Source organism: Shewanella saliphila (genome assembly GCF_014648295.1).
GTDB lineage: Bacteria > Pseudomonadota > Gammaproteobacteria > Enterobacterales > Shewanellaceae > Shewanella > Shewanella saliphila.
Genome location: NZ_BMQV01000005.1, coordinates 57,672 through 115,342, shown reverse-complemented (window position 1 = coordinate 115,342; position 57,671 = coordinate 57,672). Strand labels below are relative to the sequence as shown.

General features: G+C 44.8%; 57 protein-coding genes (2 of these 57 cut by a window edge). 25 read left to right on the top strand and 32 right to left on the bottom strand.

The window, feature by feature from the left end; all coding sequences use genetic code 11:
* The 4 genes in view from cyoE to IEY48_RS04440 are tightly spaced (at most 42 nt apart) and all read right to left on the bottom strand, a layout consistent with a single transcriptional unit that may run on beyond the window.
* Positions 1-324 carry the start of a heme o synthase gene (gene cyoE / locus IEY48_RS04455; protein WP_188917669.1) on the bottom strand. It extends 585 nt beyond the left edge of the window, so 324 of the gene's 909 nt are visible here — the first part of the coding sequence; the start codon lies at positions 322-324; its stop codon lies beyond the left edge, outside the window.
* A 13-nt stretch (positions 325-337) separates the two neighbouring features.
* On the bottom strand, positions 338-1,318 hold the full coding sequence (locus IEY48_RS04450; RefSeq protein ID WP_188917667.1) for a COX15/CtaA family protein: 981 nt from the start codon (positions 1,316-1,318) through the stop codon (positions 338-340).
* Positions 1,318-1,869: a redox-active disulfide-containing membrane protein gene (locus IEY48_RS04445; RefSeq protein ID WP_188917665.1), complete on the bottom strand. Its 552-nt coding sequence runs from the start codon at positions 1,867-1,869 to the stop codon at positions 1,318-1,320. Before IEY48_RS04445 ends, IEY48_RS04450 begins: the two co-directional genes overlap by 1 nt.
* Before the next feature lie 42 nt (positions 1,870-1,911).
* Positions 1,912-2,727 carry an SURF1 family protein gene (locus tag IEY48_RS04440; RefSeq protein WP_229786320.1) on the bottom strand — a complete coding sequence of 272 codons (816 nt, stop codon included), beginning with the start codon at positions 2,725-2,727 and terminating at the stop codon, positions 1,912-1,914.
* On the opposite strand from IEY48_RS04440, the gene IEY48_RS04435 reads away from it, so the two are divergent.
* Complete coding sequence (locus tag IEY48_RS04435) at positions 2,675-2,893, top strand: DUF2909 domain-containing protein (protein ID WP_223418933.1); 219 nt, start codon at positions 2,675-2,677, stop codon at positions 2,891-2,893. The two genes, IEY48_RS04440 and IEY48_RS04435, sit on opposite strands and share 53 nt — an antisense overlap.
* A 7-nt stretch (positions 2,894-2,900) precedes the next feature.
* Here IEY48_RS04435 and IEY48_RS04430 read toward each other — a convergent pair whose 3' ends face one another.
* From IEY48_RS04430 to lexA, 6 genes are all read right to left on the bottom strand, one after another.
* Entirely contained in the window at positions 2,901-3,776 is an 876-nt protein-coding gene (locus tag IEY48_RS04430; protein WP_188917659.1) for a cytochrome c oxidase subunit 3, read from the bottom strand.
* Positions 3,773-4,336 carry a cytochrome c oxidase assembly protein gene (locus tag IEY48_RS04425; protein WP_188917657.1) on the bottom strand — a complete coding sequence of 188 codons (564 nt, stop codon included), beginning with the start codon at positions 4,334-4,336 and terminating at the stop codon, positions 3,773-3,775. Before IEY48_RS04425 ends, IEY48_RS04430 begins: the two co-directional genes overlap by 4 nt.
* A gap of 1 nt (position 4,337) precedes the next feature.
* On the bottom strand, positions 4,338-5,933 hold the full coding sequence (gene ctaD, locus IEY48_RS04420; RefSeq protein ID WP_160052003.1) for a cytochrome c oxidase subunit I: 1,596 nt from the start codon (positions 5,931-5,933) through the stop codon (positions 4,338-4,340).
* A gap of 10 nt (positions 5,934-5,943) precedes the next feature.
* Positions 5,944-7,983, bottom strand: a complete 2,040-nt coding sequence (coxB, locus tag IEY48_RS04410) for a cytochrome c oxidase subunit II (RefSeq protein WP_229786319.1) — start codon at positions 7,981-7,983, stop codon at positions 5,944-5,946.
* 391 nt (positions 7,984-8,374) lie between these two features.
* On the bottom strand, positions 8,375-8,881 hold the full coding sequence (locus IEY48_RS04405; protein WP_188917655.1) for a cell division inhibitor SulA: 507 nt from the start codon (positions 8,879-8,881) through the stop codon (positions 8,375-8,377).
* Positions 8,878-9,492 carry a transcriptional repressor LexA gene (lexA, locus tag IEY48_RS04400; protein ID WP_188917653.1) on the bottom strand — a complete coding sequence of 205 codons (615 nt, stop codon included), beginning with the start codon at positions 9,490-9,492 and terminating at the stop codon, positions 8,878-8,880. The genes IEY48_RS04405 and lexA overlap by 4 nt, the downstream gene beginning before the upstream one ends.
* A gap of 264 nt (positions 9,493-9,756) precedes the next feature.
* Here lexA and plsB point away from each other — a divergent pair, with 264 nt between their 5' ends.
* The 5 genes from plsB to IEY48_RS04375 all read left to right on the top strand — a co-directional run bounded on the left by plsB (position 9,757) and on the right by IEY48_RS04375 (position 14,978).
* Positions 9,757-12,180, top strand: coding sequence for a glycerol-3-phosphate 1-O-acyltransferase PlsB (plsB, locus tag IEY48_RS04395; RefSeq protein WP_188917650.1), 2,424 nt, complete (start codon positions 9,757-9,759; stop codon positions 12,178-12,180).
* Positions 12,180-13,436, top strand: a complete 1,257-nt coding sequence (mtr, locus tag IEY48_RS04390; protein ID WP_188917648.1) for a tryptophan permease — start codon at positions 12,180-12,182, stop codon at positions 13,434-13,436. Before plsB ends, mtr begins: the two co-directional genes overlap by 1 nt.
* A 123-nt stretch (positions 13,437-13,559) precedes the next feature.
* Positions 13,560-14,339 (top strand): VOC family protein, encoded by a 780-nt coding sequence (locus IEY48_RS04385; protein WP_188917646.1) that lies wholly within the window; start codon positions 13,560-13,562, stop codon positions 14,337-14,339.
* 100 nt (positions 14,340-14,439) lie between these two features.
* Positions 14,440-14,700 (top strand): hypothetical protein, encoded by a 261-nt coding sequence (locus tag IEY48_RS04380; RefSeq protein WP_188917644.1) that lies wholly within the window; start codon positions 14,440-14,442, stop codon positions 14,698-14,700.
* Between the two features lie 44 nt (positions 14,701-14,744).
* Entirely contained in the window at positions 14,745-14,978 is a 234-nt protein-coding gene (locus IEY48_RS04375; protein ID WP_188917643.1) for a hypothetical protein, read from the top strand.
* 88 nt (positions 14,979-15,066) lie between these two features.
* Here IEY48_RS04375 and IEY48_RS04370 read toward each other — a convergent pair whose 3' ends face one another.
* From IEY48_RS04370 to IEY48_RS04360, 3 genes are all read right to left on the bottom strand, one after another.
* The gene (locus IEY48_RS04370; protein WP_188917640.1) at positions 15,067-18,198 is read right to left on the bottom strand and encodes an efflux RND transporter permease subunit; all 3,132 of its coding nucleotides are present in this window, start codon (positions 18,196-18,198) and stop codon (positions 15,067-15,069) included.
* Between the two features lie 12 nt (positions 18,199-18,210).
* A complete protein-coding gene (locus tag IEY48_RS04365; RefSeq protein ID WP_229786318.1) occupies positions 18,211-19,968 on the bottom strand; it encodes an efflux RND transporter periplasmic adaptor subunit in 1,758 nt (585 codons plus the stop codon).
* Between the two features lie 141 nt (positions 19,969-20,109).
* Complete coding sequence (locus IEY48_RS04360; RefSeq protein WP_188917639.1) at positions 20,110-20,508, bottom strand: hypothetical protein; 399 nt, start codon at positions 20,506-20,508, stop codon at positions 20,110-20,112.
* A 361-nt stretch (positions 20,509-20,869) separates the two neighbouring features.
* Between IEY48_RS04360 and IEY48_RS04355 the strand changes: the two genes are divergently transcribed.
* Positions 20,870-21,433, top strand: a complete 564-nt coding sequence (locus IEY48_RS04355) for a NapC/NirT family cytochrome c (RefSeq protein ID WP_188917637.1) — start codon at positions 20,870-20,872, stop codon at positions 21,431-21,433.
* Positions 21,434-21,501: 68 nt separating this feature from the next.
* On the opposite strand, the gene IEY48_RS04350 is transcribed toward IEY48_RS04355, so the two are convergent.
* Positions 21,502-21,798 (bottom strand): DUF1145 domain-containing protein, encoded by a 297-nt coding sequence (locus IEY48_RS04350; protein WP_188917635.1) that lies wholly within the window; start codon positions 21,796-21,798, stop codon positions 21,502-21,504.
* Positions 21,799-21,800: 2 nt separating this feature from the next.
* Positions 21,801-22,394 carry a 16S rRNA (guanine(966)-N(2))-methyltransferase RsmD gene (rsmD, locus tag IEY48_RS04345; RefSeq protein ID WP_188917633.1) on the bottom strand — a complete coding sequence of 198 codons (594 nt, stop codon included), beginning with the start codon at positions 22,392-22,394 and terminating at the stop codon, positions 21,801-21,803.
* Positions 22,395-22,575: 181 nt separating this feature from the next.
* Between rsmD and ftsY the strand changes: the two genes are divergently transcribed.
* From ftsY to rpoH, 4 genes are all read left to right on the top strand, one after another.
* A complete protein-coding gene (gene ftsY / locus IEY48_RS04340; protein ID WP_188917631.1) occupies positions 22,576-24,237 on the top strand; it encodes a signal recognition particle-docking protein FtsY in 1,662 nt (553 codons plus the stop codon).
* A gap of 3 nt (positions 24,238-24,240) precedes the next feature.
* Positions 24,241-24,924: a cell division ATP-binding protein FtsE gene (gene ftsE, locus IEY48_RS04335; RefSeq protein ID WP_188917629.1), complete on the top strand. Its 684-nt coding sequence runs from the start codon at positions 24,241-24,243 to the stop codon at positions 24,922-24,924.
* Positions 24,921-25,886 carry a permease-like cell division protein FtsX gene (gene ftsX / locus IEY48_RS04330; protein ID WP_188917627.1) on the top strand — a complete coding sequence of 322 codons (966 nt, stop codon included), beginning with the start codon at positions 24,921-24,923 and terminating at the stop codon, positions 25,884-25,886. Before ftsE ends, ftsX begins: the two co-directional genes overlap by 4 nt.
* Before the next feature lie 228 nt (positions 25,887-26,114).
* Positions 26,115-26,972 (top strand): RNA polymerase sigma factor RpoH, encoded by an 858-nt coding sequence (rpoH, locus tag IEY48_RS04325; protein ID WP_188917625.1) that lies wholly within the window; start codon positions 26,115-26,117, stop codon positions 26,970-26,972.
* An 81-nt stretch (positions 26,973-27,053) separates the two neighbouring features.
* Here the strand turns inward: rpoH and menE are convergent, their stop codons facing one another.
* The 5 genes from menE to IEY48_RS04300 form a co-directional block, all read right to left on the bottom strand.
* Positions 27,054-28,478 carry an o-succinylbenzoate--CoA ligase gene (gene menE, locus IEY48_RS04320; protein ID WP_229786317.1) on the bottom strand — a complete coding sequence of 475 codons (1,425 nt, stop codon included), beginning with the start codon at positions 28,476-28,478 and terminating at the stop codon, positions 27,054-27,056.
* Positions 28,475-29,581 carry an o-succinylbenzoate synthase gene (gene menC / locus IEY48_RS04315; protein WP_188917624.1) on the bottom strand — a complete coding sequence of 369 codons (1,107 nt, stop codon included), beginning with the start codon at positions 29,579-29,581 and terminating at the stop codon, positions 28,475-28,477. Before menC ends, menE begins: the two co-directional genes overlap by 4 nt.
* An 8-nt stretch (positions 29,582-29,589) precedes the next feature.
* Positions 29,590-30,381, bottom strand: a complete 792-nt coding sequence (menH, locus tag IEY48_RS04310; protein ID WP_188917622.1) for a 2-succinyl-6-hydroxy-2,4-cyclohexadiene-1-carboxylate synthase — start codon at positions 30,379-30,381, stop codon at positions 29,590-29,592.
* Positions 30,381-32,120 (bottom strand): 2-succinyl-5-enolpyruvyl-6-hydroxy-3-cyclohexene-1-carboxylic-acid synthase, encoded by a 1,740-nt coding sequence (menD, locus tag IEY48_RS04305; RefSeq protein ID WP_188917620.1) that lies wholly within the window; start codon positions 32,118-32,120, stop codon positions 30,381-30,383. Before menD ends, menH begins: the two co-directional genes overlap by 1 nt.
* A gap of 108 nt (positions 32,121-32,228) precedes the next feature.
* Positions 32,229-32,657: an Lrp/AsnC family transcriptional regulator gene (locus tag IEY48_RS04300; protein WP_188917618.1), complete on the bottom strand. Its 429-nt coding sequence runs from the start codon at positions 32,655-32,657 to the stop codon at positions 32,229-32,231.
* Between the two features lie 171 nt (positions 32,658-32,828).
* On the opposite strand from IEY48_RS04300, the gene yjeH reads away from it, so the two are divergent.
* Positions 32,829-34,103, top strand: a complete 1,275-nt coding sequence (gene yjeH, locus IEY48_RS04295) for an L-methionine/branched-chain amino acid transporter (protein ID WP_188917616.1) — start codon at positions 32,829-32,831, stop codon at positions 34,101-34,103.
* 6 nt (positions 34,104-34,109) lie between these two features.
* On the opposite strand, the gene IEY48_RS04290 is transcribed toward yjeH, so the two are convergent.
* Entirely contained in the window at positions 34,110-34,562 is a 453-nt protein-coding gene (locus tag IEY48_RS04290; protein ID WP_188917614.1) for a tellurite resistance TerB family protein, read from the bottom strand.
* Between the two features lie 104 nt (positions 34,563-34,666).
* A complete protein-coding gene (locus tag IEY48_RS04285) occupies positions 34,667-35,218 on the bottom strand; it encodes a DUF2780 domain-containing protein (RefSeq protein ID WP_188917612.1) in 552 nt (183 codons plus the stop codon).
* Positions 35,219-35,389: 171 nt separating this feature from the next.
* Here IEY48_RS04285 and IEY48_RS04280 point away from each other — a divergent pair, with 171 nt between their 5' ends.
* Genes IEY48_RS04280 through IEY48_RS04270 form a run of 3 tightly spaced genes read left to right on the top strand, consistent with a single transcriptional unit; the run spans position 35,390 to position 37,815 of the window.
* Positions 35,390-36,106: a hypothetical protein gene (locus IEY48_RS04280; protein ID WP_188917610.1), complete on the top strand. Its 717-nt coding sequence runs from the start codon at positions 35,390-35,392 to the stop codon at positions 36,104-36,106.
* A 23-nt stretch (positions 36,107-36,129) separates the two neighbouring features.
* The gene (locus IEY48_RS04275) at positions 36,130-37,584 is read left to right on the top strand and encodes a tetratricopeptide repeat protein (protein ID WP_188917608.1); all 1,455 of its coding nucleotides are present in this window, start codon (positions 36,130-36,132) and stop codon (positions 37,582-37,584) included.
* Between the two features lie 18 nt (positions 37,585-37,602).
* A complete protein-coding gene (locus IEY48_RS04270; protein WP_188917607.1) occupies positions 37,603-37,815 on the top strand; it encodes a hypothetical protein in 213 nt (70 codons plus the stop codon).
* A 115-nt stretch (positions 37,816-37,930) separates the two neighbouring features.
* On the opposite strand, the gene IEY48_RS04265 is transcribed toward IEY48_RS04270, so the two are convergent.
* Both IEY48_RS04265 and IEY48_RS04260 read right to left on the bottom strand, forming a co-directional pair.
* The gene (locus IEY48_RS04265) at positions 37,931-38,263 is read right to left on the bottom strand and encodes a hypothetical protein (protein WP_188917605.1); all 333 of its coding nucleotides are present in this window, start codon (positions 38,261-38,263) and stop codon (positions 37,931-37,933) included.
* 530 nt (positions 38,264-38,793) lie between these two features.
* Positions 38,794-39,783 carry a LysR family transcriptional regulator gene (locus IEY48_RS04260; protein WP_188917603.1) on the bottom strand — a complete coding sequence of 330 codons (990 nt, stop codon included), beginning with the start codon at positions 39,781-39,783 and terminating at the stop codon, positions 38,794-38,796.
* Between the two features lie 125 nt (positions 39,784-39,908).
* Here IEY48_RS04260 and IEY48_RS04255 point away from each other — a divergent pair, with 125 nt between their 5' ends.
* The 8 genes from IEY48_RS04255 (at position 39,909) to IEY48_RS04220 (ending at position 47,821) form a co-directional block, all read left to right on the top strand.
* Positions 39,909-41,114, top strand: a complete 1,206-nt coding sequence (locus IEY48_RS04255; protein ID WP_188917601.1) for a multidrug effflux MFS transporter — start codon at positions 39,909-39,911, stop codon at positions 41,112-41,114.
* A 135-nt stretch (positions 41,115-41,249) separates the two neighbouring features.
* Positions 41,250-41,861 carry a tRNA-uridine aminocarboxypropyltransferase gene (locus IEY48_RS04250; RefSeq protein WP_188917599.1) on the top strand — a complete coding sequence of 204 codons (612 nt, stop codon included), beginning with the start codon at positions 41,250-41,252 and terminating at the stop codon, positions 41,859-41,861.
* 19 nt (positions 41,862-41,880) lie between these two features.
* Positions 41,881-42,261 (top strand): hypothetical protein, encoded by a 381-nt coding sequence (locus tag IEY48_RS04245; protein ID WP_229786316.1) that lies wholly within the window; start codon positions 41,881-41,883, stop codon positions 42,259-42,261.
* A 33-nt stretch (positions 42,262-42,294) separates the two neighbouring features.
* Complete coding sequence (locus IEY48_RS04240; RefSeq protein ID WP_188917597.1) at positions 42,295-42,933, top strand: class I SAM-dependent methyltransferase; 639 nt, start codon at positions 42,295-42,297, stop codon at positions 42,931-42,933.
* Between the two features lie 142 nt (positions 42,934-43,075).
* The gene (locus IEY48_RS04235; RefSeq protein ID WP_373293693.1) at positions 43,076-44,359 is read left to right on the top strand and encodes an amidohydrolase; all 1,284 of its coding nucleotides are present in this window, start codon (positions 43,076-43,078) and stop codon (positions 44,357-44,359) included.
* A 43-nt stretch (positions 44,360-44,402) separates the two neighbouring features.
* Complete coding sequence (locus IEY48_RS04230; RefSeq protein WP_188917593.1) at positions 44,403-45,731, top strand: M16 family metallopeptidase; 1,329 nt, start codon at positions 44,403-44,405, stop codon at positions 45,729-45,731.
* Positions 45,728-47,176 (top strand): M16 family metallopeptidase, encoded by a 1,449-nt coding sequence (locus tag IEY48_RS04225; protein ID WP_188917591.1) that lies wholly within the window; start codon positions 45,728-45,730, stop codon positions 47,174-47,176. The genes IEY48_RS04230 and IEY48_RS04225 overlap by 4 nt, the downstream gene beginning before the upstream one ends.
* Positions 47,177-47,287: 111 nt before the next feature.
* On the top strand, positions 47,288-47,821 hold the full coding sequence (locus IEY48_RS04220) for a hypothetical protein (protein WP_229786315.1): 534 nt from the start codon (positions 47,288-47,290) through the stop codon (positions 47,819-47,821).
* Between the two features lie 4 nt (positions 47,822-47,825).
* Here the strand turns inward: IEY48_RS04220 and IEY48_RS04215 are convergent, their stop codons facing one another.
* From IEY48_RS04215 to IEY48_RS04190, 6 genes are all read right to left on the bottom strand, one after another.
* Entirely contained in the window at positions 47,826-48,161 is a 336-nt protein-coding gene (locus IEY48_RS04215) for a DUF2956 domain-containing protein (protein ID WP_188917589.1), read from the bottom strand.
* On the bottom strand, positions 48,161-48,625 hold the full coding sequence (gene trmL, locus IEY48_RS04210) for a tRNA (uridine(34)/cytosine(34)/5-carboxymethylaminomethyluridine(34)-2'-O)-methyltransferase TrmL (protein WP_188917587.1): 465 nt from the start codon (positions 48,623-48,625) through the stop codon (positions 48,161-48,163). The genes IEY48_RS04215 and trmL overlap by 1 nt, the downstream gene beginning before the upstream one ends.
* A gap of 98 nt (positions 48,626-48,723) precedes the next feature.
* Complete coding sequence (locus IEY48_RS04205; protein WP_188917585.1) at positions 48,724-49,407, bottom strand: hypothetical protein; 684 nt, start codon at positions 49,405-49,407, stop codon at positions 48,724-48,726.
* 71 nt (positions 49,408-49,478) lie between these two features.
* Positions 49,479-50,846, bottom strand: coding sequence for an ATP-binding protein (locus IEY48_RS04200; protein ID WP_188917583.1), 1,368 nt, complete (start codon positions 50,844-50,846; stop codon positions 49,479-49,481).
* Entirely contained in the window at positions 50,846-51,532 is a 687-nt protein-coding gene (locus IEY48_RS04195) for a response regulator (protein ID WP_188917580.1), read from the bottom strand. The genes IEY48_RS04200 and IEY48_RS04195 overlap by 1 nt, the downstream gene beginning before the upstream one ends.
* 110 nt (positions 51,533-51,642) lie before the next feature.
* Positions 51,643-53,079, bottom strand: coding sequence for a cytochrome C biosynthesis protein (locus IEY48_RS04190; protein ID WP_229786314.1), 1,437 nt, complete (start codon positions 53,077-53,079; stop codon positions 51,643-51,645).
* A 281-nt stretch (positions 53,080-53,360) separates the two neighbouring features.
* On the opposite strand from IEY48_RS04190, the gene IEY48_RS04185 reads away from it, so the two are divergent.
* Positions 53,361-53,858, top strand: a complete 498-nt coding sequence (locus IEY48_RS04185) for a Spy/CpxP family protein refolding chaperone (protein ID WP_188917576.1) — start codon at positions 53,361-53,363, stop codon at positions 53,856-53,858.
* Positions 53,859-54,051: 193 nt separating this feature from the next.
* Positions 54,052-54,921 (top strand): cation efflux pump FieF, encoded by an 870-nt coding sequence (fieF, locus tag IEY48_RS04180; RefSeq protein WP_188917574.1) that lies wholly within the window; start codon positions 54,052-54,054, stop codon positions 54,919-54,921.
* A 55-nt stretch (positions 54,922-54,976) separates the two neighbouring features.
* Here the strand turns inward: fieF and IEY48_RS04175 are convergent, their stop codons facing one another.
* Positions 54,977-56,206 carry a sensor domain-containing diguanylate cyclase gene (locus IEY48_RS04175; protein WP_188917572.1) on the bottom strand — a complete coding sequence of 410 codons (1,230 nt, stop codon included), beginning with the start codon at positions 56,204-56,206 and terminating at the stop codon, positions 54,977-54,979.
* Positions 56,207-56,394: 188 nt separating this feature from the next.
* Positions 56,395-57,671 carry the 3' portion of a nitrogen regulation protein NR(I) gene (gene glnG, locus IEY48_RS04170; protein WP_188917570.1) on the bottom strand. Its footprint extends 136 nt past the window's final position, so 1,277 of the gene's 1,413 nt are visible here — the last part of the coding sequence; the start codon falls outside the window, past its right edge; its stop codon occupies positions 56,395-56,397.

The following is a 57,671-nucleotide window of genomic DNA, read 5'->3' as shown; positions in this document are numbered from 1 at the left end:
TAACATAACGGCAAACACTGCGGCTTTGGTGGTGGAGACTTTCCCCTTGGGCAGTGGCCTGTTGTAAGTGCGCGCCATTAAGCCATCGATTTTACGGTCGATTAAGTGGTTAAAGGCTGCTGCCGCACCCGCCATCATGGCAATGCCTGCCATTCCTGCAACTAGGGGCTTTAGAGGGACAATACCTGGCACGGCTAGGCACATGCCAACCAAAACGGTCAGTAGCATTAGGGCAACCACTTTGGGCTTGGTCATTTCAAAATAGGCACGCCAAGACAGAGACAGTTTTTGTTGTGGCTGGCTTAGGGTAAGAGGTTTTGTCATGGTCAATCCTCGCTTATGCTTTACGCCACAGGGCGTAATTAATAAAAACTAAGTTGAGCAGCAAAAATGCAGCTCCTGCGTTGTGAGAGACCGCAATACCCAGAGGTAAATTCATTACCACATTACTGATCCCAAGGCCGACTTGCATTATGACTAACAGCAGTAATAAATAGCCGCTGTTACGCATGATATGCGAGTGTGAATAACGTAATTTCATCGCGAGCCAAATCAACATAATGGCGGTGACGACCGCCCAAATTCGGTGAGTTACATGAATTGTCATGCGTGTGGAGTAGTCTAAAACCCCAAATTCAAAACTGGGGTGTTCGCCTTGAAATGGCGAAAATGCATCGGCAAAGCGGAGGTTATCTACCCAGTTACCTTCGCAAATCGGTAACGTGGTGCAAGCGAGTGCTGCATAGTTTGATGATGTCCAACCGCCTAGCATAATCTGAATAATCAATACCCCTAAACACACTAAGGCCAAGGGCATTAATTTGCGTGCATGGCTATCACCGCCGGGGATCCGCAGCGGTTTAAGGCGTAAATACAGTAATAACAGTAAAGCAAATAAACTAAAGCCGCCGATAAGGTGCGCCATCACTACGATTGGCATGAGTTTCATGGTGACTGTCCACATGCCGAGTGCGGCTTGAAAGATAATCAGTGCGGCAATAAAGCTGGGTAGTTTTTTAGGCGCTTGCGGCTGCTTGAGACACAAAATAAGAATTGCCAACACCATTAAGCCTAATGTGCCAGCGATGTAGCGGTGGATCATTTCAAGCCAGGCTTTTTCTGGCTCAATAGTCATATCTGGGAAATGCTGCTCTACTTTTGCAAGCTCATGACTTGCGCTGGGTACAGCTAAATGACCATAACATCCTGGCCAATCAGGGCAACCTAACCCCGCATCTGATAGACGGGTATACGCACCCATTAAAATCACTGCGAGGGTGAATACTAAGGTGAACTTAATAAGCCTTTTTACTGCCATTAGCCAACCCTCGATAGCTTAAGCATTTTGCGTAAATCGGCAATCATGGCTTTACCCTGGGTGATGTTGGCATCACGACCCGCCACGTCGTCATATTGCATAATCAAGCTGCCTAAAGGGTCAACAATAATGACTTGTTGTTGAGTCATTAATGCCGCGATGGCTTTATTGGCAGTCACCTGCTCAAAAGGTATCTGTAATGTGGCGAGTATGCTGGTGTCGCTATGGCTATCAACCAAAATAATTGGGCTGACTCTGTCGCGGTTTTTTCCTAAGGCAATGTAGCTTTGATTCAGTAGGTATAACCTGTCCTGGCATGATTGCTCACAGGTTTGTGGCAATAGATACAAAATCTGCCATGAATGTGGTTTGGGGTTGGCCATGGCTAAACTTGAATAGTTAATGTCGGCCGCCAATAATGCCCCTTTATTGGTTGCACCGCCTTGATACAGCTCTAGGCTCAATACTAGTTTGGCCACCGCAATGGGTAACACAAACACCACTAGCAATAAGATTAATGCTTTATTATTTTTTTTAGGCTGGGAGTTCATTGTATCTCCTCGTATCATTTTAATTGTTGTGTGTTGCTGTGATTATTGACGTCTACATTGCCTTAAGGCTATCCAGAGCATCAGCCCTAAAAATACTGCCGCCATGGTGAACCACTGTAAGGCATATCCTTGATGTTTTTGCGCCGACAGTGGAATAGGTACCCAGGGTTGCGGTAGTGAGTATTGCGGCACGTTATCTGGCTGCAATACCACTGCGGCAATATCATGATGTAATAATTCAGCTAACGCAGGCATCGATAAATTTTGAAACCGTATCGGTTTGTCTGGGTGTATTTCTGGGTGAAGTTCATCACTTAATGGATTGGTCTGTTTTTGATAAACCCGGCCGGTTAACCCATATTGCCCAGCTTGAATGGGCGCTAAAGCGGGTAGTTCGCGGCGGTCGTTACCAGCGCCCACAAAGCCTAATTCGACCAATATCCATGGCTGCTGTGCTGTTACTTCAAAGACTTGGTAGGCAAGGTAACCCACCTGACCTTGATACACTTGATTATCGAGTAGTAATAATGGTTGCTTGACTGGGGTTGCCTGTATCGACAAACGATAGCCGGTCAGTAAGGCGGCTTCTTCAATGGCAGATGGCTCCGCTTTCAACAGTGAAAGCAGCTGCGGATAGTTGAGCGCGGCTTGTTGCTCACGTAATGCTAAGGTTTGTTGCCATTGTTGCTTAAACTCAGCTCGCGACAGTTGCCACAGTCCTAACTTGACCAAAATGGTAAACACGACCAAAGTAATCAATACCAATAACACCCGAGACACACTCACACCGCCAAAAGGATTGCCTGTGACAACACCATTGATTGTTAAGTTAGTTTTAGTCTCGTTGCTTGTATTCATAATATTTAACCTGGGTAGAGCTTTGTTTATTATGGTTAAAGGACAACATCAGCAATCAATGAGTCAGTATTTAGGGCGTCGTGTTTTATTTTCTGTGGTGGTGATTGTGGTGCTGCTGGTGGCCTTAGGGTTGGGCTATATTCAGCCCAACACACGGCCTTATTAATCAGCAATTACAGCACGTACACAAAGATGAATAAGCATAACCACACTACATCGACAAAGTGCCAGTACCAACTCCCGGCTTGAAAGGCGAAATGCTTATCTGGGGTAAAATGGCCTTTGATTATTCTGAGCAATAAAATGATCAAAAACAGCGTCCCTATGGTGACGTGCATGCCATGAAAACCCGTCAATAAAAAGAAGGTATTACCATAAACCCCTGAGGTTAGCGTGAGGCCCATTTCTTGGTAAGCATGGCTGTATTCTTCTACTTGTAATCCAAGGAACACCGCACCTAAAACCACCGTTAAACTTAACCAGATAATGAGTGGTTTACGCTTGGCTTTTTCTAAACTGACATGAGCAAAATGCAGCGTCAGAGATGATGTGATCAAGATAATGGTGTTAATTAGCGGTAAGCCAGTCCACGGCATGGCTTCGGTTGTGGTGCCATCAGGGGTTTTGATTAATGGCCATGCGGCCTCAAATGCAGGCCATAATACTTCTTGGGTCATGGCATTGTTTGACGCGCCGCCTAACCAGGGCACTGAGATCATTCGCGCATAAAACAAGGCTCCAAAAAAGGCGCCAAAGAACATAATTTCAGAAAAAATAAACCAGCTCATTCCCTGTCTAAACGACCGGTCCATTTGTGGCGAGTATAGGCCAGCCATTGATTCGTCAATGACGGTTTTAAACCAGCCAAATATCATAAAGATAATCACTGCGATACCGGCTAATAAAATGTAGCCGCCAGAGGTTTTTTCGGTGGCTAACTGTTGAATATAATTACCCGCACCAAAGGCAATTAAAAATAAGCCGATGGCGCCAATAATAGGCCAACCACTTTGGGCTGGTACGTAATAGGTTTGATGCTTTGTTGTCATCTTGCTGCTCCTTGCTTTGCCGATACCGCTTGCTTGTCAGTGATATCGTAAAGGGTATAAGAGAGAGTCAATGTATTAATGGACGCCGGTAAATCAGGGTCCACATAAAAAATCAGTGGTAGCTCAGCACTCGTGTCGGCTGCGAGAGGTTGTTGATTAAAGCAAAAGCATTCTGTTTTGTTAAAGTATGCCGCGCCTTGTCCAGGCGAAACCGATGGGATCGCTTGGCCAATAATGTTTTTTGCCGACAGATTTTTAACCAGGAATTTGGCGTGGGTAAGCTCTCCGGGGTGAACGGAAATTTGGTTCACTTTAGGAGAAAACTCCCATGGCATATCCGATTGCACCTGGGTGATAAATTCAATCGTCACAGTACGATTTTTATCAACAACGACCGCGTCATAACTGCTGGCAGTATTTTGGGTTTTGCCGTTAATCCCCAAGGTGTCGCACAGCACGTCATACAGCGGTACCAAGGCAAAACCAAACCCAAACATGCCTATAGATCCTAAAATAAGCATGGTGAGTAATTTACGGTTTGATTTTGGCATTGGGCTCATATCACTTAATCTCCGGTGGGGTCGTAAACGAGTGATAAGGCGCAGGGCTAGGGATTGACCACTCTAAGCCATCAGCGGCTTGCCATGGATTATCCCCAGCGGGTTTGCCGCCTTTAATACACTTGAGTACCACCGCCAGAAAAATCAATTGCGATAAACCAAAGGCAAAGCCGCCGATGGAGACAATTTGATTCACGTCAGCAAACTGAATCGCATAATCTGGAATACGCCGAGGCATACCGGCTAAACCCAAAAAGTGCATCGGGAAAAACAGCACGTTGACCGAAATCACCGAACACCAAAAATGCCACCTGCCTAGGGTTTCGCTATACATATTGCCGGTCCATTTAGGTAACCAGTAATACGCCGCAGCCATAATGGAGAAGATGGCACCCGTCACCAGGACATAATGGAAATGAGCCACCACAAAATAGGTGTCGTGGTATTGGAAATCCGCCGGGGTAATGGCGAGCATCAGCCCTGAAAATCCACCAATAGTGAACAAAATAATAAAGGCAACGGCAAATAACATTGGGGTTTCAAAGGTCATAGAGCCTCGCCACATAGTGGCAACCCAGTTAAACACTTTTACGCCGGTCGGCACGGCAATGAGCATGGTGCAGTACATGAAAAACAGTTCGGCAAACACCGGCATACCGGTAGTAAACATATGATGCGCCCAAACCAGAAATGACAAAATAGCAATACTGGCGGTTGCATAAACCATTGATGAGTAGCCAAACAATGGTTTTCGGCTAAAGGTCGGTACAATCGCCGAGATAATACCAAAGGACGGTAAAATCATGATGTACACTTCTGGGTGACCAAAGAACCAAAAAATATGTTGGAACATCACTGGGTCGCCGCCACCTGCGGCATCAAAAAAGCTGGTGCCAAAAAACTTATCGGTAAGCACCATAGTCACTGCACCTGCAAGTACGGGCATAACGGCAATCAATAAAAACGCAGTGATTAACCAGGTCCACACAAATAGCGGTAACTTCATCCAGGTCATTCCGGGTGCACGCATATTAACGATAGTCACCACCACGTTAATCGCACCCATAATTGAGCTTATCCCCATAATATGGATGGCAAATACAAACAGCGCCGTTGAGTCAGGGCTATAAGTCGTCGATAACGGGGCGTAGAATGTCCAACCAAAATTGGGGCCGCCGCCTTCCATGAATAACGAACCCAGCAGCATGGTGAACGCGAAAGGTAAAATCCAAAAACTCCAGTTATTCATGCGAGGTAAGGCCATATCTGGCGCGCCAATCATCATCGGAATTAGCCAGTTTGCCAGCCCGGTAAAGGCTGGCATGACTGCACCAAACACCATGACTAACCCATGCACTGTGGTCATTTGATTAAAAAAGTTTGGTTCAACTAACTGTAAACCAGGCTGAAACAGTTCTGCGCGTATGACCATGGCCATTGCGCCACCGGTTAAAAACATGATGAAACTAAACCATAAATACAAAGATCCAATGTCTTTGTGATTGGTGGTCAGTACCCAGCGCATTAGCCCTTTGGGAGCGCCGTGATGATGCTCATCATGGGCAGTGTCGATAGTATCGTGCGTTGTTGTGCTCATTGGTTTTCCCCTACTGTCCATGGCTAGCGACATCGGCCGCTTGTACTGCATCGCCAGAATTATTGCCCCATGCATTACGCTCATAAGTGATCACTGCAGCCATTTGTCTTGGGCTGAGCTGACTACTGAAAGCCTGCATTGCAGTGCCCGGCTTGCCATGCATAACCATCTCGATATGCCCGCTAACCGGCCCAGTTATTACTGGACTGCCAATGAGTGAGGGGAAAGCGCTGGGTATTCCTGCGCCAGTGGCTTGGTGGCAAGCTGCACATGTTGTGGCATAAACTTGCTCACCTTCTGCCATGAGCTGTTCCATGGTGAGTGTGGGTGATGCTTCTGGCGTGAATACTTTGTCAACGGCTTCGGCTGCTTGATTAGCTGCATCGGTTACTGCATCTGCAACAGTATCAGCGACAGCGGTTGCTGTATCTGTTACTTGCGCAGCAACCGTTGGTTGAGATGTTGCGGCGCCGTTATTTGCATAGTTGCTTATGTCTGCCGCCTGTACTGTATCACCAGTATTATTGCCCCACGCATTACGCTCATAAGTAATCACAGCGGCTATTTGCTGTAGGCTGAGTTGAGCACTGAAAGCCTGCATTGCAGTGCCCGGTTTGCCATGCATAACCATCTCGATATGCCCGCTAACAGGTCCTGTTATTACCGGACTGCCAATGAGTGACGGGAAAGCGCCGGATATTCCAGCTCCTGTGGCTTGGTGACAAGCGGCACATGTTGCGGCATAAACTTGTTCACCTTCTGCCATGAGCTGTTCCATGGTGAGTACGGGTAAATCTTCTGGCGCCACGGCTTTTGCAACGGCTTCAACTGCTTGGTTGGCTGTTTGGGCTAGCGTATCAGCAGTATTATCAACCATAGTGGTTGCAGCGTTGGCTTGTGCCACCGCTGCATTAGGCGTTAAGGCACCGTTACTTGAAAAGTTACCTACGTTTGCTGCTTGCACTGCATCGCCACTGTTATTACCCCATGCATTGCGCTCATAGGTTATGACTGCGGCAATTTCTTGTGCAGATAGCTGTTTGGCAAAGGCTTGCATCGCTGTACCGGGCTTACCGTTGATCACAATATCAAGGTGACCTTGTACAGGGCCTTTAATCATTGGGCTGCCAATAAGTGATGGAAATACCCCTGGAAGGCCTGCGCCATTGGGTTGATGACACGCTGCACAGCGGGCAAGGTAAACTTGCTCGCCTTGTTTGCTTAAGTCTTCAAGGGATAAGGTTTGTGACATGGATGCTGCCGCTGCAGCAGCTTCGGTTTCAGCCAGTTGTTTTTGCTCTACTAGCCAGTTATCAAAATCAGCTTCAGATAGCGCATTAACCACAATGGGCATAAATCCATGGTCTTTGCCGCATAACTCCGCGCATTGACCTCGATAAATGCCGGGTTTGTCTATGCGAGTCCAGGCTTCGTTAATAAAACCAGGATTGGCGTCTTTTTTAACGGCAAATGCGGGCACCCACCAGGAGTGGATAACATCGTCTGAGGTCATTAAAAAACGTACTTTTTGATTGATCGGCAATACCAGTGGCTTGTCTACTTCTAGGAGGTAATTCACACCTTTGGTTTGGTCGCCATCGATTTGTTCTCTTGGCGTTGAAAGCGTGCTGTAAAATTCGATGTCTTTATCGAAATAGCTGTAATGCCACTTCCATTGAGACCCAGTAACTTTAATGGTCAGATCCGCATTGCTGGGGTCTTCCATTGCGATTAGGGTTTTGGTGGCAGGGATTGCCATAGCAATTAAGATGATAAACGGAATGACGGTCCAGGCGATTTCCACTTTAGTACTTTCGTGAAAATTGGCTGCGACTGCGCCTTTTGATTTACGGTGATAGATCATCGAGTAAATCATGATCCCAAACACCACTAACCCAATGGCACAACAAATATATAAAATAGTCATGTGGAGGTCGTAAACCCTACCACTAATATCTGTTACACCTTGAGTCATGTTGAGGGGCATTTCTGCAGCCCCGAGTGGAAGTGCTAACAGCACAACCAACAAACAATACCACCTTTGCTTCACAAGACTTCTCCTCTGATAATTGCAAATAGCAATTACAAAGAAGAGTCACACAGTAAGTCTCTGCTCTATGCAAACTCTTCGATTCCCAAAAAAGTTTGATGACCTCAAAGTACTCTGGTGGTTGTAGACTGCAAGCCTACGCATTTTTGTTAGCTGAACACCACACTTGTACCTACGACTGAACTAATCAATTTATGTTGACGTGTTCCCATCGATGGCTATTGTGCTGCCAATTCACGTCATATTAAGGATAGACAATGTTTCACCCTTGTTAACAACATTACTTGTAGATTAAACATTGATCAAGATCACTTTGTTCGCTAATCGTCTGAAAAAATGCAAAAAAAAAGCCCTGATTTGAATGCAGGGCTTGGTGTTTATGGGTTCGTTGTTAATGAAATGCTGAAAAATTACTTGTCGCATTTGTCATAGATGGATTAACTATTGGGTGTTTTTCTGGTGAGTGAGTATTCACATCTTCAATCACGACACCTAATGCGCGGGCACTTTTGGCGACAATTTCTAAACGGCGGCTGTCGCGAGCATCTAATGAGCTAGTCCAGGTAATGACCGCACTAGACGTGCCACTGGTTAATGCTTTTTCCATGGCCCATAAGGTTTCGACTTCATCTTTAGTGTGCACTAATAAAATGCGGTCCATTCTTACCCCGGCGCTGGCAAGCATATGCTTATAACCAATGTGTGGCGGGCTAATCAATACAATCCAGCGTCCTTGTTGGCTCAAGCTTGCGAGTTGGCTACACAGTTGCCCTAGTTCAGACTCACCTTGAGTGACGGTTTGTAATGTTTGAATGGTTTGGCTGCCGTGTATATCAGCGTCGGTTAAATCTACCCATAAGCCTGGGTGGCGCGGGGCGGTGCCCATTAGTTTGTTCATAACCAATCTCCATTACGGATAACGCCAACTGCAAGCCCTTCAATGGTGAGGCTTTGGCAACTTAAGTCTACTTTAATCGGGTTGTATGCTTCGTTTTCAGCATGTAGATACACCACATTGCCTTTTTTCTCGAAACGTTTAACCGTGACGTCGTCTTCAACGCGGGCCACAACAACCTGGCCATTACGTGCTTGCTGCATTTTATGAACGGCAAGTAAGTCACCTTCTAAAATGCCAATGTCTTTCATACTGTCACCGCGGACTCGCAATAAAAAATCTGCGGCGGGTTTAAACATGCTTGGGTCAACTTGATAATATTGCTCAACATGCTCTTGCGCTAAAATGGGTTCGCCTGCGGCAACTTGACCAATCAGCGGTAAGCCAGATTCTTGTTCTTCTTCATGAGGTAAACGGATACCTCTTGAAGTACCAGGCATGATCTCGATAAAGCCTTTTTTGGCTAATGCTTTTAAATGCTCTTCGGCAGCATTTGCACTTTTAAAGCCAAGACGTTTTGCAATTTCAGCACGAGTCGGTGGCATACCTGTTTCGGCGATATTGTTTTTAATTAAGTCTAAAATTTCTGCTTGGCGCGGCGTTAACGGTCTCATGATGATTCCTGTCTTTTTATACAGTGACTGTCATTATATACAGTGTTTTTGTTCGCGCAAGTATTAACCAACTGTTTTTTGATATTTGATCTGCTTTAATTCTCTATCAATTTGTTTTATAAGTTTTTTATACTATATTTTTATTGAGTTACTTTGTTTCGAGTTATTCACAAAGTAAAGATAAAACAGCCTGATAGTGTAACAAGGGTGGTTTCTGGTATCCTATGCAGCAAAATTACAGTGGCTTATGTTGCGAAAATAACCATGTCAAAACCAGATTCAATGTTTTTACGCGTGTTAAAATGGGTTCAAAAAAAGATGGTACACACGATTGTTGTGCCACATGAACCTTTTGAAGACCTCAATTTAGATCCGGCTAAACCATTGGTTTATGTCATGAAAACAGAGTCAATCAGTGATGCCGCTGCCCTCAGCGAAATTACCGAAGGCTTTGGCATGCCGAGCCCTTATCAACCTCTAGAAATTGATGATTTGGAAGTGCCCCGCATTGTGTGCCTAGAAGGTCGTAAACCTCTTTTTGGTAAGCGTGAAAGCGGTGAAAAGTTCATTAATAGCTTTACCAGCTTACTGGCGCTTCATCGCCAGCGTCCGGATTTAGATATTCAGCTGGTGCCTGTCAGCCTATATTGGGGCCGCACACCAGGCAAAGAAGACGACAGCATGAAAGCGGCGGTGTTTGAGCGTGAAAACCCGACATGGTTACGTAAGTGGTTGATGATTCTGTTTCTTGGTCGTCATAATTTTGTACAGTTTTCTAACGCGGTGTCTTTACGCCACATGGCCGACGAACATGGCTTTGATAAAAGTATTGCCCATAAGTTAATTCGCGTTGCTCGGGTGCATTTTCGCCGACAACGTAAAGTGATGACTGGGCCGCAATTGCCGAATAGACAAATGTTTTTTGCCTCATTACTTAAATCTGACTCAATCAAAAAAGCGATTGAAGAAGAGGCTATAAATAAGAAAATCTCTCCAGAAAAAGCCCGCGAAACTGCAATTGAATATTTGGATGAAATTGCCGCTGACTATTCTGATAGTTTAGTGCGTATTGCCGAACGCTTTTTAACTTGGTTATGGAACAAGTTATACAGTGGTATCAACATTAAAGGTGCTGAACAAATTAGACAGCTCCATCATGATGGCCATGAAATTGTCTATGTACCGTGCCATCGAAGCCACATGGACTACTTGTTGCTGTCGTATATTTTGTATTACCAGGGAATGGTTCCGCCGCACATTGCCGCCGGGATTAACCTGAACTTTTGGCCTGCTGGCCCTATGTTCCGTCGTGGTGGTGCGTTCTTCATTCGCCGTAGCTTTAACGGTAACAAGCTATACACTGCAGTGTTTCGTGAATATTTAGACCAATTGTTTGCTAAAGGTTATTCGGTTGAATACTTCACCGAAGGTGGACGTTCGCGCACTGGTCGTTTGCTCGCCCCTAAAACGGGCATGTTAGCCATGACTATCAATAGCGTACTGCGCGGGATTGAGCGTCCAGTAACCCTAGTGCCTGTGTATTTAGGTTATGACCATGTAATGGAAGTGGCTACTTACCACAAAGAGCTAAGCGGCAAGAAAAAGAAAAAAGAATCAGTGTGGCAAGTGTTTGGTGCTATTCGTAAGTTAGGTAACTTTGGTCGGGGTTATGTCAACTTCGGTGAACCGATTAACCTACAAAACTTTTTAAACCAACAAGCGCCAGACTGGCGTGAAGAGGTCGCGAAAGACCCTGAACAAAAACCAACATGGTTTACGCCTTCGGTTAATTTGTTGGCCAGCAGTGTGATGACCAACATTAACGGCGCAGCAGCGGCCAGCTCTGTCACGTTAACCAGTTTAGTCTTGCTTGCATCTGAGCGTAACGCGTTAGAGCGAAGCTTACTTGAACGTCAATTAGACTTATATTTAGCGATGTTGAAAAGCGTGCCTTATACCAGCTACACCTCAGTGGCAGACGGGAATGGCAAGTCGATTATTGATCACTGTTTATCGCTCAATAAGTTTGTCAGTACCAAAGATGCTATTGGTGAAATTATTTCGGTTGATGAAAAAATTGCCATCACTATGAGCTACTATCGCAATAACATCATTCACTTAATGGCTATTCCATCGTTAATTGCCAGTTGTTTAGTGCAGTATGATATTTGTGAACGCAGTAAAATCCACGCCATTGTGATGGACTTTTATCCGCTGCTAAAAGCCGAGTTATTTATGGGCATTGAAGATGTGCAACAGCATGTCGATAAGATTTTAGACTTTATGGTAGAACAAGGCTTGCTCAGTGGTGATGATCATTTTGAAGTATCGCCACGTTATACCGCTCAGTTATTGTTACTGGCTGAAACCATCAGTGAAACCCTTCAACGTTACGCGATTATTTTTAACTTGTTGGCGATCAAGCCTGATTTAGAGCGCTCGGAGCTTGAAACTGACAGTCACTTATTAGCTAAGCGTTTAGGTGCGTTACATGGCATTACAGCGCCTGAGTTTTACGATAAAAAACTCTACAACACCTTAAGTGTTAAGCTTAAAGAATTAGGCTATTTATGCAGTGTTGAGCACCGTGCAGAAGTGATTAAAATTCGTGATCACGCTAACCAATTATTAAGCTCATCTGTAAGACAAACCATTGTCGATAGTGTGCATGCGGAGCATGGACATTAATGGCTAATCACATGAATGGGGCAAAGCATCGTCCACAAGGTCAGTCTTTATTGGGCGGTGCGATGATTATTGCCGGTACAACCGTGGGTGCTGGCATGTTTTCATTGCCTGTTGTGGGCGCGGGTATGTGGTTTGGCTATTCGATAGTCATGTTATTGGGTGTTTGGTTTTGCATGTTAATGTCGGGCCTACTGTTGCTTGAAGCTAACTTGCATTTTGAGCCAGGTGCCAGTTTTGATACGTTGACCCGTGAAACCTTAGGCCAGTTTTGGCGAGTGATTAACGGGGTCTCGATTGCATTTGTATTATACATTTTAACCTATGCATACATCAGTGGTGGTGGTTCAATCGTTAATCATAGCTTGTCGACGCTTGGCGTAACCTTACCTCAAAGCGTTGCTGGATTAATATTTGCCGCAGTGTTGGCGTTTATTGTATTAATTAGCACTAAAGCGGTTGACCGTATTACTACCATCATGCTCGGTGGCATGGTGATGACCTTCTTTTTAGCGATTGGTAATCTATTAATTGAAATTGATACCACTAAGTTAGTCTCGCCAGACGGTGAAAGCCGCTATTTGCCGTATTTACTTGCTGCTATTCCCTTTGGCCTCGCCAGTTTTGGCTACCATGGCAATGTGCCAAGCCTAGTTAAATACTATGGTAAAGATGCCAATACCATTGTTAAAGCCATTGTGGTGGGTACCTGCATCGCGCTGATTATTTATGTGTGTTGGCTAGTGGCGACCATGGGCAATATTCCACGTAGCCAATTTGCCGATGTGATTGCCAAGGGCGGTAATATTGGTGTGCTCGTTGAGGCGTTGTCTGGCGTAATGGCAAGTCAGTGGCTAAATAGCATGTTGACCTTGTTTGCTAACCTAGCGGTAGCGTCATCATTTTTAGGGGTGACCTTAGGTCTATTTGATTATCTAGCTGATTTATTTGGCTTTGATGATTCACGTGCTGGCCGAATGAAAACCGCTGCAATAACATTTATACCACCAACGATTTTGGGCTTATTGTTTCCTAATGGTTTTATTATTGCCATTGGTTTTGCGGCATTAGCTGCCACCGTTTGGGCAGTAATAGTGCCAGCCCTGTTAGCGTATAAAGTACGTCAACTGTATCCAAACGCTACTGGCTTTAAAGTCCCTGGCGGTACACCGCTGATTGCTGTCGTTGTGCTGTTTGGTATGATTACCGCAACCTGCCATTTATTGGCCATGGCCGATATTCTGCCGGTATTTAAATAACTGATTTGCACAGCGCATTTTTAAAAAAAGCCTTCGTTTGAAGGCTTTTTGCTTTTTGGGCGATATCAACTTAACTTATAACTATTACCTAACAGTAATTGTGACTTCGACAGGATAACAATAATGAAAGTACAACAATATCAACAAGGACAGCCATGCTGGATTGAGCTGGCTACGCACGATTGGGATGCGGGTAAAGCGTTTTATCAGGCATTATTTGGTTGGGGTGCTGATGATATGCCCATGCCTGAAGGACATTACACTATGCTGCAAATCGAGGGTGACGATATTGGCGCAATGTACCCAATGCCAGAAGATATGCAGGCCTTACCTACACACTGGACGCTCTACTTTGCCGTTGATGATGTCAATGTTAGCGCTGAACTTGTTAAACAGGCGGGCGGCCAGGTGATAGCTGGGCCACATTCGGTTGGTGATGCTGGTCGTATGGCATTATGCACCGACCCTGAGGGGAGCCGTTTTGCGTTATGGCAAGGGCAAGACCATATTGGTATTAAACGTGCTCAAGAGGCCAATACTTTATGCTGGGTTGAGTTAGCCTGTCGTGATGCCGCGGCCGCTAAAACATTTTATAGTAAGGTACTAGGCTATCAAACCAAACTTGCAGATATGGCTGATTTTAAATACACCGAATGGTATGTGGGTGAGCAAGCTGTTGGTGGTCTGTTGGAAATGACGGCAGAATGGGGCGATGCGCCAGCGCATTGGATGAACTATTTTGCAGTTGATGATTGCGATGCCGCGCTTGCTAAAGCCAAAAGTTTGGGCGCGACAGTGTGCGTACCGGCGACCGACATCCCTAATGTGGGGCGCTTTTCGGTACTTAATGATCCGCAAGGCGGATTTTTCTCGATTATTTCGCTATTGGACCCAGCAGCATAAACATTCAGCACCACCTGTTCAGGTCATTTTTTGAACTCAAATTAACAATCGATGTCTGAATAATTAGCGTTACACAAGGAGTACACCCAAGGATGAATTTATGACTCAAGAAACGACACAAGCTGCATTAGCACGAATTAACCGCAGTATGCTGATGGTGGCCATTATCGATTTTCCCGGCACGTTATTAGTTGGTTTAGGGCTTTATGGCATTTTTGCTGGCTTTGACGAAGGCTTTTTACCTATGCTGGCTAACCCAATGATCATTAATGCAATGTTGGTGATTGGCGGCGTAATTATGGCGTGGGGAATGTTTAAGATGATGAGTTTGGCGCGTGAAAAACAAAAGATCACTCAATAATGAAAATGCCGCCTGTTCAATCAACCCTCTTATCGAGTCTGATATTGTCTAGTTTACTATTGCTAACGGCTTGTGGCGGTACGTCGCCAATCCGTTTGGGTAACGCTGGCAATGCTGACGATAATAAAAATGACACAGATTATATGTTACTTAATTTACCTCGGGCGATTTTAGCCAGCGATCCATGTCAATATGGTCATCCTGATGACATCGCAGCCTGCCGTAAGAAGAAGCAAGATGAAGCGGACCAACTGAGTGAGTCACTTAAACGGAATTAACCCCTGCTTAACTTAGGCTTTTGATCTAATAATAAAATCCCAAACAATACATTGTTTGGGATTTTTGCTTTATAGCGTCGGCGAATGATTATGCGGGCAGCCGTCGACCGTAAATGAGTAAGTAAATCGCCGGTATCACAAATAGCGATAATAGCGGCGCGGTGACCATACCGCCCACCATAGGTGCGGCAATTTTTTGCATCACTTCATTGCCTGTACCGCTGCCCCACATGATGGGTAATAAGCCAAAAAAGATGGTGGCGACGGTCATGGCTTTAGGGCGTATGCGCATTACCGCACCTTCAATAAGCGCAGCGGTTAAGTCAGCTTTAGTTTGATAGCGGCCTTCTTGTTTGTAAGCGGCAATACTGTTGTTGAGGTACACCTGCATCACCACCCCAAACTCAGCGGCCACACCTGCAAGGGCTATCATGCCAACCGATACCGCCACGGAGAAATTAAACTCGAGCGAGTAAAGTAACCATGCACTGCCCACCAGTGAAAACGGCAAACTGAGCATAATCACCAGAGCCTGAATTGTTGAGTTAAAGGTCATCATCAGCAAGATAAAAATCACTGCAATCATAAGCGGGATCACCAGTGTCATTTTAGCCTTAACCCGTTGCATGTATTCATATTGGCCGGCAAAGCTGTAGCTGTAACGTGCAGGCAAGCTAATTTGCTCATCAAGTGCGGCTTGTGCTTGGGCAATATATTCTCCAATTGAAATATCTGTTAAGTCGACAAACACCCAGGAAATAAGGCGGCCATTCTCACTGGCAAGCATAGGTGCGCCGTCGCTAATGGTCAGTTCAGCTAGGTAACTTAAGGGGAGGTATTTACCGGTTTTAGTGAGCACGGGTAAGTCTTTTAGCTTTTCAATGTTGTCGCGTAACTCCCTTGGGTAACGAATGTTAATCGGGTAGCGTTCCTGGCCTTGAATCGACTCGCCCACCGTCATGCCACCAATGGCCATTTGCACCACATCTTGAATGTCATTGAGTGTCATGCCGTAGCGAGCAGCATTTTTCAAGTTAGGGGTAATATCAATATAACGGCCGCCACTGCTGCGTTGTGCAAATGCCGATAAGGTGCCAGGTAATTGGCTCACGACCGCTTCTATTTCGCTGCCTATTCGTTGTAGTTCTTCAACATTTGCCCCTGATATTTTGATACCGACTGGGGTTCTAACCCCTGTGGACAACATATCAATACGGGTTTTAATTGGTTGCACCCAGGCGTTGGTCATGCCCGGTATGCGCACGGTTTGTTGTAGATCGGCAATGATACTTTCTAATGTCACGCCTGTGCGCCACTCGCTTGCGGGTTTAAGCATAATGGTGGTTTCGAGCATAGTTAGTGGCGCAGGGTCAGTGGCTGTTTGGGCTCGGCCGACTTTACCAAATACCCGTTTAACTTCAGGTACGGTTTTAATCAGCCTATCTGTTTGCTGTAAAATCTCCGCCGCCTTGCCCGCACTAACGCTGGGCAATGTGGTTGGCATATACAACAAGTCACCTTCTTCTAATGTCGGCATAAACTCAGAGCCCATTTTAGTTAATGGATAATAGGCGCTGAGCAAGGCCACTAATGCCATCATTATGGTGATTTTAGGAAAACGTAACACCCATTTTAATACCGGTTGATATAACGCAATCAGAATACGGCTGAGCGGGTTTTTACGCTCGTCGGGGATGTTTCCGCGAACAAAATAACCCATTAATACCGGAATTAAAGTGATGGCTAAAATCGCCGATGCAGCCATCGCAAAGGTTTTAGTAAATGCCAATGGATGAAATAAGCGACCTTCTTGTGCTTCTAATGCAAACACAGGGGTAAAGCTTAAAGTAATAATTAATAGGCTGAAAAACAGTGCCGGACCGACTTCGATAGAGGCATCTTTAACCAGCTGCCAATGGGCTTCGCCTTCTGGAGCACAGCCGTGTTGTTGGCGGTAATGCTCTAAATGCTTATGGGTGTTCTCTACCATCACGATCGATGCATCAACCACTGCGCCGATGGCGATAGCTATTCCGCCTAGGCTCATAATGTTGGCGTTGACACCGATAAAGTGCATGGCGATAAAGCTGATTAAGATCGAGATAGGTAAGGTGATAATCGCCACTAATGTCGAGCGGGCATGTAATAAAAAGAGTAAACAAATCAGCCCGACAACCAGCATTTCTTCTAACACTTTGTGTTTAAGGTTGTCGACTGAGCGCACAATAAGATCAGAGCGATCGTAAGTGGTCACTAACTCGACTCCGTCTGGCAGGCCATTGCTGATTTGTTCGAGTTTGAGTTTGATATTATTAATAGTTTCAAGGGCGTTTTCGCCGTAGCGCATTACCACAATGCCGCCGACGACTTCACCTAAACCATCAAGTTCAGCAATGCCGCGTCTTGCTGCTGGGCCAGTTCGCAGTTGTGCGACATCTTTCATTAAAATCGGTGTGCCAGTTTCAGACAAAATACCCAATGGGATTTCAGCAAAATCAGCAATGGTTTGGCGATAACCAGTAGAGGTGATCATGTATTCTGCCTCGGCCATTTCAATGACCGAGCCGCCTGTTGAACTATTAGAATTGTCGAGGGCATTTTTAATGGTCATCAAATCGATTTGATACAAGGCCAGTTTGCGTGGGTCGACCACCACTTGATAGGTTTGCTCCATACCGCCAACGGTCGCGACTTCTGACACGCCTGCGACACTTTGTAGTTCAAGTTTTAAAAACCAGTCTTGGAGTGAGCGCAATTGCGCTAAATCGTATTGGCCTTTGCGGTCAACGAGTGCGTACTGAAAAATCCAACCGACCCCTGAGGCGTCAGGGCCTAAACTCGGCGTTACCCCATCAGGCAGCTGATCTTGGGTTTGCGAAAGGTACTCAAGCACGCGTGAACGGGCCCAATAAATGTCAGTACCGTCTTCAAAAATCACATACACAAACGAGTCGCCAAACATGGAGAACCCGCGCACGGTTTTAGCGCCAGGTACTGCGAGCATTGCCGACGATAACGGATAGGTTATTTGGTCTTCTACCAGCTGAGGTGCCTGGCCCGGATAGCTGGTTTTAACAATCACTTGTACATCTGATAAATCGGGCAGAGCATCAAGTGGCGTGGTGCGCATGGCCTGATAGCCTACAAGTGCAATAATGATGCTGAATAACAGCACCATGACGCGGTTTTTGATTGAAGCATTGATAATCTGCGCTAGCATAAACAAAGCCCCTTAATGCTGGTGAACTGCTGCGGATGGCTGCACAGCAGCACTGCTTAAACGTTGCAAACTGCCTTGAATACTGGCTTCTGAGTCCAGTAAAAACTGTCCTGACACCACCACTTTGTCATGTTCATTTAAGCCTTGAAGCACCTCTGCTTTTCCTTGGGCCATCATGCCAATTTTGACTGGGACGGAGGCAAAGCGCGTGTCGTCACGCTGCACTACCACTCTGTTTTCACGACCGGTTAAAATTAACGCTTCGGTTGGCACCGTGAGTACATTGTCTTTTGCTTGGCCGTATAAGGTCACATCCACCAAAGAGCCAGGTCTAAGCCGCTCTTGCACGTTATTGAGTTGCACTCTTACTCGCATGGCACGTGTGACAGTGTCGAGCTCTGGGTAGATGTAATCTATACTGGATTCAATATCAAATAGCCCTTGCGCGGCGGCGCTCACACTGACTTTATGCCCCAGGCTTAACCAGCTTTGCTCGTTTTCAAATACATCTGCTATTACCCATACGCTGTCTAAATTGACTATTTCAAACAGGGTGTCACCCGGTTGAATATACATGCCATGGCGTATAGTGAGTTCGCTAATAAAACCGCTTTGAGGTGCATAAAATGGCACTCGGAATACGGTTTCTCCCGTGGTTTCTAGGCGTTTAATCACTGTGTCATCGACGCCTAATAATTCTAGGCGCTTACGCGCTTTGCTCAATAATATGCTGCCACGGTTTTTATCTTGTTGTAGGTAATCCAGTGCCTGCGAATAATCGTCTTGTGCATTGACCAGTTCAGGCGAATATAACTCGTACAGTAACTGGCCCTTTTTGACTTGCTGACCCACATTATGGACCATTAAGGTTTCAATCCAGCCGGTGGCACGAGTGTGCACATGGCCAATGGTATTTTCGTTGTATTGCACTGTGCCTATGGTGTTGACTTGGCGAGATAAACTGCCTTTTGTCACCACATGGCTGCGCATCCCTAACGCTTGTTGCATACCACCAGAAACCCCAACGACCACTTCTTGTGCGGTATCGGCGACGGTCACTTTCTCTAAGTTCATCCCGCAAATCGGACAGCTGCCAGGTGTGTCCGACACCACATGTGGGTGCATTGGACAGATGTATTTGCTTTTATCACTACGACTGGATTTGGCTGTCGAAAGCGCCTTTTTAGTCGGTTTTAGCGAGCTAATGGGTTGCTCAAATACTTTTTTAGCCGCTGGCGTCATGTGCTTATGATCCATTGCCGGTTCAGCATCGGTGTCTTTTTCTATTAAAAACATGCCGCATTTAGGACAGCTGCCCGGCTCATGGCTGGTGACCTCAGGGTGCATGGGGCAGTAGTAATTGTGTTGATGCTGCTCGTGGTTTTGAGTTGCTTCGTCAGTATGTGATGTTGTCGCATCGGTCTCTTTTGCGATTAAAAACATGCCGCATTTAGGACAGCTGCCCGGCTCATGGCTGGTGACTTCTGGGTGCATGGGGCAATAGTAATTGTGTTGATGCTGCTCGTGGTTTTGAGTTGCTTCGTCAGTATGTGATGTTGTCGCATCGGTCTCTTTTGCGATTAAAAACATGCCACATTTAGGACAGCTGCCAGGCTCATGGCTGGTGACCTCAGGGTGCATGGGGCAGTAGTAACTGCTTTGGTGTTGCTCATGAGTGCTAGGCTCAGTGGCAGCAAAAGCAGGAAAAAAAGTCGTGCAGCCTAAAAGGCATACGCTAGTAAATAGCGCAATATAAAAAGAGTGTTTCATATCAACCTCTAATCATGGATAAACGCGAGGTGCAATCAGTAAAAGTGCACAGTGAATACGCGAGATAAACCACGAAAAAATCGTTTAAAAATACAAGTCGAATTTATGTAGCCGGCATCACTGTCGGCTCAATGCGAGGGATTAAACGATAGGAGGGCGGAACGCAGGGGTCCCGTCAATAGAGATTAATTCTTCTATAGGCAATATGATGGCTGATTCAACAGGGGCTGGGCTGACACTCATATCAGTCGAAAACACGGTGCCGGTAAAGCTTATCGTAAAGCAGTGGCTGCAATCACTTCCGCATGCCCCGGCATTATCACAACAATGGCTTTCTTGGATGTCATGCTCTTGCATCATCATGCTATGACAATCGCTGCCATTTTCCATGTTGCTTGTAGTTGAGGTGTTAGCGGTGTGGTGGGGCATTGGCATGTCATTAGGCGCTATCATCGTATAGCCATTAGCTAACACACCTTGTCCCAATAAGGATAACAAAGTGCAAATAGCAATAAGATAATGGCGAATGTGTTTACGCATAACATCCTAAAAAGTGAGCCAATAAAAACAATCCAACACATTATAAATGTATAGCAGGTGGCAAACAATGCGCAAGCACGCATTTTTAACCTTTACCTAGGGCTTGTTGGCTCTAGGTCGATATCTTTTGTACGAGATCATATCGCGTAATTAGACCTTGTAAAAAGTAGGTGTACTTACAGGCTTTGTGAGTTTTTAGTCTGACACCATGTCATTGACACGATCTAGTTCGCATTTTAGATAATTTTTGATAAGGAATCATAAAAATAGCGACTAGAATCAATTTTCTAATTTTAAAAAATCCTAAACTACACATACAAATATTAGAAATGTAGTTTTAGCAAATTATGGAGATTGAACAATGAACTGGCGTGCACTATTTAAACCAAGCGCGAAGTACTCAATTATTGCACTTATTGTGGTTGGTGTAATTGTGGGTGTCGTAGGCTATTTCGCAACACAACAGACATTACATGCAACAAGTAGCGATGCTTTTTGTATGACATGTCACCGTGATCACTCGTTAAGAGATGAAGTCATGGCGTCAGCTCACGGTGGCGGTAAAGCCGGTGTGACTGTTCAATGTCAAGATTGTCACTTACCTCACGGCCCGGTTGACTACTTGATTAAGAAAATCATCGTGTCTAAAGACTTAATTGGCTTAATGACTATCGATGGCTTTATGACTCAAGAGTGGTTAGATGAAAACCGTAGAGAGCAAGCTGATTTAGCATTAGAATACTTCCGTAGCAATGACTCTGCTAACTGTCAGCACTGTCACACACGTATTTACGAAGATCAGCCAGAAACGATGAAGAAAATGGCGGTTAGAATGCACAGCATGAACTTCAAAAAAGCACCTGAAGACAGAAAAACTTGTGTAGATTGTCACAAAGGTGTTGCTCACCCTTACCCTAAAAAGTAATAGAGCATCGACTTTAAAGAAAAGCCTCGTTAAATTAACGAGGCTTTTTTATGTCAAAAAATCAATTTTTATGTGTTGAGCGACTGACGCTTAATCTGACCTAAGGCAAAGATGCCCCACAACAAAATGGGAGCGTATTTTATGATGGGTTGGCGTTTAACTTGAGGGCTAAGGTACACCAAAAATAGCAATAACAAATGCATCACAGCAGTAAATGCAGCAACAAGAGTCAATAAGGTGGCAACATCTTGGCTAAATACAAAAAATCCATAGGCGAATAATCCCCACATCGACAATGTGGCGGTTTTACCGACTAATATGAGATCATTTCGTGCTGTATCGTTTAATTTTAGATTGCTGAGCATGATTACTGCGCCGATGTGATAGTCGTTTGATATTGATAAAGTCGGTAAATCACCTGGCCGGCTTGTTTCTCTTTCAATGGAACCCAAGAAGCTGGTACAGGTAAAGTCGCAAGCTCAGACTCGGTTTCAACATAAATTAAGGCGTTGTTGTTGAGCCACTGTTGAGCCATTAATAACTCAATAGCTTTGGTTGCGAGTTCTTTACGAAATGGTGGGTCAATAAACACAATGTCGAAACCGTGTTGAGTGCCTTTGGCGAGGACATTAAGGCTGTCGCCATTAATCACTTCGGCATTTTGACATTGCAGGGTAGCAAGGTTTTGTTTTAATTGATTCGCCGCGTTTTTTTGCAGTTCAATCATGGTGGCAAATTCAGCATAACGCGATAAGGTTTCAAGTGACAAAGCGCCACTGCCGGCAAAGCAGTCGAGTACTCGAGCACCACGAATATCACTGGCAATCCAGTTAAATAGGGTCTCGCGAACACGGTCGGTTGTTGGGCGTAAACCTTCTAAATCATGAATAGGCAGCTTACGTGAGCGCCATTGACCTGAAATAATTCGCACCTGACCGCTGCTGGTGTTTTTTTTAGCCATCTCACCCTCGTGATTTTGCCTGAACAAAGAAAAAAGAAAGTGGTAGACTATGCCACAATCTGAACCGTCGTTATTTTATATCAAACTGGTGATTAAATGTGAGTATTCATCATTTTACTGCACAGAGATGCAACAAACGGCTTCAACTGAATTTTTAAGCATATAAATATTGGTAGCAAACATGGCAAAGAAAGGTTTTTTTTCCTGGTTTCGTAAAGATAAGCCCGCCCCTGAAGTTGAAGAGCAGCAACAAACTGATGCAGAGGTTTCGCATGATGTTGCCACCGACACTGCAGAGCAAACTCAACAGGCTGAGCAACAAAAACAAGCAGCTGAAGCGGCGCAAATAGAAGCGGCTCGTGTTGACGCTGAGCGTATGGCCGCCGAAGCCGAAGCATTGGCCGCCGAGAAACTCGCGGCAGAGCAGTTAGCTGCGCAGCAAGCTGAACAAGAAGCTGCCCGTATAGAGGCTGAACGCCTAGAACAAATCCGCATTGAACATGAACGCGCCGAGCAAGCGCGTGTTGAAGCAGAACGCCTTGCTACTGAAGCGGAAGCATTAGCGGCAGAAAAGCTCGCCGCTGAACAGTTAGCCGCGCAACAAGCTGAACAAGAAGCTGCCCGTATAGAGGCTGAACGTTTAGAGCAAATCCGCATTGACAATGAACGCGCCGAGCAAGCGCGTGTTGAAGCAGAGCGCCTTGCGGCTGAAAAGCTTGCCGCAGAGCAATTGGCCGCTCAAGAGTTAGCCGAGCAACAGGTGGCAGAAGAAGCACGCCTAGAGCAAGCACGTCTAGAAGCTGAAGCGATTGCCGAAGAGGCTGCGGCCGCTGAAAAGTTGGCACTCGAACAAACACCTATTGAATCCATTGAGCTCGAACTGCAAGACGAGCCACAAGAAAAGCCTAAAAAAGAAGGCATGTTCGCCCGCTTAAAACGTGGCTTAATGCGCACTAGCGAAAACATCGGATCAGGCTTTATTGGCTTATTTAGCGGTAAAAAAATCGATGATGACTTATTTGAAGAGCTAGAAGAGCAATTATTAATTGCCGATGTGGGCGTAGAGACTACCACTAAATTAATTAAAAGCTTAACTGAACATGCGTCTCGTAAACAGCTTAAAAACGCTGAAGCACTATACGATTTACTGCGCGAAGAAATGCAAAAAATGCTTGAGCCAGTTGCCATTCCTTTGGTACCAGACAATGCCGACGGCCCATTTGTTATTTTGATGGTAGGCGTCAATGGTGTTGGTAAAACGACCACAATAGGCAAGCTAGCAAAACAGTATCAAAATCAAGGTAAATCTGTCATGTTAGCGGCAGGTGACACTTTCCGTGCAGCAGCGGTTGAACAGCTGCAGGTTTGGGGTCAACGCAATGATATTCCTGTTGTGGCGCAGCATACTGGGGCCGACAGCGCATCGGTGTTATTTGATGCATTACAAGCGGCTAAAGCACGTAAAGTAGACGTACTGATTGCCGACACAGCGGGGCGCTTACAAAATAAGAGCCACTTAATGGAAGAGCTTAAAAAAGTGGTGCGAGTGATGAAAAAACTCGACCCGAATACGCCTCATGAAGTGATGCTAACCTTAGACGCAAGCACCGGTCAAAATGCCATTAGCCAGGCACAGTTATTCCAGGAAGCTGTTGGCGTGACAGGATTAACCATTAGCAAGCTTGATGGTACCGCTAAAGGCGGAGTGATCTTTGCGATTGCGGATAAATTTAATATTCCTATTCGTCATATTGGTGTGGGTGAACAAATAGATGATTTACGCACCTTTAATGCCAATGATTTTATTGAAGCGTTATTCAGTCAGGAAAAAACGGACCAATAATCTATGATCCAATTTGAGCAGGTCAGTAAGATTTATCCAGGCGGGCAAAAAGCCCTGATGGACGTCAACTTTCATCTTCGACAAGGTGAAATGGCTTTTTTAACCGGCCATTCAGGTGCAGGTAAAAGTACCTTACTCAAATTGATCACAGTGATTGAGCGTGCTACCGCAGGTAAAGTGTCGATTAACGGCCACAATATTGCCAATGTAGGTCCTAAACATGTGCCTTACCTGCGTCGTAACATTGGGATGATTTTTCAAAACCATCATTTGTTAATGGATAAGAGCGTGTTCGACAATATTGCCTTGCCGTTAGTGATTGAAGGTTTTTCCCACGGTGAAATCCGCAAACGGGTTGCGGGTGCGCTTGATATGGTTGGCTTATATGGCAAAGAGCGTCACCTGCCGATTATGTTGTCGGGTGGTGAGCAGCAGCGTGTCGGTATTGCCCGCGCGATTGTGAATAAGCCGCCATTACTGTTAGCCGATGAACCAACAGGTAACTTAGACCCTAAATTGTCGATGGACATTTTACGCCTGTTTGAAACCTTTAATGACTCAGGCACCAGCGTGTTAATCGCCACCCATGATTTAGGCTTAATCGCCCGAATGAAATACCGTACCTTTACCTTGCGTCAAGGCAGAATGCTTGGCGGCGAAAGCACAGACAGGGAAGTAATGCGATGAGTAAAAAGCCCAACATTACCCAAAGCAAGCTGCCACTGAGCGGGCGTATCGTGATGTTTTTTATTCGTCATGTGCAACAAGGCATGTCGAGTATGGGTGAACTGTGGCGCAGCCCCGTGTCATCGATTATGACCATGGCCGTACTGGGAGTAAGCTTAAGCTTGCCTGCTGCATTGCAGGTGTTAGTTAAAAATGCTGAAAATATAACCCAATCGTGGAACAACGCGGCTGAAATTTCGTTATTTATTAATACCGGCCGCAGTGAGCAATCGATTCAAAGTTTATTGTCGCGTGTTAAAGCGTTTCGCGAAGTTGAAACCGTAAGCTATATCAGTCGCGACCAGGCGCTAGAAGAGTTTCAGCGTTTATCTGGATTTGGCGAAGCCTTATCGTACTTAGATGACAACCCACTGCCTGCAGTGGTTACCGTAACCCCATCAGTTAAATACTCAAGCCCAACGGGTGCGCGTGAGTTACTCGTTAAATTAGAACGTGAGCCTGAAGTCAACTTTGGCCGACTCGATATTGAGTGGCTAGAACGTTTGCAAGCACTGCTTAAATTACTCGAAAAAACCGTGCTGGCCATTGCGGCATTACTCGTATTAGCTGTGGTGTTGGTGATTGGTAACACCATCCGCTTAGCCATTATGAACCGCCGCACTGAAATTGAAGTGATGAAGCTGGTGGGCGCAACCGAAGCCTTTATTCAACGGCCTTTTTTGTATACTGGCATTTGGTACGGAGTGATCGGCGGTATTTTAGCCTGGCTTATTATTAATATTTTAGTGTGGTATCTCGATGGCGCACTGGCCGAGTTATTAGGATTGTATGGCAGCCAATTAACCATTCAATCATTAACTTTTGCTGAGCTTATTAAGCTGGTGTTGTTGGCTTCATTTTTAGGTTGGTTAGGCTCGTATTTATCAGTGCGACAACATTTACGTAATATTGAACCCTCATAATTTGAGGAATATAATAGTATTAGTGAGTCTATTAATGAACGATTGTTCACTTGCAATATGACTGGCTAGCGGTGAAAATATTAATCGAGCTGAAGCTGATTTGACATATGATGTCATATAGTTGATAGTTCATCAGCTAAATCGAGTCTACAAGTAGATGAACCATTGGGTTTCATAAAGCGTATTTAGCAAACTGAAGTAAATTTTTTGAATGTAGTAGGAGAGCGAATGACTTATCAAACGCAATCAATGGCACTGACTGTCCCTAGAGGCAGTAGTAGTTTAGAAGCGTACATCCAGTCGGTGACTAGCATTGATATGCTAGACGCGGATACCGAGTACGATATTGCCAAGCGTTTACAAGAAACAGGCGATCTACAAGCTGCAAAGCAATTAATTATGTCGCATCTGCGTTTCGTGGTTCACGTTGCTAAAGGTTACTCAGGTTATGGTTTACCTCAAGCCGACCTTATTCAAGAAGGCAACATTGGTTTGATGAAAGCGGTAAAACGTTTTGATCCCGACGTAGGTGTTCGCTTAGTCTCATTTGCAGTACATTGGATTAAAGCCGAAATTCATGAATACGTGCTTAAAAACTGGCGTATCGTAAAAGTTGCCACCACGAAAGCGCAACGCAAGTTATTCTTTAATATCCGTAAATCTAAAAAACGTTTAGGTTGGTTTAGTGACGCTGAGGTGACTATGGTTGCTGAAAACCTTGGAGTGTCCAAGGCGGATGTGACTGAAATGGAGTCACGCATGGCGGCGCAAGATCCTGCGTTTGACCTTACCAACGACAGCGATGACGATAACCACGATTTTGCTCCAGCATTGTATTTAGAAGACCATTCTTCAGATTTAGCTGAGCAGGTTGAAAACGACAACTGGGAAGCCAATTCTCAAGCGCGTTTATTATCAGCAATTAAAACCTTAGATGAGCGCAGTCAGCACATTCTTCGCGCCCGCTGGTTAGATGATGATAAAACAACATTGCAAGAGTTAGCGTCAACTTATCAGGTGTCGGCAGAGCGTATTAGGCAGTTAGAAAAAAATGCCATGAACAAGCTTAAAGCGTGTATGGAATAATCTTCTCCTTTACGCTTTTAAACTAAAAACCTGCTTCGGCAGGTTTTTTGTTTTTAGCATAAGCAATAACGTTATTTCATTCTACGGCTGTTGCACTGCTGCAATAATCAATTTTCTGGGTGCTTTAATGCCGCTCGATATGACCTGTTTAGGCCAATTAAAATACTGTCTTGGGCGCATAAAACGGGCTAGCTTTTGCTCTATTAACTCACTCAATTGAATGTTAATTGAATTGATATCTGCCGAGCCGACCAGCTCATCGCCATTGTTATCAACATAGTCAATAATTGCTGCGGGTAAGTGTCCAAAAATGGGGTCGGACATGGCAAATACCATGGCTTGAGCCACGTTAGGGTGTGTCATCAGTACGGCTTCAAGTTGTTCTGGATGGACATTTTCGCCGCCACAAATAAACATATTGTCTACTCGCCCTGAAATCATTAACTGGCCTTTGTCATTAAGCTGACCTTTATCTTGAGTGCAAAACCAGCCTTGTTCATCAACTGGCAGTGAAACCCCTTGGGGGGTTAGATACCCTAAAAATAAGCACTCTCCTTTAACCCAAATAATCCCGTCGACTAGCTTGAGCTGCCGAGCAGGTAAAGGGCGCCCATGATGGCCAGCGAGGTTTGCTTTTGCCGTGGTAATTTGCGAGCTCATTTCAGTCATGCCATAACTAGTGTAAGCGTTAATATTGAGTGCATTTAGGCTATCAATGAGTTGCGGCTCTATCATGCCACCGCCTAATAATAACGCCTTAACTCGGGTGAGTGCGCTGGGCTGCTGGGTTAAGATTTGCAAAGCTTGTGTGGGGACTAATGACACATGGCTAATGGTGCTTTGCTGCAGTTGCTCTGCCAAAGATATGGCTGTATTACGGAGTACAATGCGGGCCGCGGCTAAGGTGCATCGATGTAATATGGCTAAGCCGCCAATATGAAATAACGGCAAAGATAACAGCCAGGCATCGTTAGCAGTTAAAGGGATAAAGCTTGCTGAGCCTTGGGCACTGGCAAGGTGATTCAATAAACAATGCATCGCAGCTTTAGGGGTGCCACTAGAGCCCGAGGTTAAAATAATATTAGACGCAATATGGGGCGATATTTTAACGGCCGCTGGCGATGGATTCGCTTGCATGCAAAGTGACACGTTTAAGTCATGCGTGACAGCAATATCAGTTAGCCTGCCTGGGCTGTCTGTCCATAACCAACTGACCTGGTAAGTGTCAATAAGCTGATTGATTTGCGAGTTAGACAACCGTGGCGATAACGGTAAAAACACCCAGCCCGAGTCGATACAGGCCCAGTATAAGCAAATCATTTCTAAGTTGTTGTGCGACAAGCACCCCACAATATCACCACGTTGTAGCCCTTGTGTTTGTAGCGACATGGCTAAGTTACTCACCATTGAGCTTAGGGTTGAAAAGCTGTAAGTGTCGCGGCCATCTTCAATGGCAATCGCAGTTGGGGTCGCTAAGGCGGTTTGATGTAATGGCGAGATCATCATAAAGAGTTTGCTGCCTCATTTTCTTCACCCGCATGATTAATTAACGACAGGGCGTTTTGGTTGAGTTGGGTTGAAGTCGGTGTTGTCAGCAGTAATGTTTGCCTAAATGCACTTAATGTATCGAGCCCAGGAGTTTCGTTAGGCGTTAAGGCCTGGCTGACAAGCCGTAAATCATTAATACCGATATCGGACTCTAAGCTAGAGCTTAAAATGCAGCGTACGCCATGACTGTGGGCGGCTTCGATCATGCGCTGTAAACCCGCAAGCGAGCCGAGCAACATAGGCTTAATGATGAGCGCGCCAATTCCGGGTTGTTGTTTTATCGCATTAACAACATCAAACGCAGGTGAGTTTAGTGACTCATCTAAGGCATAGCGTAAACCGAGTTGCAGATAAACTTGTGGGTTATCTGCAGGGTTAATGCAAGGCTCTTCAATGTATTCTATTTTGTCTTTGGGTAAACAGGCCAAAAAGTCGATGGCTTGCTCTAGGCTAAAACCTCGATTGGCATCAAGTCGCAAACTCACCTGTGGTGCAAGTTCTAGCACTCGGTAAATAAAGGCAATTTCTTGTTCCATTGTGGTTTGTGCCACTTTGACCTTTACGCTATTTATGGTGCCATTTTGCAGCAGTTTAGCCTGCAGTTGTTGCTCACTCATGCCGACATAAACCAGTGGTACTGTTGCCGACTGGGTGTGTGGGTTATCAATCCTACAGGGCAATTGCTCAGTGATTTTGGCATGCAATAAGCTCAACCCAAATGCGACAGAGGGCAAAGGTGATGTGGCGGCTAAAGCGATTAATTCATTAGGCGACTTACCAATGAGTAACGTTGCGCTATGTGATAAAGAGGCAATGACATCATCGAGTGACTCTTGGCTAAAGCCTTCAATGGCCAGCCCTTCAACATCAATGCCTGATAACGGCGCTATTTCAACCCAAGCTTGTTGTTTATGGTGTTGCTCATCGGTCAGGGTGACGACGATTAATGCACCTTTGCGGTGATCAATACGCTGTTTGGCTACCGGCAAGGTCGGGTTGAGCGCAATATGGTATCGATACAAAGAGACCGCGCTAATGGTTAACTCGTCGACAGGCTGCATCACGCCTCCTAAGCTGGATGGGATGGATTAAGTAAGGTCAGTAGTGTGTCGCTAAATAATTTAGGGTGAAGGCTATGTATATTGTGTCCTGCAGCTGCTAGCGGTTGCAGTTGTAATTGATCTTTGCCATTTTCAGCCTGCCAATCTTTAGCCACCTGAGCAAATTTAGTGTCATCCATGCCATACAGGTAATAACACGGACATGACAGTTGGCTCAATACGGCTCTGCAGTCTTGTTGTAAGCTAAGTGAAGTGGCAAGGTAGCAGTTACTCAGGCGCTCAGGGGCGTTATGACTGCGTAAGGTGATTAACTGCTGTTTGTGTTGTTTGCTAAGGTCGTTAAATACTGCCTGTTGATACCATAGCGACAAAAAGGCTGTTATGGGTAACTGTTGTAGCTTTCTAGCCCATAAACCATCGCTTTTGGCGCGCGCATCACGTTGGGTGTCATCGGTTAACCCTGGATGAGCAGATTCTAGGGTTAAACTCAGCAGAGAGTCAGGAAAATCTTTGGCAATATGCAATGCAATACGGCCGCCCAATGAATACCCAAGTAAATGAAACTGCTTAATGCCAAGTCCGCTAACTTTAGCAACGATATGCGCGGCAACCTGGCGAAATCCGGGGGAGTCTAATACCAAGTGGTTAGCGCCATGGCCCGGTAAGTCGATGCAGATACAATGAAAGTATTGGCTTAGATGTGGCATTAAAATAGACCAGTCGTCTTTGCTACCCAAAAAGCCATGCAACATCACCAGTGCGGGTAAATTGGGGTGGCCAAAACGACGGATGATGACCATTAGTGTTGTTTCACCCATTGGTTAATTTGCGCAATTTGATCGCTGGCTTGATTTGGCGCGACATTGACTTCGATAACTGATGCACAGTTAAACTCAAATGCCTCTTGATACGCTTGCTGGAACGACTCAATGTCGTCAACTTGTCGATAAGCCAAGCCAAACATTGCAGCACCATAACCAAATTCTAGCCCATGGCTTAAGCGATAAAAGTCATTGCGCAAGTTTTCACTGGGCACTGGCAATAAGTTAAAAATATTGCCGCCATCATTGTTGATAATGACTAGCACAAATGAGCAAGTCATCTGTTTGAGCAGTGCCATTGAGTTAAGGTCATGCAAACAAGATAAATCACCAATAATCAATGTAGTTGGCGTTTGTTTGTCAGCGGCTACCCCACATGCCGTGGCGATAAGACCATCAATACCAGAGGCGCCGCGATTGGTGTAAATCGCAGGCGTATTGGTCGCAATAGGGGCATACATATCGTAAAGCCTAATGGGTAAGCTATTGCCAATAAATAAGGTATGTTGATCGGTTTGGCTTGCTGCAATGGCTCTAACCACCTGAGCCTCACCAAAGCTAGTGTTGTCAATTTGCTGCTTAAGGAGTGATTCTAAAGACTCATTATATGGCAATAATGGCAGTGCCCAATTGGCGTCTGATGAACGCGGCCAAGGCAATTGACAGAGCGCTTGCACGCTGGTTTGCCATACTTGTTTATGTTGATGGGTTGGATCTAAACGGTCGCTGTGGCTTAACACTTGCCAGTAGCTGTGCCAATGTTGTTGGGCTAAATACTGGATCAGACGTTTTGAAATAAAACGACCACCAAACACTAATACTCGCTCAGCTTGTTCGAGTAACTTACTGGCTTTGGTATTTAGCAATAATTGATCAATATGACCTATAACCCCAGGGTGCTGGCGTAATTGTGATTGCGCATCAACAACAACTGGCCAACCGAGTTTTTGTGCCAATGCAACAATAAGCTGCGGGTTATCTGCAGGTGATAATGTTCCCACAACAATCACCCCTTTGCCGTGCACAAAGCGCATTAAAGTGTCTGTGGTGGGTAACTCTGAACCGTTAAGCGCAGCATAACGAGTTAAGGGTTTATTATTGTCAAACCATGCGTTTAGCGGCGCTAAGTAAGTGGCTGTAGTGACACTGGCGGTTTTTTTTACATGGGCCAATGTGACGAGCTCACTCGGGTATAACGGCTCACGATACATGCAATTGATGTGCACCGGTTGATGCTGATTGGCGATTGCATGGTCGATGGTGGATAATAAAGCATTAGCAGGATAAGCGATATCTGGTGTCGGTAAATTCAATTGTTTGGCGTAGCCTGCAAAAATAGCGGGCTGCACAATCGCTTGGTTTGCTCCGCAATCAATCAACTCATTGGGACGATCGCCTGACAATATAATTAAAGGCACATGGGTGAGCCAGGCTTCTACTATTGCAGGATATAAGTTTGCTACTGCAGTCCCTGAGGTGGTGATGATAGCAACAGGGGCGTTACTGGCCTTAGCAAGCCCGAGCGCCATAAAGCCTAAACCGCGTTCGTCAAAATGAATATGACGAGTTAACTTGGTTTGGCTGGCGGCTGCTAAAGTCAACGGCGTTGAACGAGACCCTGGTGCCATGCACACATGTTTAACGCCTAAACGCGCGAGCTCTTCGAGGATTAATTGACCCCATAATAAATTCATATCAGCGCTAGTTTGTTGTTGCATATTGACTCATGTAGAAGATAATTTACGATTATAAGTGTAACGCCAAGTGTGCTTGATTTGTAAGAATTAACGCAGTCTTTTATTGGAAATCTCACACAGCGAGTATTGTTAAGCTTGATTATTAATCCACTCGCTCAGCACAACATGGGTTTTGATTTTAATGATGTCAGCTTGTGCATCAATAAATTCACGGATTTCATGTAATCGTTGCATTGAATTGGCATGAACATAAACCAGTAAGTCCATATCGCCAGTGATCCCCTGGCAAGTAATGACCTCAGGAATGGTATTAAAAATATGAATCACTTCTGCGCAGCGGGCACAACGATGTTGAATTTCAAAGTAGGCTGATACGCCTTGTTTTTGCGATTCACTGAGCAACACTTGGTAGCCACGAATAACGCCGGTTTGTTCAAGTTTTTTAATCCGCTCCGTCACTGCACTGCGTGACAAATTCACTTGTTCGGAAATGAACGAAATACTCTGTCGAGCATTGCGGCGTAATTCGCTTATAATCGCTTTATCAAATTTATCCAATGTCGGTATTCCTGAATAAACGCTAACATGACTTAGCCGTCATACTGGCGGTTATAGATGTATTATCTGTCATTTTGTCGGTTTTCAAGTGCAACTTGCGCTGTTTAACCCGCAGAATGTTGAATCAATGCCACATATAATATCGCAATATATCACAGCAAGAATAACATTATGAATCAGATAACAGGAACTATTGGACGTTGGCAAGGCGCAGGGTTAATGGCCACCACATTGTTGGGCACTGGTGTGTTTATTTTACCGCAGATGACCATTGCGGTGGCTGATTCTGGAGCGCTTTTGGCTTGGTTTATTTTAACCTTGGCGATTATTCCGGTGGCGTTAGTGTTTGGTTTATTGGCGAGCCGCTTTCCTCATGCGGCAGGGCCGGCTTATTTTGTCGAAAAAGCTTTCGGTAGCACGGCGGGCAGAACCGTAGGGTTAATCTTCTTATTGGTGATCCCAATTGGCGCCCCTGCGGCTATTTTAATGACACTGCAGTTTATGAATGCCTTGATACCACTGCATGGCAGTTGGCAGTTAGTGGCTGAGCTGGTTGTGGTGTTATTGCTAATGGGCCTGAATGTGCGCGGTATTCAAGTATCAGCCAAGCTGCAATTTGCATTAACCTTAGCCATTGTAACTGTGGTGGCTTTGCTATTTGGTGCCAGCGGGCTTAACTCTGAGCAGCTTGAGTCATTTAATCAAGCCAGCCACCCGCAAATAGATACAGTAATGGTGGCTCTGGGTATTGGTTTTTGGAGCTTTTTAGGCATAGAGGCGATGACGCATTTAGCCAGTGATTTTCGCCGTCCAGACAAAGACATGCTGCCCGCCATATTGATGGGCACAGTGCTTGTTGGGATCATTTACCTTGCCTGTACATTTTTACTGTTAATGGTGCCTACGGACAAAGCTGGTGTAGCAATGATAAGTGCGTTTGATTACCTACTCAGTGACAGCTTTTTGCATGGTTACGGTGCACAAGTGATTGGGATTTTAGGTATTGCCAGCGGCTTAGCGACTGTAAACGTCTATTCAGCGAGCGCTGCGCGTTTATTGTGGAGCTTTAGTAAAGAAGGTATTTTGCCCAGATACTTTGTGAAGTTAAATCGTCATGGTGTGCCGTTTAGAGCACTCTTTGGCATTCTTGGCAGTATGGCGGTGGTGATTGTACTCACCTTTTATTCTGGGCACGACTTAGAAACGTTAATTGCCTGGAGTAATGGGGTTTTTGTGATTATTTACTTACTGGCCATGTTGTCGGCAGCAAAGTTACTCAGCAAGCGGTATTTACCGTTAGTGGCGACAGGTTGTGTGTTTTGTATTGGGATAGGCATCGCCTTGGCCGAAAACATGTTGTATGTCATGGTGTTGATTGCGGTTGTTGCGCCCTTCATGTGGTGGCAAAAGGCACATTTACAACGTAAGCAATTACAAACGAGTTAGGGCTTTTTAGCTAGTTTGCTGAATAGCAATATTACGCATTTGGATCAGTTCGCTGTGCTTAAGATAAAGTAAATCTGCGGTGCGGCGAATGATTTGATCTTCATATTGCGATAACTCGCCATCGGCATAAGCTAAACGCCACATCGACAACAATAAGGTATGTTTATCTTCGAGGCTAAATTGAGCATTAACTTCAGCTGTAAACTCAAATAGCGATATAGCATCATGACGCGCTTGTTTGGCCTCGTCAGCTAAGGTTTTAGCTTGTTCAGCGCTAATGCCTAAGGTATTAATGAGCATTTCGGGCAATATAGCAGCTTCGGCGTCAGCCAGTTTTTCGTCAGCATAAACCACTTCTAGCAGCAAAGTCGCAGCGGCTAAATTAAGGTGCTGGGCTTTTTCTTCAGGGCTACTTTCTTGTGCATGCGATTGAATAAACTGTTTTAGCTTGGCGATCATATTGACTCCACTATTGAGGCTACATCAATTTAATGCTAGCAAAAATGATAATCCCAAGCGAATGGCTTGGGATTAATTAATGTTAACCAATTGCGATATGGTGCTTATAAAAGCGAGCCTAGGCCTTGGGTTAATAAACCAACTGTGCCTTCGCTACCGCTTTGTTCTAGGTAGTTTTTAGCAATATCAACCATTGGCGCGATGTACTCTTTCGAGATGCCTAACTTTTCAAATGCGTCGTACACCATGGCAGAACCTTGTAACGCTGAGCCTAGGTCACCGGCTTGTGATAATAAGCCTGACATACCGCTGTCTGATGACAATGAAGGTACTGCAGCCAATAAGCTGTCTGCATTAGGAATGCTGCTGGTTAATTGGCTGAAATCATTATCACCTAAATTGGTTTGCGCTAAACTTAAAAGCGAGCCAAGGCCGCCTTCTGCTTGAGTTTGGCTTAAACCAAGCTGTGACATAACGCTGCCAACTAATTCAGTTGATTGTCCGCTGGTACTTGCTTGTTCTGCTGTTTCTGTCGCTGCAGGTGTCGCCACTGCTTTTTTAGCCACTTCAGATGCTTTATCTAACCAACTTGCTGATGCAGGTGTAGAGATAGCTAAGACGGTAAACAGTATCGGTAATGCAGATGCTAATTTCATAATGCTTGTCCTGTAAAATATAATGAAAGGCTAAACTTGGTTGCTATATTACCCTGAAATAGCTAAATGCGACAGGAGATCGATTATTTACGCATTTCGATTGTGCAAATTGACGCTTTTTTGGGTATCCTAAGCGCCATATTTATTGATTAATCGATTATTGGAATTTACATGTCATTGTTTGCTATTTTGACTGAAGCATTAAACTTTTTTCGAAACCACATTCGTCAGCTGGCATCACTGACTTTACCTTTGTTAGTCATCCAAGTGGCAATTCAGTTGTGGCTTGGTAATGAAATGCTAATGGCTGACCCTGAAAACCCTCAATTTGGTGCATCTCACGCAGCCGTGATGATGTTGCTTTTATTGGTGTTTTCATTGCTTATTGCTGCGCTAACGCTGTTTTTAGAATTGCGCTCACAAGGCCATGAATTATCGTCTGGGCAAATTTTAAAAGCCAGCTTACCGTTTGTACCACCGTTATTATTAGCGGGCGTCTTTTCTGGTTTAGCGATTTTAGCGCCTGTAATGATTTTTGCTGCATTTGGACCACTTTGGTTAATTGGACTTGTGGTGAGCCTGTATTTGTTTGCCCGCTTAGCCTATGTCAACTTTATGGTTGTGGTTGAACGCTTAACGCCTTTAGAAGCCATTAAAAAGAGCTTTAGCTTTAGTGCTGGCTCAATTGCATTTAAAACCATTGCAGTATTAATGCTTTATGTACCACTATCGTTATTTGCTGGTGTGTTTACCCAATTAGCTACCCAGGTTGGATTTCCACTACAATTGGTGGTCGAAACCTTGTTCGCGTTTTTAGGTTTATTTGTCAATATTGCCTTATTTAGATTGTATATGGTTAACCGTCAGCCGGTAGAAACCGATAAATAAGTTGCTGCAAAAAGGAGAAACCATTGTTGAATGATACCGCGTTTATTGATGGTTTCTCCGAGCAATTAACTGAAGATTATCGCTTAGCTAAAAGTTATGTACGTGATATTCCAACCCAAGCACTGGTGTATATTCGCAGCTTTACTCATAAGCTTGCCAGCCAGTTAGCTACCCCTCATGGGCTGATGTTTTCTAGCCCTAATTTATACGACCGCATTGAACAATTACACACCGCTAGGCTAATTGACCCTCCCATTGTGCGTGCGTTACACCGTTTACGCAGTGACGGTAATCGTGGTGCTCACCCTGAAAAATACCACTTAACCCAGGCGCAATTGGTCACGATAGCTGAAAAATCGATAACCAATATTTTACGTCTGGTCGATAAACTCTATCCCGTGGTGCATCAACAAGTTTCGCCGAGTTATACCTTTGAGCCTTTTGATTCGTTTGCGGGGCGAGATTTGTGTTACCGCGCGGTGATGAATAATGACGCAGAAGCACAATATTTGGTGGGGATGTCGTTAAAAGCCAAAGGCCTTATGTTACAAGGACAAGAGCAAGCTTTGGCACAAGACGCTGATGTTAGCTCAACTCAAAGCAAGCTGCCGACCAAGGGTGAACACAGCACCGCAGCAGAGGCATTTGCTCAAGCAGGTTATTGGTTTGAGTTGGCTTCACTGCAGCATCACGCAGCTATATTTGAACACGGTGTTAGTTTATTGCACGGCTATCGCGGTGAGGTCAATCTCTGTGAGGGTGAGCTGTTAATTGCGCAGGCGGCCGACAGTGGCATTGTCGAAGCGCAAGCATTACAAGGCTTTTTTTATCTTGTGGGCAGCGACCAATTTGAGGTTGATTTGGTTCAGGCCGAACGTTTACTCACCCTTGCTGCCAATGCTGAAAACGCTGAGGCAATGTCTAACCTTGGAGTGTTGTACTACCAGGCCCAACAGTTTGAAAATGCATTTTTGTGGATTAATAAGGCGGCTCAAGCAGGTTATCCCAATGCCCAGTTTCATTTGGCATTAATGTTGGCTGAAGGCCTGGGCTGTTCATCTGACTTAGCAGCCAGCGAGCAATGGATGCTCGAGGCGGCAGATCAAGGGCAAGTTGATGCTATGCTGCATTGTGGCAGTCACATTTTGCATGACGACAATGCCAGCCAACAGCAGCGTGTTAAAGCTGAAGGTTATTTGCACCAAGCAATTAAGTATGGTCACAATGTGACTGCAATGATAGAGCTCAGTGTGGCATTAGCCGACGGTATTTTAGGCCGTATTGATGTGGTGCAAGCCGCGTATCTGCTTACCTTAGCCAAGACCCATGGCAATGACGAACACTTAGAGGTTATTGAGCCATTATGGCAATCGTTGGCGATGCAAATCGACAGTGTTATTGAGCTTAATCCGAGTGAAGATGAAATGATTGCTTTGCAACAAGCTAAGTTGCTGCTGGGGCCACTTTCAACGAGTTAAAAAGGGAGTTTTCTGATCATGAAAAGCACCGACCCTCGCGAAAGCGGTTTGGTTCATTGGCTGTCTTTAGTTGTGGCACTGAGTATTGCTCAAAGTATTTTTTGGTATTTAGATATTGATGTTGAGATTAGCTTAACGATTGCATACATCGGGACGTTAATCGTTAAAGGCAGCTTAATCGCGCTGTTCTATTATTTATGCTTAAAAGCGTTTTGTTGGTTGTATCGATAGCCGCTGTCACGGTTTTTTAGCCCCGTAACAAGCACGACTCTGCAACAACCTTTTTCCCTAGCACTTCGAAAATCCCCAACGCTTAAGCAAACTGTCGGTAAGCTTTTTTGCCGGGCTAATCAGCCTGGTGTTCGAATGTTCTGCCTGTCGTTGAGGCCTGGCTTGTTCCTGAGCGCTTAAACATATCAGCATAAGGCGCTGTGGGTTCGCGTTGTACATTGGCGTAGTTTTGGTACGCGTGTGCTTGTTCAGCTTGCTGACGACGCAGCATTTTTTTACCCAAAAATCGCAAGGTGAGAAAACTGATTAAGCCAAACAATAATAAAAATGGCAGTAATGTAAGGGCGACTAAGGTCATAGCAAAAACCATCAGTAATGCCAAAATAGGGTTCATACTCGTCACACGATGTTTAAAATTGGCGCTATTAAATGCTTGGTTAACGTTCATGTTGGCTCCTAAATGCGGTTTATCCTATGTCTATTTAACGTACTGAATGTGCTCATCTAATGAAGCTAATCAGTGACAACTAATGACAGAACTGATGGGCTAAAAGCCGTCAGCTGAGGATCCTCGCCTGAAATATGTATGATTGTTGAACATGCAGTGTGCAATATGCGGACATAATATGTCACGTTAAACCTCGTTAATGTTTTGACCTAGCAACTCGATTAAAACTGTAATGATATGAGAAGGCTAAGGTCACTTGATGCAAGTAGATGCACTAATAGCTTTGTCGTGCAGGGCCGATGTAAAAGAGGTTGACCTTGTTTACCCAAATATTTTCGGCTTAACAGGGTTATGCCGATAAAACCTATCGGTAAAAATAACAATATCAGAGGGAGCTAAATCAGTGTCTCTAAAATGATCGCAGTAAACTCAACAAGGCGGTTAACGGGCGCATTTGGCGCAATCATTAATGGACAGGCCCTAGTATTTGAGCCCGCTCAGTCACAAATTTCTTGCTTGAAGGTAATCTGTTACTTTGGCATGACAAATTGGTTGATACGATTACTGGCAACGGCATTATCGACACTGTTAAAAATAAGCTCACGAAACCATTGATGTCCAGGCTCCTGATTATTGCGTTCATGCCATAAAAACACATACGCCATCGGCATAAAGTCAAATGGTAATGGGATCGACTCTAACGAATAGAGTTTTTGTGCATGGATGGCAAAACTCGATGGCAGGGTAAAAATAAGGTCGGTATGCGCACACACACTGGCGGCGCCGTAAAAGTCTGGCACTGTGGTTGATAAGTGGCGGTGCAGACCTAAATTGGCTAAGTGGTAATCTAGTGCCCACCAATCGTTGCCTTCACACCTTACTTGCACATGAGACATGGCTAAGTATTGATTTTGATCCCAGTGACCCGATTCGATAACCTTTAAAATAGGGTGGTTTTGACGGACCAAACACACTTGATGGTCGTTAAATAGCGTTTGGTATTCGATCCCTTCGGGAACATGTTCTATCTTAAAGTCACTTTGTGGATGAATGTCTCTGCCTGCAATACCAAAGTCGATTTGCCCTTGTTGTAAATCCTGCATCGATTTTTCAGTCCACACATATGAATCTAATTTTATCGATGGTGCTTGTTGTAACAATGGTCCGATAAAATACGGAATTAATGTTTCATAAGCACTTTCGACCATAGAAAAGGTAAAATGGCGCTGACTACTGGCAGGATGAAATGTGGGTGGTTGAGTTAACTGATATAAGTTTTGCAGTACTGGCAAAAGCTTTTGTCGTAAAGCTAACGCATGCGCGGTCGGCTTAAGTCCATGAGCTGTGCGTTGAAATAATGGGTCATCTAATGCTTCGCGTAGGCGGTTTAAACTTTTACTTACCGCAGATTGACTCAGGTGCAAACGGTGAGCCGCTCGAGTGACACTTTGTTCCTCCAACAGCACTTGTAAAATAACCAGTAAATTAAGGTCAACACGCGCTAGGTTATCTAGGTTCATTAGATATTCTCAAATGGAAATTCACTTTGGATTTTATATCATTTCTGTTCATACCTCCATTTGACTTATCATAGCGCTCCATTAAGGGTGACCTTTAGCTTGTTTTCACAAAGAGAAAGAATATTATGCGTCGTAACCTATTGCCACTATTGATGTTTATGGTTCTGCTAAGCCCATTGGCAATCGATATCTATCTTCCCTCAATGCCAACAATGGCACTTGATTATGGGGTGTCGAACAGTGAGGTGCAGTCTACTTTAGTACTATTTTTATTTGCTATGGGTGTTGGGCAGATATTAATTGGTCCTTTAGCTGACCGTTTTGGCCGCAGACCCGTCGCCTTATTTGGAATTGTGCTTTACGGTATCAGCAGTTTATTGGGCGCGTATGCGGTTGAATTTGAACTGTTACAAATTGCCCGTGTGTTTCAAGGGTTAGCTGCATGTTCTACCTCTATTGTGGTGTTTAGTGCGGTGCGCGACTGTTACGATCGCAAGCAAAGTGTGTCGATGTACAGTTATCTAAATGGGGCTATTTGTGTCGTACCTGCGTTAGCGCCCACTTTAGGCGGTTTGCTAGCATTGCAGTTTGGCTGGCGTTCCACTTTTATCTTTATGGCCATTTATGCGGTAATCGTATTATTTATTGTTGGTTTCCGCTTCCCGGAAACACGTCCACTTAACACCGACAGTACCGGCCCACTTTACCGTTGGGGTCGTTATAAGCCAGTGCTTGGTGATGCTCACTTTATGTTTTATGCCTCATGCTGCATGATCGCGATGGCTTCTATTTTATGTTACGTATCTTACTCACCCGTATGGTTAATTGGCCACTTAGGTATATCAGAACTGATGTTTAGTGGTTTATTTGGCGTCAATGCCTTAGTGAACGTCGCGGCCTGTTTTGCTGCACCAGTTTTAATTAAACGCATTGGTAATCGCCCTGGTGTAATAGTGGCGTTGTCGTTAATGGTGTTAGCGGCTGTGGTTGAAGTGGTACTGCAATTAGTTGGCCCAGAGCAAGGCGTTGCCGCGGGTATTGCCTTTATGGCGCCTATGATGCTGCTATGTGTTGGCTTTGCCCTATTGCTTGGCCCTGCAACCAGTATGGCCTTATCGGCCTTTGGTGAACGCGCAGGTACTGCAACGGCAATGTTAGGTTGTATGCAAATGAGTGGCGCATCGATTTTAACCGCATTAATCCAACTAACAGACATACCAGCACCTTATGCCATTGCGTTAGTGATGGGTGGATTGTGTAGCGTATTGCTCGCCATAATGGCAATGAACCGTTTAAGCCATCTGCATCAAGAGCAACTACAACACGATTAATTAAATAACCCGAGCTCAGGTTAAATAATAGTAATATCACCTTTAACCCGCAGTATGCTAACCACATTCTGCGGGTATTTTTTTATGGGGCACCCTTGATATAATCTGAATATCAAAGAAGATATGAGTTAACGATTGAAAAGAAAATATTGCACTACTTGCCAATACCCACAGTCAGCTTGCATTTGTCATGCAGTAAAACCGACAACAACTGTTACTGACATTATTATTATGCAGCATCCATCTGAGGTGGAGCATGCTAAAAATACCGTCAAGTTGCTCAAACTTGCATTGCCACAAACTCAGATTTATGTCGGTGAAACCGCAGCCGATTTTGCTGAGTTGCAAGGGTATTTAGCCGCGCAAACTCGGCCTGTGTTTATTGTGTACCCAAATGAGCACAGCCAAGCAGCAAGTCAGGTGGAAGCTGATAATAAAGCGATTATCGTGCTAATTGATGGCACCTGGCGCAAAGCGTACCGTATGTTACAGCTCAACCCATGGTTACTTAACTATCCGTCACTGCACCTTGAGTGTGACGATGAGTCGCAATATGTAATCCGCAAAGCCAAACGCAGTGACAGTTTATCTACCCTTGAGGCTGCGGCTTATACCCTAGCAAGCCTGGAGCCTGGCGCCGATATCACGCCAATATTTGCAGTGTTTAACGCAATGGTGCACCATAAGTTAACCGCTATGCCAGCGGCAGTTCGTCAGCGCTATAATAGCGATAAACTTAAGGGATAGGACTCAAAGGATCGTACTTATGAACACTCGCCTTGTTGGAATGATTATTTTAATGTGTGCTGCCAGCATGCTTACGATCAATGCTCATGCGACAGACAAGCCGCATAAAAAAATGACCCTGTCAGAGAAGGGTGAACAAGCGCGCATTGAATCAGCCGAGCTTGAACAAAGCCAATTGCAAAAAGCCCGTGATGCCGCCAATGCCACTGCTGAGCGTGAACAAAAAGTGTTAGCTAAACATGAAGCAAATGACTGGGAAGCACAGCAGCTCGAAAAAGCGCAGGCGCAATCTGAACAACGTTTAACCCGCGAGCAAAAATACTTACAGCAAGCGCAAGAGGCTGCGGCGCAAACTCGTAAAATCCCGAAAGAAACCAGCGACCCAGCGCAGTCTGAGTAGTTACTATATTTGCCTTGTTTTGGAGTGTTGTCTTTGTCGTCCTGCCCATTGTGTCATCAGCAAACCCTTGCTTTTCATCAAGATAAAAATCGTCAGTATGTACGTTGTCCGAACTGCCATTTAGTGTCGGTACCCGCGCAGTTTTATTTAGATGAGACAGCAGAAAAAGCCCAATATGACTTACACGATAATGACGTTGCCGATGTCGGTTACCAACGGTTTTTGTCGCGTACACTTACGCCATTGCTTGCTCGTACTGGGCTTAATGCCAAAGGCTTAGATTTTGGCTGCGGCGAAGGCGCTGTGCTCAGTCAAATGGCTGCAGCCCAGGGGGTCAGTGTCGCTAATTATGATTTGTTTTATCACCCTGATACTCAGGTGCTTAATCAGCAATATGATTTTGTGTGTTTAACCGAAGTGATAGAACACATTGCCGATGCTCATCAGTTAATCGAACGCTTAAGCCAACTTTTGTTACCCGGCGGCATTTTAGCCATTATGACTAAGCGGGTGCTTGGCTTAGAGGCATTTATTAATTGGCACTATAAAAGTGACCCAACCCATATTAATTTTTACTCAGTAGAGACCTTTGAATGGCTGGCACAAAAACGGGGTTGGCAACTTGAAATCATCGATAATGATGTCGTATTTTTACAGCTGCCATCGATATAAACTCGCATATGTTAATAAATAGATACAATTGTCTGCAGAGTAAATCGGTAAAATAGTTAACAACAGAGGCGTTTCAGGGTAGTTTTGTTGCTCAAATAACAACAAAAATGGACCTTACATGCGCCTGACCTCTCTTGCTTTCATGCTTGTTAGTGTATTTGCTAGCAGTGTTTATAGCTCATCTACCGTGGCCAGTGTGCCTAATGCCGCAGAATTAACCGCTCAAGTTGAAAGCAAAGTCATTGCATGGCGTCGCGATCTTCACCAACATCCTGAATTATCTAATCGTGAGTTTCGCACCAGTAAAGTGATTGAGAAACACCTCAAATCACTCGGGCTTGAGGTGCAAACAGGTATTGCGCACACCGGTGTGGTGGCGATATTGAAAGGCGGTAAGCCTGGGCCATTAATTGGTTTACGTGCCGACATGGACGCATTGCCTGTGACCGAAGTGGTTGATTTGCCTTTTGCCTCTAAAGCAACTGACACTTATCGTGGCCAAAAAGTCGGTGTGATGCATGCTTGTGGTCACGATACGCATGTCGCGATGTTAATGGGCGTGGCTGAAAACCTCGTGAAAGTACAAGACACCCTGGCCGGTGATGTGATGTTTATTTTCCAGCCGGCCGAAGAGGGCGCACCAGAAGGTGAGCAAGGCGGCGCTGAGTTAATGTTAAAAGAAGGCTTATTTGCTAAGCGCAAGCCTGAGCAAGTATTTGGTATGCATGTTACATCAAGCATGCCAACGGGTATGATTGGTTTACGTTCAGGCCCAGCCATGGCAAGTGAAGATTCTTTTACCATTAAAGTACTCGGCAGACAAACTCATGGCTCACGCCCTTGGGGCGGGGTTGATCCTATTGTGGCATCAGCGCAAATCATTAACAGTGTACAAACCATTATTAGCCGTCAGGTTGATATCACTAAAGCGCCTGCCGTAGTCAGTTTTGGGGCGATTAATGGCGGTATTCGTTCGAATATTATCCCTGATGAAGTAGAGCTTATTGGTACTATTCGCACTTTTGACCAGGATATGCGCGCCGACATTAAAGTTAAGCTGGCCGAAATTGCCACTAATGCCGCCAAAACTCTTGGTGCTACCGCCGTGACGGAGATCCAATCGGGTTATCCTGTCACCGTAAATAACCCTGAGTTGGTCAGTAAAATGCGCCCAGTGATAGCCTCTGTTGTGGGCGACAATATGCTGATTGAGCCGGGATTAATAACCGGTGCAGAAGACTTTTCTTACTATGCGTTAGAAACCCCAGGGATGTTTTTCTTTTTAGGCGTGACGCCAACAGATAAAGATGCCAGCCAGGTGGCCAGTAATCACTCACCTGCATTTTATGTTGATGAAAGCGCGCTAAAAGTAGGCGTGCAAACCATGACCCAAGTTGCCTTAACCGCACTGGGCGCGGCACAATAAACCCATTTTGATTCACCATGGACAAAAGCTCAAGGAGCAAGATATGACCCGTAAACTCATCGCTTTGTTGATGACATTAGGCGTGCTAAGCACGCCAACCGTGTCGGCAACACAAGCTGAAGACATTAACAGCTTTACCTTAGATAATGGCATGAAAATCATGGTGCTTGAGGATAACTCAATCCCTAATGCCAACATGTACATTTTTTGGAAAGTTGGTTCGCGCAACGAAGTCCCTGGTATTACCGGTATTTCGCACTTTTTTGAACACATGATGTTTAACGGTTCAAAAAAGTTTGGTCCTAAAATGTTCGACCGCACTATGGAAGCCGCGGGTGGCGCTAATAATGCCTATACCAGTGAAGACTTAACCGTGTATACCGATTGGTTCCCTGCCAGTGGTATTGAAACGATTTTTGATCTTGAGTCTGACCGTATCGCCAACTTAGATATTGACCCTGAAATGGTCGAAAGCGAGCGTGGCGTTGTGCAATCTGAGCGCACAACCGGGCTTGAAAACTCTAACTGGCGCACCATTCAAGAAGCCTTAAAAAGCGTGGCATTTTCAGCGCATCCTTATAGCTGGTCGGTTATTGGTTATGAGTCAGATATCGCCGCATGGACCCTTGAAGATTTACAGCAATACCATAAAACCTATTACGCACCCAACAACGCCTTAGTGGTGATCAGCGGTGATGTAAAGCTTGCCCAGGTAAAAGCCTTAGCAGACCAATACTTTGCGCCTATTCCTGCCCAGGCACCGCCAAAAGCCGTGCGCACGGTAGAACCTGAGCAAAAAGGTGAGCGCCGTGTGTTTGTTAAAAAAGAATCTGTAAGCACGCCAAACATTATGTTGGCTTACCATGTGCCAGCCACTAGCCATGCCGACTACTATGCATTGGACTTATTAGCCTCAATGTTAAGTGAAGGTAATAGCTCACGTTTTTACCAATCGTTAGTCGATAAGCAATTGGCCGTCGCTGCCGACACTTATATGCCAATGTCATTTGACCCAAATCTATTTTATATCTTGGGTGTGGCTAACGCAGGTGTGAGTGCCGACACCTTAGAGCATGCGCTTATTGAGCAAATTGATTTAATTGCCAGCCAGGGCGTGACTCAACAAGAGCTGGAAAAAGTGAAAAACATCAAGTTAATGGACTTCTATAAAACCATGGAAACCATTAACGGTAAAGCCAACACCTTGGGCACCTATGAGCTGTATTTTGGTGATTACACCAAACTGTTTAATGCCCCTGATGCCTATAACAAAGTGACTCCTGCTGACATTCAGCGCGTAGCACAAACCTATTTAATTAAAGCAAATCGCACTGTCGGTGTGCTCGCTGCGACTGAGGAGTCAGACAAATGAAAAACATTACTCATTCAACAATGACCTTGTCGTTATCAGCCATCGCCTTAGCATGCAGTTTAAGCCTAGCCGGTTGTGCAGCAACACAAAGCACCACAACTGAGCCCGTCGCGGCAGCCCCGAGCTTTGTGATGCCAAGCTATCAAAAAGTGACCTTAGATAACGGCTTAACCGTTAATTTAATGGTGCAAAAAGAAGTGCCATTAGTCACCCTTGATGCAGTGATTAAAGCGGGTGCGGTTAATGACACCACCTCAGGTTTAGCCTATTTAACCTCTCAAAGCTTAATGTTGGGTGCTGCGGGTCAATCTAAAGCGGATATTGAGCAACAGCTGGACTTTATTGGCGCTAGCGTGAATACCAATGCCGACGCTGAAGGCACATACGTGCGCGCTAACATGATGACTAAAGACATCGATACAGTGTTAGCCATTTTCAGTAATGTTATTCGCCAACCTGACTTTAACTCGACCGAGTTTGATAAACTTAAACAGCGCGAAATTGTTGGCTTATCGCAGCAAAAAGAAAGCCCACGCGCAGTGATTAGCCGCTACTTTAGCAAGCTGGTTTTTGGTCAGCACCCCTATGCAAACCCAGCGTCTGGCAACAGTGATTCTATCGCCACCATTAATGCTAACGAGCTACGAGCATTCCATAAAGGTTACTATCAGCCTAATAACATGACCATTAACGTGGTCGGTGACTTTGATGTTACTGAGATGACCGCCAAGCTTAATAAAGCGTTTGGCGATTGGCAGGTCACAGAAACCGTGATGCAACCTGATCTAAGCCAAGGCTTGCCGAAGCTAACAAAGCCAAGAGTGTTGTTAGTCGACAAGCCTGATGCCATTGAAACCACGTTTTTAATTGGTGGTGTTGGTATTCGTTACGACAATCCTGATTATGTGGGTTTAACCGTGGTGAACACCATTTTAGGTGGCCGTTTTACCTCATGGTTAAATGATGAATTACGTGTCAATGCTGGCTTAACCTACGGTGCTCGCTCTGGCTTTAGCCCATATTCACAGTCTGGGCTATTCCAAATTAGTACCTTTACTAAGTCGTCGACCACCAAAGAAGCCATCGACTTAGCCTTGCTGACGTATTCGCGTTTATGGGAAAAGGGTATTGATCAAACGACGCTAGACTCAGCCAAAGCGTATGTCAAAGGGCAGTTTCCGCCTAAGTACGAAACCAGTGGCCAACTTGCTGGGTTACTGTCTGACATGTATTTATATGGCATGAGCGATGACTTTATTAACCAGTTCCAAGCGAAAGTGGATGGGTTAACATTGGCTGAAACTCAACGATTGGTTAAGCAGTATTTTCCGCAGCAAAACCTGCAGTTTGTGTTAATTGGTAATGCTACTGAGATTGCCGATATTGCCGCACAATACGGTGAAGTAACACAGGTGAATATTACTGATACCGGTTTTGGTCAGTAAGGACTATTGACCTCAACAAGCATCAAATGGCTCACTGGTTTTTGCTTGTGGGCCATTTTTTTATCTTGAAGTTAGGTTAGACTGAAATGACAGCTCATTAGTTAAGGGATTATGATGAAAAGCCGCCTATTGTTATTGCTAGGAGCATTGAGTTTGACTCTGCCTTTGAGTGCGGTTGCTGATAAGGTTGTATTGGCTGAGTTATGCCCGCAGCTGGTGGGTGAGTGGCAAGGCTCTGCTGCTAACCCCACATTAGACCCAATGGCAGTAACGACCTCGGTGATGTGCTCGGCTGATCAACGTAATTTATACATCAGCGTGAGCCGTGGTAGCCGCTTTTCAAACAGTGAAACATGGTGGTTTAGGCAACAACAAGAAAAGGTGTTGCTGGTGTACGCTAATGGCGTGACTGACGATGTTAGCCAGTCATTAACCTTGTATCGACATGCGGGCAGTTATTCTTTTTTAGGTAAAGGAGAGATTAATCAGCGCCCAGCATTAGTGCAATTGCAATTTGACCCGCTAGCGGCGAGTGTTAATCAACCTCAAGGTGGTTGGCTGTGGCAACAAAGTGCGCATTATTTGGATGATGACAGCGAACAATACCAAGTGGTTAGGGCGCTGAGTTTGTATCAACCTGAGTGATGCTTCACGCCATAAACAAGTAAACAGCAAATCCTGCCCAACTTAGTAGCAATAATCCAAGTAAACTCCAGGCCGCTGCGGTCATTTGAGAATTTGATTCACCTTGATACATATCTGTATCATCGATTTGACGATCGTTACTTTTGGCCTTTAACTGCTGCTTACGGGCTTTATCGCGGTCGCGAGCTTTGGCTTTTTCACGTTTTTTATATTCAGCGATACCCTTTTCAATTCCGGCCGCAATCAACTTAGTTTGCTCTTTGTTTTGCCCCGGCTTTTGAGTCGCTTTTGCCATAGCAAGCGCATTATTTTGGGTTTCTGGTGACGGTGTTTGTTTCATTATTCTGCGCCTGTAAAACCAAGTTGTCGCCACGCTTCGTAGCTGATAATTGCCACTGAATTTGACAGGTTTAAGCTACGGCTATTGGCTGTCATTGGAATACGTAGACGCTGCTCTAACGGCGTGGCATTAATGATGTCCATTGGCAGTCCGCGCGTTTCAGGCCCAAAAAGCATGATGTCTTCATCTTGAAAGGCGATTTGGGTATGTGGACGACTGCCTTTTGTAGTGCATGCAATTATGCGTTTTCCCGGCATTGCGGCTAAAAAGCTCGCATAGTCTTTATGACGCGTCACTCGAGTTAAATCGGCGTAGTCTAACCCGGCGCGGCGGAGTTTTTTCTCTTCTAAATCAAAACCTAATGGCTCAATTAAATGCAGGTGAGCACCGTTATTGGCACATAAGCGGATGATGTTTCCGGTGTTTGGGGCGATTTCGGGTTCGTAGAGTGCGATATGAAACATAGTCACCTTATTCAGCACCATAGAGTGCGAGGTATAAAAACGGGAACAAAGTATACCTCAGCCGCACGTGAGCGTCATCAATCACCCATCAGGTAAAGTTAAAAGCTGTGAATTGAATATTGTTGTTGCCTAAGGTGAGACTCAATTGCCGCTGCGCTAGCACATTGAGTGTTGAGCCATACGGCAATTGGGAATCGATAAAACACCATGGCGGAGTCTTGCAATAAGATGGCTGGAAAGTTGAGTTTTTGGCTGGCGACATTAATGGCCTCCTGGTCGCCATAGATGTAATCAACCTTCTGCGCTAGCAGTAATGACACCCCTTGCTCAATGGTATCGACCAGTTTTAAGGTGGCGCCAAAGTCAGTAAATGAGCGCACTTTTCTGTCATCAACGGCCATGGGTAGATGGGCTATGACTTTATCGGCCAGTTCATTACCAATAAACACTTGTGGCTCGGCTAAGCGAAACAGTGTTAGCGGAATTTTTTTGTCGTCTAAAATAATTTGTAAATGTTGTTTGGTTGGTTTTTGGGGCGGGAAGAAGCTTAAACACCAATCATTGTTGGCTAAATGGTTTTGCACAGCACTGCTATTAATAAAAGTGATCTCTGGGCTTAACGCGCTGTAGGCAAACGCACGCTGCAGCAGGGCGACAGCCTCACCTTGGTCGGCACGATGTTGCGTTAAATAAGGTGGATATTCAAACGCTATAACATCGATATTTTGCGCCTGGCTGGCAAAAATACTACAGCATAATAAACCAATGATTATTCGGTACATACAGTGTTCGGCAATGTGATCATAATGTTAAGCATAGCATCACATTGCGACGGTTTTAACACTAATTTGAATTAATTCGTTGGCAAATCAATTGTTACTATGAGCCCATGAGGTAAACGGTTTTTGGCAATAATTTTACCATTGTGAGCATAAATGGCTGCCTGGGTAATCGCTAATCCTAATCCCCAACCGCCAGATTCACGATCTCTTGAGCTATCTGGGCGATAAAACGGGGTGAAAATGGCTTCTAGTTCGGCTTCTGGTAAACCGGGTCCGTCATCTTTGACCACAATGGTGATGTGATTTTTAGATTGCGTGGTTTCAATTGAGACAGTTTTTACGGCATAACGAATGGCATTACGCAATAAGTTTTCAATTGCACGAGATAGGGTTTTAGGTAAATGCTCAAAACTTATCGATTCATCGATGTTAATGAGCAATTGTTTACCTTGTTGTTCAGCTTCAAATTCAGCGTCATCAAGTACTTGGCTTAAGGTTTCGGTTAGCTCTGCTGTGAGGCGTTTTTCAGAGGCGTTGAGTCTCACTCTTGATAATGTTAATAACTCGCTGATTAACGCTTCTTGTTGTAATGCTTCGTATTCAATGCGGTCTAGTTCTGTACTGTGTTGGCCTTTTTTACGGGCTAACGCCAGTGACAATTGCAGGCGAGTTAATGGGGTGCGCAGTTCGTGAGAGATATCGCCCATTAAGCGTTGTTGGTTGTTCACCATCGTCTCAATGGCATCAGCCATGCCATTAAAGGCGATAGCAAGCTGGCCCATTTCGTCGCGGCGATTAGCGGTTGCGGCATCGACACGGTTGGCTAAGTCACCTTTAGCAAGCGCATTGGCGCTGAGCCTGAGTGAGCGCAGTGGTTTACTTAAATACCAGGCCAGTAACCCACAGAGTAATCCAGATAAAAAAATGGCAAACCCTGCGGTGAGTAATTTGTTGTCTACCAAAAAGAAGAACCATGGCCGTGGATGATTGTCGGGGAAGCGGCCAAACAGGTTGTAGGTTTTACTCTCAACTTCAAATTGATAAGGGCCAAAAATCAGCTCGTTTCTAAATTGATGACTGATAGGATGATTGGCTTCTTCGGCCATTAATTGAAAGCGTCTAAACACCCGTGATACGCGCGTAGTGTTGATGACTTGGCCTGCTTCATCGGTAATATATATCCGCAATGGACCTACGTTTGGGTCGCGGTCACGGTTGAGACGTTGAAGCGATTTATCGATCAGTAATTCAGGGTGCTGCTGAATATGTTCAGCCATCTTTTGCAAGATCCGTTCTTGGCTTGGCGGTAAAGGGGAGCGGTCTTGATTAAGTTGCAGCAAAGGTAGCAGTGAAACCAGCGCAATAATCAATGAGCTGCAAAGCCAAAAGCCCAGCAGCAATTTAAAAAACAAGCGATTGAACGGATTAACCTTCAGCATTATGGGATCCAGATATAACCTTTTCCGCGCAGAGTTTTCACTCTAGGACGACCATCTTGGCGCTCTGGCAACTTTTTACGTAAGTTAGATAAGTGCATGTCTAAGCTGCGGTCAAACGGCATTAATTTTTTGCCTAATACATTTTCACTTAATGATTCTTTGGTGACCAGCTCGCCGCTTTTTTCAATTAAATGAAACAGCAATAAAAACTCGGTACCGGTGAGAATGATCAGTTGTTCATTGCAATAAGTTTCTTGGCGAGTCGGGTCAAGGCGGAGGTCACCAAATTGCAGCATGTCGTTAGACTGCGTATCTTGCTGCGTGGTTTGTGCTCGGCGTAAAATGGCACGAATACGCGCCACTAACTCGCGGTCGTTAAACGGTTTGGGTAAGTAGTCATCTGCGCCAATTTCTAACCCGACAACACGGTCAATTTCGTCACCGCGGGCGGTTAACATTAATACCGGTGTTTGCTTGCGTTGGCGCAGTGCACGCAATACTTCAAACCCATTTAATTTGGGTAGCATTACGTCGAGTAAAATTAAATCGAAGTCTTGTTGCTGTGCGAGTGATAACCCTTGTTCGCCATCGTAGGCCTGGGTTAATGCAAAACCTTCAAGCTCAAGCAGTTGGCTGAGCAGGTCGGATAAACCAATATCATCGTCTATCAATAAAATGCGATTCATAACTTTCCTCTAGCACAAAATAAAATCGGTAAGTTAACTTAACATACCGATTTTCAATCAATTAAAGATTATCTCATACTTGAGGCAAATTATATTAACATTGCACAGTTTTACATTTTAGCGTCTGGTTGCTTTTTAATGTAACGAGTGACTTTGACTACGATAAATGTCAATACAATTGCCCCTAAAATAAGCCCTACCGAGAACACGGCATTTTGTAATGCTGCAGGGTTAAGTACTAACATTCCCCCTAAGCCAAGCATCATAATGCCAGACATCAGCTTAAGTACTTCGCCTTCTTTTTCAGTGAGTTTGCGTTTACCTAATGTCATTGAGAACACAATCACAATGGCCGCTAAAGGAATGACATACACGATATTGTAGGCAATCAAATACATATAACGCTGCATCGCGTCTATGTCTGATAATGATAAAACTGAGGTGTAAATCATTGGGAACCCAGCGGTACACAATAGCTCGTAAGCATTGGCTAAAATGGCCAAAATTGTTGAGCCTAAAATCATGGTCGGCAATGAGCTGGCTTTAGACAATTTGCCCATGCGTTTAATCAACGAGCCGCGATTTTCAACCGACATCGATAAACTCACATCACCTCGCCCATAGAAGTAGTCTTTAATATTCACCACCGCAGCGACCAGTGCCAGCACCCCTGCACAGGTAATAATAATGCCACCATCACCACCGCCTAACAGCTGGAATAAGTTGAGCCATGCACTCATAAAGATGAAGTAAATAAAACCTGAGAAAAACACGAAAATACCGCCCACTAACAGCATGCGTTTACGGCTACCCGCATTAACCATAATGCTCAGTAAAAACAGCAACACGAAAAAGGCGCAGGGGTTAAAGGCATCAACACCGGCTAACACTAAGGTAAGTACAGGTAATGACATTTGTTCAGGATGAACCGCACCAATTAATGGAATATCAACAGGCTGTACTTGTGGTTTTTGCTCGATTTGGCTCGCGCTGTCAAATGACATGCCGCAGCTGCCTTCTGCTGTTGGGTCGTCACTGGTGTCGGCACAGGTTTCAAATAAAGGAGCATCGTTGCTCGGTGCCGCTACAAGGAAGTCATCGAGAGTGTTGCCAATATCGGCTTGACCACCTTGGCGCTGGTAGCAATCAATGAGTCGTTCTAAAATATAGCGTCCGGTGACATCATGGCTGTTATAGCCAACCACTGCCTCGCCACAAATGGCAAAGTAAGGCACTGATTTGGGTTCTACCCCAGTCTGTTGGCCCATTTGCATTAGTTTATCAACATTGCCGGGTTCACTTATTGCGTAATCGTGCAAGTCAATCCATTCAAAGCGTTCACCTAATGCATCGATAAAGGGATGGGCTTCGCGGCAATGCGGGCAGGTTTTAGACCAAAAAAAGTGCAGCTTTACTGCTGGTTGTGCATCCTGCTGTTGGGTGTACCATAATGAATTGTCAGTAGCTGGGTTTGTATTCGCTATTGAGCTTGGGGTGAGTATTAATACACTTAGAAGTAACAGCAATTGGCCAATCAATCGGTTCATAATCAATTCCATTAAAACGCTAGTAATCTGATTTTATGCCTATTTATGGTTAGTGTAAGGAGTAAGTCCCGATTACGTTAACCAGCTCGCATTACCATCATTTTTATCTATGAAAATGCTAACTTGGTCATGCATTTTTTTATGCTACATGGTATGACGTGTGTATTTACATTGTTTTACTCCTATGTAACCCTACTTGACATTGCATTGGTTAAACTGAGTATCAAATCTGCAAAGGCAGAAGCCAAACACCACACTCATTTATACCGAGGAACTTAACAATGAAAACATCTTCAATCTTTAAAACAAGTTTAGTTGCCTTAGTGGCGAGCTCAGCGTTATTAGCCGGTCAGTTGTATGCTGTTGACGAAACCGACACTACTGCAAAAACAGAACAGATGGACAGAAAAGGCGACAGACAGCAAGGCCCTAGAGATGGCATGCACAAAATGTTGCGCAGACTAGATCTATCCGATACTCAAAAAGAACAAGTGAAAGTGATCTTTGATAAATACAAAGAAGGTCGTCCTGAGCGTCCTACTGATGAGGAGCGAGAGGCTCATCGTGCAGAAATGCTAGCCCTTATTACTGCTGCCACTTTTGATGAAGTTAAAGCAACGGAAATCGCTGAAGCACAACACCAAAAGAGATTACAAGGTATGTTGTCACAGTTCAAAATGCAAAACGAAATTTACCTAGTATTAACACCTGAACAGCAACAAGTTTTTCAAGAAAATTTTGGTCAAGGTAAAGGTAGAGGCCATAAATCTCGTCGTTAATCTCTAGCCGTGTGTTAAAGCTATTTAATCAAAGCCGTTACCTTGTGTAGCGGCTTTTTGTTTATTCAAGTTTGCTAATGGTCACATTTTGATTAAAGGTAGAGTTGAAGTAAGTAAACTTTGTCCTAATGTGCTAGCTAACTTGCTATAGTAATGGTCGGTAAATTCAGCTAATAGAGTCGATAACTTTCTTATGTCCACATCTTCTGATTATGACTTTTGGGTCAAGCTCGCGAGTCGCGCATCGGTAGCAACAGCCTTATGCCTTATTGTGATCAAGTTATTAGCTTGGCTGTATTCTGGCTCAGCCAGTATGTTGGGCTCATTAACTGACTCATTTGCTGATGCTTTAGCTTCAATTGTTAACTTTATTGCCATTCGTTATGCCATCGTCCCTGCAGATAAAGATCATCGTTATGGTCACGGTAAAGCTGAACCGTTAGCCTCGTTGGCGCAAGCTGCATTTATTTTAGGTTCGGCCTCACTGTTGCTACTTTATGGCGGTGAAAAGCTGATCAACCCTGTACCTATTGTGAATACTGGCGTGGGGATTGTGGTGTCTATTATTGCCATAGCGATGACATTGGCACTCGTGCTAGTACAGCAACGTGCACTAGAAAACACCAACAGCACAGTGGTTGAGGCAGACTCATTACATTATAAATCTGACTTGCTACTTAATGGTGCAGTGTTATTAGCCCTAGTGTTAGCCATGTACGGTTGGTGGTGGGCAGACGGGTTGTTTGCGGTGTTAATTGCGCTGTTTATTGGCCATCAAGCGGTAGATTTGGCTTATCGATCAGTACAAAGTTTACTTGACCGAGAGTTAGATGATGACACTCGCGAGCAAATTAAAATGCTGGCAAAGCAAGATCCTCGTGTAAAAGGCATTCATGACTTACGTACTCGCCAGGCGGGTAAAACCACCTTTATTCAATTGCATATGGAACTGCCTGGTGAGCTGTCTCTTGAAGAAGCACACGATATTGCCGACAAGGCCGGCTTAGTCATTAAAGCTGCTTTTGATGATGCTGAAGTGATTATTCACCAAGACCCAGTGTAATTATCGCGAGTTCAGGTTAATTATTGCGATATATCTGGGCGCTATGAACTGAGGTTTACACCATCACTAGTTGGTTGGTTACTTGCGCTCTGGCTAATTCTAGGGCCGAGTCTGCGCGTAAAATTAGGTTTTCAATAGTATCGTCGGTTTGCCATTTTGATATACCAACACTGGCACTAAAGCGAATATGTTTACCGCTTTGCGGGTCAATCAGTTCGCTGTCTTCAATGCTGTGACGGATACTTTCGGCAATGCTACGCGCGATGTTGTTACTGCCCGCTTTTATCAGGGCAATAAATTCATCGCCACTCCAACGGCCCAGTAAATCATCATCGGTGAGTTTACTTTGACAATGCTGTGCAAAATTGATCAATGCCTTATCACCCATAACATGACCGTATAAGTGGTTAATTTGTTTGAGTTCATCTAATCCCATTAACACACAATATAGCTGCTGTGTTTGCACGGCTTTCTCGTTGTATTTGGCCTGTGCATTATGCAACAGTCCTCGTCGATGGAAGACTTGGGTTAAGTAATCGAGATGAATTTGTTGTTCAAACTTTTGCTTAAGTAGGTATGACTCTGTGATATCAATAACTGTAACCTGAACGGCGGGTTGTCCTTCCCAATCGATAATGCTTTCTAATAATTTTACCCATACGGTTTTACCACTCAGATGAACGCATTTTATCTCAACCGGATGGGGTTTGAGTTTTTGGTCAAATAAAGCCGTGTATGCCTCTTGTCGATGGGTGCGGTAATCAGGATCAATCACATCGAGTATAGAAGGAAGCGCCAGGATGCTTTGGCTATTGGGATAACCGAGTAAGCTTGCAAAAGCTTGGTTGCAAAACAGTGGGCTAAATTTGCGATGGTTCAACACGCCTTGCAATGAGCTATGCACTAGTTGGCGGTAGCGAAACTCGCTTTGTTGAAGGTTTTTATTGAGGGTAATATTCTCAGTTAAATCAACAATGGTGATTTGTAATGCCGGTCGGCCTTGCCACTCAACAACGTGCTCAATAGAAAGCACATTCATTAACTGGCCAAGACGATTACGATTGATGTAACTACGAACTTGCGGTTTTTCGATTCCGCTCATTAGCGCATAATAAGTATGCGCGGCAATATCTTGGGCTTCAGGGTCAATTAACTCTAAGATACTTTTTAAACCGAGAATGTCTTGTGCGCTAGTGTAACCGAAAATTTTAGCGTAGTTATCATCTGCATAGAGAGGAATAAAGTCTTGGTGAATGACCACACCATAATGAGTATCAAATTCCAAAATCAGTCCTTCGCTAAGCGTTAATGCAATTTTTACCGATTTTTCATTCTAGCATTGATAGCTGATTTTGCATGTACTCATATTGGAAATGTTTTATTGCATTATCCAAATGTGTACATGCTCACATTAAATCACCGAGGCAACTACACAATAGTCTGATTTAAAAGTATTAAATCTACTTTTGTTGGTTAATCCATAGACAACTCTTTGAGCTTACGGGTTAAGGTATTGCGGCCCCAGCCTAAACGTTTTGCCGCTTCTTGTTTATGGCCTTGAGTATGACGCAGAGCAGTTTCTAGCAAAATACGTTCAAACTCTGGTTGTACTTCAGTTAATAAATCACTTTCGCCCGCGGCTAACTTTTCATCTATCCAGTCGGTTAATGCCGTTTGCCAATCACTGGCACCAGCCTGTGTTTGCTGACTCGTTACTGGGTCTTTTAACAACTCTGGCGGTAAATCTTGTGGCAGAATTTCTTGTCCAGATGCCATTACGGTTAACCAACGACAAGTGTTTTCTAATTGACGTACGTTACCTGGCCAAGGCAAATTTGCCAGCTTAACCGCTGTTTCTTTGGTGAGGACTTTGGGTTCTACACCAATCTCTTTAGCCGCTGTGGTTAAGAAGTGGCTGGCTAATTGAGCGATGTCTTCACGGCGTTGTGATAATGGCGGTAAGTGCACTCTAATTACGTTTAAACGATGGAATAAATCTTCACGGAAAGTGCCTTTTTGCACTAAAACTTCTAAATTTTGGTGGGTTGCAGCAATAATCCGCACATCGACTTGCACTGCTTGGTGGCCACCAACACGATAAAATTGACCATCTGCTAATACTCGTAACAATCGAGTTTGTACGTCTAATGGCATGTCGCCAATTTCGTCTAAAAATAAGGTACCACCATTGGCTTGCTCAAAACGGCCCTGGCGCACATTAGCAGCACCTGTAAAGGCGCCTTTTTCATGACCAAATAGTTCTGATTCAATTAAGTCTTTAGGAATTGCCGCCATGTTTAATGCGATAAATGATTTGTCTTTGCGTGGGCTGTGTTTATGCAGCGCACCTGCCACTAACTCTTTACCGGTACCTGATTGACCGTTAATCAATACACTGATTGATGAACGAGACAGGCGGCCGATGGCCCTAAAGACTTCTTGCATTGCAGGTGCTTCACCGATGATTTCAGGTGTTTTGACTTCTGCATCGCTGACCGGCGGCGGTGTTTGTTCGGTTGCGTGAGTTAAGGCTCGCTCAACAAGACTGATGGCTTCATCGATATCAAAAGGCTTAGGTAAGTATTCAAATGCGCCCGCTTGATAGGCGCTCACTGCGCTGTCTAAATCTGAATGCGCTGTCATGATAATCACAGGGATATGCGGATAATGCAGCTGTAAGCGGTCCAATAAGGTTAAACCATCAGTACCAGGCATACGAATATCTGACACAATTACCTGTGGCTGTGATG

Excerpts from the sequence above, each read along its gene's own strand:
- IEY48_RS04450 (WP_188917667.1), bottom strand. The coding sequence starts at position 1,318 with ATGGCAGTAAAAAGGCTTATTAAGTTCACCTTAGTATTCACCCTCGCA.
- IEY48_RS04445 (WP_188917665.1), bottom strand. The coding sequence starts at position 1,869 with ATGAACTCCCAGCCTAAAAAAAATAATAAAGCATTAATCTTATTGCTA.
- IEY48_RS04440 (WP_229786320.1), bottom strand. The coding sequence starts at position 2,727 with ATGAATACAAGCAACGAGACTAAAACTAACTTAACAATCAATGGTGTT.
- IEY48_RS04430 (WP_188917659.1), bottom strand. The coding sequence starts at position 3,776 with ATGACAACAAAGCATCAAACCTATTACGTACCAGCCCAAAGTGGTTGG.
- IEY48_RS04425 (WP_188917657.1), bottom strand. The coding sequence starts at position 4,336 with ATGAGCCCAATGCCAAAATCAAACCGTAAATTACTCACCATGCTTATT.
- ctaD (WP_160052003.1), bottom strand. The coding sequence starts at position 5,933 with ATGAGCACAACAACGCACGATACTATCGACACTGCCCATGATGAGCAT.
- IEY48_RS04405 (WP_188917655.1), bottom strand. The coding sequence starts at position 8,881 with ATGAACAAACTAATGGGCACCGCCCCGCGCCACCCAGGCTTATGGGTA.
- lexA (WP_188917653.1), bottom strand. The coding sequence starts at position 9,492 with ATGAGACCGTTAACGCCGCGCCAAGCAGAAATTTTAGACTTAATTAAA.
- plsB (WP_188917650.1), top strand. The coding sequence starts at position 9,757 with ATGTCAAAACCAGATTCAATGTTTTTACGCGTGTTAAAATGGGTTCAA.
- mtr (WP_188917648.1), top strand. The coding sequence starts at position 12,180 with ATGGCTAATCACATGAATGGGGCAAAGCATCGTCCACAAGGTCAGTCT.
- IEY48_RS04385 (WP_188917646.1), top strand. The coding sequence starts at position 13,560 with ATGAAAGTACAACAATATCAACAAGGACAGCCATGCTGGATTGAGCTG.
- IEY48_RS04380 (WP_188917644.1), top strand. The coding sequence starts at position 14,440 with ATGACTCAAGAAACGACACAAGCTGCATTAGCACGAATTAACCGCAGT.
- IEY48_RS04370 (WP_188917640.1), bottom strand. The coding sequence starts at position 18,198 with ATGCTAGCGCAGATTATCAATGCTTCAATCAAAAACCGCGTCATGGTG.
- IEY48_RS04365 (WP_229786318.1), bottom strand. The coding sequence starts at position 19,968 with ATGAAACACTCTTTTTATATTGCGCTATTTACTAGCGTATGCCTTTTA.
- IEY48_RS04360 (WP_188917639.1), bottom strand. The coding sequence starts at position 20,508 with ATGCGTAAACACATTCGCCATTATCTTATTGCTATTTGCACTTTGTTA.
- IEY48_RS04355 (WP_188917637.1), top strand. The coding sequence starts at position 20,870 with ATGAACTGGCGTGCACTATTTAAACCAAGCGCGAAGTACTCAATTATT.
- IEY48_RS04350 (WP_188917635.1), bottom strand. The coding sequence starts at position 21,798 with ATGCTCAGCAATCTAAAATTAAACGATACAGCACGAAATGATCTCATA.
- rsmD (WP_188917633.1), bottom strand. The coding sequence starts at position 22,394 with ATGGCTAAAAAAAACACCAGCAGCGGTCAGGTGCGAATTATTTCAGGT.
- ftsY (WP_188917631.1), top strand. The coding sequence starts at position 22,576 with ATGGCAAAGAAAGGTTTTTTTTCCTGGTTTCGTAAAGATAAGCCCGCC.
- ftsE (WP_188917629.1), top strand. The coding sequence starts at position 24,241 with ATGATCCAATTTGAGCAGGTCAGTAAGATTTATCCAGGCGGGCAAAAA.
- ftsX (WP_188917627.1), top strand. The coding sequence starts at position 24,921 with ATGAGTAAAAAGCCCAACATTACCCAAAGCAAGCTGCCACTGAGCGGG.
- rpoH (WP_188917625.1), top strand. The coding sequence starts at position 26,115 with ATGACTTATCAAACGCAATCAATGGCACTGACTGTCCCTAGAGGCAGT.
- menE (WP_229786317.1), bottom strand. The coding sequence starts at position 28,478 with ATGATGATCTCGCCATTACATCAAACCGCCTTAGCGACCCCAACTGCG.
- menC (WP_188917624.1), bottom strand. The coding sequence starts at position 29,581 with ATGCAGCCTGTCGACGAGTTAACCATTAGCGCGGTCTCTTTGTATCGA.
- menH (WP_188917622.1), bottom strand. The coding sequence starts at position 30,381 with ATGGTCATCATCCGTCGTTTTGGCCACCCCAATTTACCCGCACTGGTG.
- menD (WP_188917620.1), bottom strand. The coding sequence starts at position 32,120 with ATGCAACAACAAACTAGCGCTGATATGAATTTATTATGGGGTCAATTA.
- yjeH (WP_188917616.1), top strand. The coding sequence starts at position 32,829 with ATGAATCAGATAACAGGAACTATTGGACGTTGGCAAGGCGCAGGGTTA.
- IEY48_RS04290 (WP_188917614.1), bottom strand. The coding sequence starts at position 34,562 with ATGATCGCCAAGCTAAAACAGTTTATTCAATCGCATGCACAAGAAAGT.
- IEY48_RS04285 (WP_188917612.1), bottom strand. The coding sequence starts at position 35,218 with ATGAAATTAGCATCTGCATTACCGATACTGTTTACCGTCTTAGCTATC.
- IEY48_RS04280 (WP_188917610.1), top strand. The coding sequence starts at position 35,390 with ATGTCATTGTTTGCTATTTTGACTGAAGCATTAAACTTTTTTCGAAAC.
- IEY48_RS04270 (WP_188917607.1), top strand. The coding sequence starts at position 37,603 with ATGAAAAGCACCGACCCTCGCGAAAGCGGTTTGGTTCATTGGCTGTCT.
- IEY48_RS04265 (WP_188917605.1), bottom strand. The coding sequence starts at position 38,263 with ATGAACGTTAACCAAGCATTTAATAGCGCCAATTTTAAACATCGTGTG.
- IEY48_RS04260 (WP_188917603.1), bottom strand. The coding sequence starts at position 39,783 with ATGAACCTAGATAACCTAGCGCGTGTTGACCTTAATTTACTGGTTATT.
- IEY48_RS04255 (WP_188917601.1), top strand. The coding sequence starts at position 39,909 with ATGCGTCGTAACCTATTGCCACTATTGATGTTTATGGTTCTGCTAAGC.
- IEY48_RS04245 (WP_229786316.1), top strand. The coding sequence starts at position 41,881 with ATGAACACTCGCCTTGTTGGAATGATTATTTTAATGTGTGCTGCCAGC.
- IEY48_RS04235 (WP_373293693.1), top strand. The coding sequence starts at position 43,076 with ATGCTTGTTAGTGTATTTGCTAGCAGTGTTTATAGCTCATCTACCGTG.
- IEY48_RS04230 (WP_188917593.1), top strand. The coding sequence starts at position 44,403 with ATGACCCGTAAACTCATCGCTTTGTTGATGACATTAGGCGTGCTAAGC.
- IEY48_RS04225 (WP_188917591.1), top strand. The coding sequence starts at position 45,728 with ATGAAAAACATTACTCATTCAACAATGACCTTGTCGTTATCAGCCATC.
- IEY48_RS04220 (WP_229786315.1), top strand. The coding sequence starts at position 47,288 with ATGATGAAAAGCCGCCTATTGTTATTGCTAGGAGCATTGAGTTTGACT.
- IEY48_RS04215 (WP_188917589.1), bottom strand. The coding sequence starts at position 48,161 with ATGAAACAAACACCGTCACCAGAAACCCAAAATAATGCGCTTGCTATG.
- trmL (WP_188917587.1), bottom strand. The coding sequence starts at position 48,625 with ATGTTTCATATCGCACTCTACGAACCCGAAATCGCCCCAAACACCGGA.
- IEY48_RS04205 (WP_188917585.1), bottom strand. The coding sequence starts at position 49,407 with ATGTACCGAATAATCATTGGTTTATTATGCTGTAGTATTTTTGCCAGC.
- IEY48_RS04200 (WP_188917583.1), bottom strand. The coding sequence starts at position 50,846 with ATGCTGAAGGTTAATCCGTTCAATCGCTTGTTTTTTAAATTGCTGCTG.
- IEY48_RS04195 (WP_188917580.1), bottom strand. The coding sequence starts at position 51,532 with ATGAATCGCATTTTATTGATAGACGATGATATTGGTTTATCCGACCTG.
- IEY48_RS04190 (WP_229786314.1), bottom strand. The coding sequence starts at position 53,079 with ATGAACCGATTGATTGGCCAATTGCTGTTACTTCTAAGTGTATTAATA.
- IEY48_RS04185 (WP_188917576.1), top strand. The coding sequence starts at position 53,361 with ATGAAAACATCTTCAATCTTTAAAACAAGTTTAGTTGCCTTAGTGGCG.
- fieF (WP_188917574.1), top strand. The coding sequence starts at position 54,052 with ATGTCCACATCTTCTGATTATGACTTTTGGGTCAAGCTCGCGAGTCGC.